Source organism: Kytococcus schroeteri (assembly GCF_002847825.1).
In the GTDB taxonomy this organism is placed as follows: Bacteria; Actinomycetota; Actinomycetes; order Actinomycetales; family Dermatophilaceae; genus Kytococcus; species Kytococcus schroeteri.
Genome location: NZ_PKIZ01000007.1, coordinates 57,672 through 112,565, shown reverse-complemented (window position 1 = coordinate 112,565; position 54,894 = coordinate 57,672). Strand labels below are relative to the sequence as shown.

The window sequence follows — 54,894 nt, the reverse complement described above, 5'->3', positions numbered from 1 at the left end:
AACACTGACCGCGGCCACAGCGCCCTGAGAGGACTCCCACCCACCAGCCGACTGTCACCAACCTGATGACCGAGAACACCTAGGCGCTGCCCTGCCGGTGCGGGCGGGCGGCCGGGCTCGCGCCTCAGCGGCGCAGCGGCACCTCCCGCAGGGCCTCCACCACGTCCACCTCCTTGAGTGCGGCCACCACCCCCACGTCGTCGCGGACCCGCTGCACCACCTCGGCCGCCAGGGCCTCCCGCCCGGCGTCGTCGAGCTCCACACCGTCCTTGAGCACCACCAGGGCACGCGGCACCTGGCCCTTGAGCTGGTCGGCCACGCCCATGACCGCGCACTCGGCCACCGAGGGGTGCCCCGCGATCGCCTGCTCCAGCGAGCCGCTCGAGAGACGGTGCCCGGCCACGTTCAGCACGTCGTCGGTGCGGCCCAGGACGTGCACGTAGCCGTCGCCGTCCACCATCCCGCCGTCACCGGTGAGGTGGTGCCCGGGTGGGCCGAGAGGTAGCTGGAGACGTAGCGCTCGTCGTCGCCCCACAGCGTGGGCAGCGTGCCCGGCGGCATCGGCATCCGCAGGCAGATGGCTCCCAGCCGGGCGCACGCCAGCATCGCCACGACCGCCTGCGGCACCATCGGCATGTAGATGACGACGGTGTCGCCCTTGCCGACGCCCAGGTCCCGCAACCCACTGGCGCAGCGGACCACCTCGTCGAGCAGCTCGCGTAGGTGTACGTCCGCTGCGTGCCGGTGACCGGGGAGTCGTACACGAGCGCCGCCTGCTCTCCGCGGCCGTGGATGACGTGACGGTCCAGCACGTTGAAGCACACCTTGAGCTCTCCGTCGGGGAACCACCGGTAGAGCGGTGCGTCGGCGTCGTCCAGGGCCCGGGTGGGGCGCTTCACCCAGTCGATGGCGCCGGCCGCCTCGAGCCAGAATCCCTCGGGGTCCTCCAGGCTGCGTCGGTGGACGTCGGCATAGGACCCGGATCCGGGGGTCGGGAGGTGCAGACTCATGGTCGTCCGCCTCTCCGCCGGCCGCGCCGGTCGTGCCGGCCATCGCCGAGTCACGGACGCCCCGCGGCTCCGCGTCGATTGTGGGCACGGCCACCCCGCAGCGTCGAGGGGGACGCCCGATCGTCAACCGGCCCGTGACCTCCCGCAGCCGGCCCCCGTGCGCCGGCACGACCTGCGGCGGCGCCACTCCCCCACTAGCCTCGAGGCATGCGCATCGGCAACACCGACGTCCGCCCCCTCGGCGGCGGCCCCGGCTGCCTGGCCATGATCCTGTTCTCCGTCATCGCCTCGGTCGCGCTGACGGTCCTGCTCAACCTGGCCGTCAACCTCTTCTGAGGCGAGCGGACCACGCACGTCGGGGGCCCGGGGACGTGACGTGCCCGGGCCCCCGACGTGCGCTCCTCAGGCGTCGACCCCGCGGCGCGTCCTGGCGTAGGTCACGACGTAGGCGGTGGTGGCCACGGTGACCAGGACGGCCGCGACGGGCATCGACGGGATGGACAGGGCGGCCACTGTCAGGTACACCGGCGAGCCGCCACCGTCCGCGATGGTCGACAACGCGACCAGGGCGAACAGCCCGATGACGAGCTCCGGCACAGGAATCCTCTGCCTGGCCATCCGGTCCCCGCTGCTCAGCCCTTGGCGGTGACGACCGGGCCGGTCCCCTCGCCGTCAACGGGCTCGCCCATCTCCTCGGCGATCCGCATCGCCTCTTCGATGAGGGTCTCCACGATCTGGCTCTCCGGGACAGTCTTGATGACCTCACCCTTGACGAAGATCTGGCCCTTGCCGTTGCCGCTGGCCACGCCGAGGTCGGCCTCGCGGGCCTCACCGGGGCCGTTGACGACGCAGCCCATGACGGCCACGCGCAGCGGGACGGTCATGCCCTCCAGGCCGGCGGTCACCTCATCGGCCAGCTTGTAGACGTCCACCTGGGCGCGGCCGCACGACGGGCAGGAGACGATCTCCAGCTTGCGGGGGCGCAGGTTGAGCGCCTGCAGGATCTGCGTGCCGACCTTGACCTCCTCCACCGGCGGGGCCGAGAGGCTCACGCGGATGGTGTCGCCGATGCCCTTGGCCAGCAGCGCGCCGAACGCCGTGGCGGACTTGATGGTGCCCTGGAAGGCCGGCCCGGCCTCGGTGACGCCCAGGTGCAGCGGCCAGTCGCCCTGCTCGGCGAGCATCTCGTAGGCGCGGATCATGACCACCGGGTCGTTGTGCTTGACCGAGATCTTGAAGTCGTGGAAGTCGTGCTCCTCGAACAGAGAGGCCTCCCACACGGCCGACTCCACGAGAGCCTCCGGGGTGGGGGCGCCGTACTTCTCGTAGAGTCGCTTGTCCAGCGAGCCCGCGTTCACGCCGATGCGCAGGGACACCCCGGCGTCCTTGGCGGCCCTCGCGATGGCGCCCACCTGGTCGTCGAACTTCTTGATGTTGCCCGGGTTCACGCGCACCGCCGCGCACCCGGCGTCGATGGCGGCGAAGACGTACTTGGGCTGGAAGTGGATGTCGGCGATGACCGGGATCTGGCTCTTGGCCGCGATGGCCGGCAGTGCGTCGGCATCGTCCTGGGTGGGGCAGGCCACGCGCACGATGTCGCAGCCGGCGGCCGTCAGCTCGGCGATCTGCTGCAGCGTGCCGTTGACGTCCGCCGTCTTGGTGGTGGTCATGGTCTGCACGCTCACCGGGGCGTCGCCGCCGACGAACAGGTCACCGACCTTGATCTTGCGGCTCCTGCGGCGCGGGGCGACGGTCTGCGGGGCGGGCGCGGGCATTCCCAGATCGGTCATGCCCCCAGTATCGCAAGCGGCTCAGCCGAGGCTCACCGGCGCCACGATGTCGGCGTAGATCAGCAGCAGGGACATGCCCAGCAGCACCACGGCCATGCCGGTGGCCAGCGGCATCATGCGGGCCACGTCGACGTACCCGGGGTCCGGCAGTCCGCGCAGGCGGGCCCACGCGCGTCGGGTCCCCTCCCACAGCGCGCCGGCCACGTGCCCACCGTCCAGGGGCAGCAGCGGCACGAGGTTGAACACGAACAGGGCCAGATTGAGACCGGCCAGCAGGCTGCCCCAGAAGGCCACGCGCTCACCCCAGTCGAGGCCGAGCTCCTGGCTCGAGGTCACCTCCCCGGCCACGCGACCCACGCCGACCACCGACATCGGACCGTTGGGGTCGCGCTCCTCCAGACCCAGCACGGTCTGGCCCACGTCCCACAGGCGCGCCGGGATGGTGAACACCACCGAGGCGGTGCGCCACAGCCCGTCGCCGACCGCCGGGGGCACCGCCGAGAGCGGCTGGCGCACCATCTCGTGCGCCGGGGAGGCGCCCAGGTAGCCGACCTCCTCGGTGACCGGCTGGCCGTCGCGCTCGACGACCTCGCCGTCGACCACCTTCGGCCGCTCGCGCAGCACCGGGTGGGCGGTGAGCTCGACCCGCTCTCCGTCGCGCTCCACCACCAGCGGCAGGGGATGGTCGCCCCCGCTGCGGATGGCGTCGGTGACCTGCTGCCAGGAGTCCACCGGCGCACCGGCCACCTCCACGATGTGGTCACCCGGCCGGAGCCCGGCCGCGGCGGCGGGACTCGGGTCGTCCCCCGGACCGCACTGCGTGGCCTGCGGGTCGTCGGTCACGCACTCCACCACGGCCTTGACGGTCGTGGTCGGCTGGGCCGTGCCGTGCAGGGTCAGCAGCCCCGTGAGCAGCACCACGGCGATGAGCAGGTTCACCAGCGGCCCGCCGAGCATGATCATGACCTTGCGCCAGACCGGCAGCTTGTAGAAGACGCGGTCGGCGTCCTCGGGGCGCACCTCCTCCAGGGCCGCGGCGCGCGCGTCCTCGGAGACCTGGTCGAGCAGGCCGGTGGAGCTGCGGCGGACCGTGCCGGCCGGGTCCTCACGGCGCGGCGGCAGCATGCCGATCATGCGGATGTACCCGCCCAACGGGATTGCCTTGACGCCGTACTCGGTCTCCCCCCGGCGGGTGGACCACAGGGTGGGGCCGAAGCCGACCATGTACTGCGTGACCCGCACCCGCGAGGCCTTGGCCGGCAGCAGGTGGCCCACCTCGTGCAGGGCGATGGAGGCGCAGATGCCCAGGAAGACCACCAGCACGCCCAGCAGGTAGAGCATCACGCCGCGTGCCCCTCGATGGCGCGGTGGGCGGCCTCGCGGGCGCGGTCCTCGGCGGCCAGCACGTCGTCCAGGGTGAGCGACTCCTCTCCCCCGGCACCCAGCTGCTCCACCACCTGCGCGACGGTGTCCACGATGCCGGTGAACGGCAGCCGGCCGTCGTGGAAGGCCTCCACGCACTCCTCGTTGGCCGCGTTGTAGACCGCCGGGGCCGTGCCGCCGAGGCGACCCACGTGCACGGCGAGGTCCACCGCCGGGAAGGCCTCGGCATCGAGCGGGGCGAAGTCCCACTGCATGGGGGTGGTCCAGTCCGTGGGCTCGTCCACGTCGGTGAGCCGCTCCGGCCAGCTCAGCCCCAGCGCGATGGGCACGAGCATCCGCGGAGGCCCGATCTGGGCGATGGTGGAGCCGTCGTGGAACTCCACCATCGAGTGGATCTGCTGCTGCGGGTGCACCACCACCTGGATGCGCTCGTAGGGCACCCCGAAGAGCAGGTGGGCCTCGATGACCTCCAGGCCCTTGTTGACCAGCGTGGCCGAGTTGGTGGTGATGACGTGACCCATGGCGAAGTTCGGGTGGGCCAGGGCCTCGGCGGGCGTCACGCCCTCGAGCTCGGCGCGGGTGCGGCCGCGGAAGGGGCCGCCGGAGGCCGTCACGACCAGCCGGCGCACCTCCTGGGCGCGCCCGGAGGCCAGGCACTGGGCGATGGCGGCGTGCTCGGAGTCCACGGGCACGATCTGGTCGGGGCGTCGGCGTGCGGCCTCCACGAGCGGCCCGCCCACGATGAGCGACTCCTTGTTGGCCAGCGCCAGGGTGCTGCCGGCCTCGAGCGCCGCGAGGGTGGGACGCAGGCCGATGGACCCGGTGATGCCGTTGAGCACCACGTCCACGGGCTCGGCGGCCAGCTCGGTGGCGGCGTCCGGCCCCGTGAGCACGCGGGGGCGCAGCGCCTCGCCGCCCGGCGTGGCGGCCAGGGCGGCGCGCAGCTCGGCCTCGGTGCCCCGGGCGAGGGCCACCACCTCGGGACGGGCCGTCACCACCTGGCGGGCCAGGAGGGCCAGGTCGCTGCCGCCGGCCGCCAGCCCGTGGACGGTGAAGCGTCCGGGGTTCTGGTCGACGACCTGCAGGGCCTGGGTGCCGATGGAGCCGGTGGACCCCAGGAGCGTGACGCGGCGCGGAGACATGGGCGCCAGCGTACGGCCCACCCCCGGGGTCCCAGCGGGTGCTCAGCCCCGGCGCGCCAGCCGCTCCAGGTCGGCGCGGTCGCCGTGCACGCGGTTCACGTCGTACCCGTGGGCGTCCACGGGGTAGGCCTGCCAGATGGTGTGGGTGGCGCCGTGCATCGACCACGACTTGGGCGCGATGCCGGGGGCGCTGGAGTAGCGGGCCAGCCAGAGCTTCACGTCCGAGAAGTCGGCCGTGCCCACGCAGGTGTTCCACCAGTGGGCGTTGGTGTAGACGACCGGCTTGACCCCGGTGAGCTCCTCGTAGCGGGTGATGAAGTCCCGGGCCCAGGCGGCCATCTCGGCCTGGGACTTGCCGTAGCAGACCGGGCCGTAGGGGTTGTACTCCATGTCCAGCGCGCCAGGCAGGGTGCGGCCGTCCGGGCTCCAGCCGCCGCGGTGGGCCACGAAGTACTCGGCCTGCTGGCGTCCGGAGGAGACCTCCGGGTTGGCGAAGTGGTAGCTGCCCCGGAGCATCCCCTGCTCGGTGGCGCCCTTCCACTGGTCGCTGAAGGAGTCGGTGGCCAGGTAGGTGCCCTCGGTGGCCTTGATCCACACGAACTGGGCCGAGTGGTCGGTGAACCACTGCCAGTCCTCGATGGTGGTGTGGCCACTCGTGTCCACGCCGTAGGGGCCGTGGGTGAGCTCGGCCACCGGGTCGATGGGGGCGCGACCGAAGGCGGTGACGGAACCGGGCTCCTCGACGGGGAGGGTGGAGCCCATCGTGGCGCCCTCCCCCGAGGTGGGGAGGTCGTCCGGGGCGGCGTCGCCGGTGCCGCTGGCGACGGCCGGTGCGGAGAGGGCGGCGAGCAGGAGGGTGGCAGCAGCGAGCGTGCGGGTACGAGACATGAGTGCGCGTCCTGGTGAGGGGTCGGGGCGTGCGGGCCCGGGCACCCGGGCACCGTCGGGCAGGCTAGGGAGGCCCGCCCCACCCGTCCAGAGGCGCCCGGGTTCCTTGACCGAAAACTGACCGACCACCGTGTACCGGTCACCGCCGCAGGGCGTTTGGGCCCCCCGCGCCGCACCACTCTCAGTCGGCCAGACCGAGGTACTGCGTGTCGAGATACTCCTCCACGCCCTCGTGACCGCCCTCGCGCCCCAGGCCGGAGTGCTTCACGCCGCCGAAGGGTGCCGCGGGCTGGGAGACCACGCCCATGTTGAGCCCGACCATGCCGGTCTGCAGGCCCGCCGAGAAGCGCATGAGCCGCGAGACGTCACGGGAGTAGACGAAGCCGACGAGGCCGAACTCGGTGTCGTTGGCCGCCGCCAGCGCCTCCTCCTCGGTGTCCACCACGTGCACCGGCGCCACCGGGCCGAAGACCTCCTCGGCCAGGAGGCGCGCCCCGGCCGGCACGTCGGCCAGCACGGTGGGCGCGTACCAGCTGCCGCCCTCGGGCAGGTCGGCGCGCAGCGCCGCGCTGGCCTCGGGGCCGCCGGTGGCCACGGTGGCACCGCGGTCCAGCGCGTCGGTGACGAGCTCGGTCACCTTGGCCAGGGCGTCGGCATCGACCAGGGGGCCCAGGTCCGTGCCCTCGTCGCCCCGCGCCCGACCCGCCGGGCCGCGGCCGCCTCGGCCAGGCGGCGGGTGAACTCCTCGGCCACGCCGCGCTGCACCACGAAGCGGTTGGCCGCCGTGCAGGCCTGCCCGATGTTGCGGAACTTGGCCGCCATCGCACCCTCCACCGCGGCGTCCAGGTCGGCGTCGTCGAGCACCACGAACGGCGCGTTGCCGCCGAGCTCCATGGACGTGCGCAGCAGGCCCGGGGCCGCCTGCTCCTGCAGGGAGGTGCCCACCGGGGTGGACCCGGTGAAAGTCAGCTTGCGCAGCCGCGGGTCGGTGATGATGCGGGAGGACACCGCCTTCGCGTCGGCGGTGGTCACGAGGTTGACCACGCCCGCCGGCACACCCGCCTCGGCGAGCACGTCCACGAGCAGCATCGCGGTGAGCGGCGTGGCCTCGGCGGGCTTGAGCACCACCGTGCAGCCTGCCGCGAGCGCCGGGCCCACCTTGCGGGTGCCCATGGCCAGCGGGAAGTTCCACGGGGTGATGGCGTACACCGGCCCCACCGGCTTGCGGCGGGTGAGGATGGTGGACCCGCCGGCGGGGGCAGGCACCATGCGGCCCTCCAGGCGCACCGCCTCCTCGGAGAACCAGCGCAGGAACTCGGCGCCGTAGGCCACCTCGCCGCGGGACTCCTCGAGGGACTTGCCCATCTCCAGCGTCATGAGGGCGGCGACGTCCTCGGTGCGCTCGGTGAGCAGGTCGAAGGCGCGGCGGAGCACGTCCGAGCGCTCCCGGGCCGGGGTCGCTGCCCAGTCGGCCGCGGCCCCCACCGCGGCGTCCAGGGCGGCCACGCCGTCCTCGACGGTGGCGTCGGCCACCTCGCGCAGGACGGTGCCGTCGCTGGGGTCGGTGACGGCGAAGGTCCCGCCGCCGGTGGCCTCGCGCCACGCCCCGCCGACGTACAGGCCGGTCCAGGAGGCGGGTGCGAGGTCGTGGAGGCGCTGCTGCAGGTCTGCGTGGGAGGTCATGCCCCTCAGCCTGCCACTGCCTCCTGGGCCGCGCGCGCGATGGCGAGCTCCTCGTTGGTGGGGGTCACCAGCACCGCCACCGACGACTCCGGCGCGGAGACGACGGTGGAGCCGGCCGTACCCCGCGGCACCGAGGCGTTGGCCTGCTCGTCGAGCACCACCCCCAGTGCGGCCAGCCGCTCGCAGAGCTCGGCGCGCAGCTCCACGTTGTTCTCCCCGACGCCGGCGGTGAAGACCAGCGCGTCCAGGCCGCCCATCACGGCGTGGAAGGCCCCCACGTAGCGCACCAGGCGGTGCAGGGAGACGTCGAGGGCCAGCCGGGCCCGCTCGTCGCCGGCGGTGGCCGCGGCGCGCACCTCGCGCATGTCGCCCGTGCCGGTCATGCCCTTGAGGCCGCTGCGACGGTTGAGCAGCTCGTCCACCTCGACGGCGCTCATGCCCTGACGTTGCAGGTGGAGGATGACGCCGGGGTCGAGATCGCCGGTCCGGGTGCCCATGACCAGGCCCTCCAAGGGCGTCATGCCCATGGTCGTGTCCACGGGCCGGCCGTAGCGCACCGCCGAGGCCGACGCCCCGTTGCCCAGGTGGAGCACCACCGTGCGCAGGTCCTCGCGGGAGCGGCCCAGGTCGCGCGCGGCGCGGTCGGAGACGTAGTCGTGGCTCGTGCCGTGGAAGCCGTACCGGGCGATGCGGTGGCGCTCGGCCACCTCGGCGTCCAGGGCGTAGGTGCGTGCCTCGGCCGGCAGGTCGGCGAAGAAGGCGGTGTCGAAGACACCCACGTGCGGCACCTGCGGCAGGTGTTGGCGGGCGGCCTCGATGCCCAGCACGTTGGCGGGGTTGTGCAGCGGCGCCAGCGGGGAGAGCTCGCGCACCACCTCCACCACGGCGTCGTCGAGGAGCACCGGTGCGGTGAAGCGGCGGCCGCCGTGGACGACGCGGTGGCCCACCACCTCGACCTCCTCCAGCAGGCCGCCCTCCCCCAGCCGGTCGAGCACCCAGCCGAGGGCCTCGGTGTGGTCGGTGAAGGGCTGCTGCACCCCGGACTCCTCGCCGCGCAGCACGAGCGTGGCCTCACCGGACGGCTCGCCGATGCGCTCCACCAGGCCCTTGGCGTGCACCTGGCCGGACCCGGGGTCGAGGACCTGGAACTTCACCGACGAGGAGCCGGCGTTGATGACGAGTGCGCTCACGAGGGGCTCCCTGCGGTGGACGGGGTGGTCTGGGTGGTGGCCGCCTGCACGGCGGTCATGAGGATGGTGTTGACGATGTCGTCCTCCAGCGCCCCGCGCGAGAGGTCGTTCACCGGGCTGGCCAGGCCCTGCAGCAGCGGGCCCACGGCGAGCGCCCCGGCCATGCGCTGCACGGCCTTGTAGGTGTTGTTGCCGGTGTTGAGGTCTGGGAAGACCAGCACCGTGGCCCGGCCGGCCACGTCGGAGTCCGGCATCTTGGAGGCGGCCACGGAGGGCTCCACCGCGGCGTCGTACTGGATGGGCCCGGCCACCGGCAGGTCGGGGGCCAGCTCGCGCACCCGCTCGGTGGCCGCGCGCACCTTCTCCACCTCCTTGCCGGAGCCGGACTCACCGGTGGAGTAGCTGAGCATGGCCACCCGCGGCTCGATGCCGAAGGCGCGGGCCGTGGCGGCGCTGGCCACCGCGATGCCGGCGAGCTCGTCGCTCGTGGGCTCGGGGATGACCGCGCAGTCGGCGAAGACGAGCACGCGGTCGGCCAGACACATGAGGAAGCAGCTGGAGACCTCCGTGCTGCCCGGGGCGGTGCCGATGACCTGGAAGGCCGGGCGGATCGTGTCGGCCGTCGTGTGGGCGGCACCGCTGACCATGCCGTCGCACTGCCCGTCGCGCACCAGCAGGGTGCCGAAGGTGTTGGGGTCGGTGACCACCGTCCGCGCGGTGGCCAGGGTCATGCCCTTGTGCTTCCGCAGCTCGGTGTAGAGCTCGGCGAGACGTTCGGCATCGGGGTCCGAGGCCGGGTCGCGCAGGGTGGCGCGGGAGAGGTCCACGCCCAGCTCGCGGGCACGGGCCGTCATCGCGTCCACGTCGCCGAGCACGGTCAGGTCCACCAGGTCGCGGGTGAGCACCCGGCCGGCGGCGCGCAGGATGCGGTCGTCCCCGCCCTCGGGGAGCACGAGGTGGCGGCGGCTGGCGGCGGCGCGTTCCACGAGCTGGTGCTGGAAGATCAGCGGCGTCACGGCCGAGGTGGGCCGCACGTCGAGCTGCTCCAGCACCCCCCGGGCGTCCAGGCGCCCGCCCACCAGGGCCAGCGCGGCGGCGGTCTTGCGGCCACTCCCCTGCCCCAGCAGGCCGCGTGCCCCCGCGGCGGCCCGGGCGGTCTCGTAGGTGTTGCCCGCGGTCTCGATGACGGGCAGCCGCAGGTTGAGGCCCTGCACCAGCGCCCGCACCTGCTCGCTCACCTCGAAGCCGCCGTTGAGCACCACGGCGCTGAGGGTCGGGAAGCCCTCGGAGGTGTGCGCCGCGATGAGGGTCAGCAGGATCTCCACACGGTCGCTGGCGGCGATGCACAGCTGGCCGTCGGCGAGACGCTCCAGGATGTGCTCGGGGTTCATGCCGCCCACGAGCACGTCCTCGACCTCCCGGTCCAGGGCGGCCTCGTCGCCCCACAGCAGGGTGCCCTCCACGGCGGCCATCACGTCGCGCACGGTGGGCGCCGAGAGCAGCGGCAGGTCCGGCACGGCGCCCAGCAGGGGCACCTCGCCCCCGGACGACCGCGCGATCCCCGCGGCGCCGGCGGCCACGGCATCGGCCTCGGACTCCCCGCCGGTGACCCGGTTGACCACCACGCCGAGCACGTCCGCGTGCTGGGCCTCGGCCTCGTGGACGCACACCTCCACCACGGTGCGCACCTGCTCGGGCGTGCGGTCCTGCCCGTGCACCACGAGCACCATCGGGGCCGCGAGGTTGGCCGCCACGCGGGCGTTGAAGGAGAACTCGGTGGGGCCCGTGACGTCGGTGAAGTCCGACCCGAGCACGACGACCAGGTCGCACTCGTCGGCCAGCCGGTGGTAGGCCGTGAGCACCTGGGCCAGGGCCGCCTCCTCGTCGGCGTGCACCTTCTCGTAGGTGACGCCCACCGCGTCGGCCGGCGGCACGGAGGACCCCGCCCGGGTGAGCAGGGCCTGGAGGATGGGGTCGGCGTCGCGGTCCTCGGCGCGGGCGACGGGGCGGAAGACCCCGACCCGCTCGACCAGTCCGACGGCGGCGTCGACGAGGGCCAGGGCGACGGCGGACTTGCCGGTGCTGCCCTCCGGGGAGGCGACCATGACGGTGCGGGCGTTCATGGGCCCAACTCTGCCAGCACGCAGGGCCTGCTCCGGCCCGGGGGTGCGGGCTACGGTCGGGGCATGAGCACCGCCGGCCACCTGCCCGCCGTCCCCCTCGCCGGCCACCGGGAGCACCCGGTGACCCCGGCCCGCGAGGTGGCCACCACCGCCTCGCTGGAGCGCCTGCTGGACCGCGTGGAGGCCGGGCGGGACAGCCTCGACCGGGTGGCCCTGCAGGGTCTCGACCTGCGCCCGGTGGCCGACCGGCTGCTCGCCCTGCCCCCGGCGGCCCTCGCGGGCGTGGTGCTCTTCGGCGGGCAGGTTCCCACCCCGGTGCGCGACCACCTGCTGGCCGCCGGGGCCATCGTCTTCCCACCCGCCCCCGAGGCGCCGGTGCACCCCTACCGCGGGTGCACCTACACCGCCGAGGAGCTCTACGCCGGCCTCGACGCCCACGGGTACGCGGCCACCCCGGACGGGCGCGCCCACGCGTGGTTCCGCACCGAGCGCCTCGAGGGGGACCCCTACGTCTCGGTGCTGCGCGCCATCCACGACGACACGGTGGTGGACGCCCTCGTGGACGACCTGGCCGGCCACAGCGTGGTGGGGGTCATGGGCGGGCACGCCCTGCAGCGCGGCACCCCCGGGTACGCCGAGGCCGCGGCCCTGGGCCACGAGCTCGCGCGGGCCGGGCACCTGGTGCTCACCGGCGGCGGCCCCGGCGCGATGGAGGCGGCCAACCTCGGCGCGCTGGCCCCGGACCACGCCGCGCTCCAGGAGGCCCTGGCCCTCGTGGCCGTGGTGCCCGGGTTCGACGACGTGGCCGCCTGGGCGCGCGCCGGGTTCGCCGCCCGCGACACCCTGCTGCGCGCCGCCGGCGAGACGCCCGGTGCCGAGGCCTGCGCGGCCGCACCCGCCCGCCTGCGCAGCGTGGGCGTGCCCACCTGGTTCTACGGCCACGAGCCGCCCAACGTGCTGGCGCAGCGCATCGCCAAGCTGTTCTCCAACGCCGTCCGCGAGGACGTGCTGCTGGCCCGGTCCGACGCGGGCCTCGTGGTGCTCCCCGGCGCCGCCGGCACCGTGCAGGAGGTCTTCCAGGTGGCCACGCGCCTCTACTACGCCACGCCGGGCTGCGAGCTCGGGGCACTCGTGCTCGTGGGGCGGGAGCACTGGACGCGGAGCCTGCCGGTGTGGCCGCTGCTGGAGGCCCTCGGCACCGACCGCGCCCTGGGCGGCGTGCTGCACCTGGTGGACGACGTGCGCGAGGCCGCGCACCGCATCGGGCCCGCCTGAGTCAGGCCAGGGTGCCCTCCGGAGCGGCGGCCAGCTGCCCGCACGCGCCGTCGATGTCCGAGCCGCGGGTGTCGCGCACCGTGGTGGGGATGCCGGCGGCGCGCAGCCGCTCCACGAACTGCTGCTCCACGCCGGGGCGCGAGGCGGTCCACTTGGAGCCCGGCGTCGGGTTGAGCGGGATGGGGTTGACGTGCACCCAGCCGCGGCCGCGGGCGTTGAGCTTCTCCCCCAGCAGGTCGGCGCGCCAGGCGTGGTCGTTGATGTCGCGGATGAGGGCGTACTCGATGCTCACGCGCCGGCCCGTGGCCTGGTAGTAGCGGTACGCGGCGTCCAGCGCCTGGTCCACGTTCCACCGGGTGTTGATGGGAACCAGCTCGTCGCGGAGCTCGTCGTCCGGGGCGTGCAGGCTGAGCGCCAGCGTGGCGGGCACGCCCTCGGCGGCGAACTTGTCGATGGCGGGCACCAGGCCCACTGTGCTCATCGTCAGGCCGCGGGCGCTCATCCCCAGCCCGTGCGGGGCAGGCTCCACCATGCGCCGCACGGCGTCGACCGCGCGACGGTAGTTGGCCAGGGCCTCGCCCATGCCCATGAACACCACGTTGTGCACCCGCAGCGGGCCGCCGGCCGCCATCGGGGTGTCCAGCGGGTCCTCGGTCCCGTCCAGCGCGGGGTCGGCGTCGTTCTCACCCAGCTCCACCTGGCCCTCGGCGAGCTCCGGCGGCGGGGTGAGCCCGGGCGCCTCGGGGTCGTTGAGCATGCGGTTGGCCGCCACCAGCTGGCCCACGATCTCGGCGGTGGACAGGTTGCGGGTCAGGCCCTGCTGCCCGGTGGCGCAGAAGGGGCAGTTCATGCCGCACCCGGCCTGGCTGGAGAGGCACAGCGTCACGCGGCGCGGGTAGCGCATGAGCACCGACTCCACCAGCGCCCCGTCGTGGAGGCGCCAGAGGGTCTTGACCGTGGCGCCGTCGTCGGCACGCTGCACGCTCACCGGGGTGAGCAGACGCGGCATGAGGGCGCGCACGGTCTCCTCGCGGCCGGCCTTGGGCAGGTCCGTCATCGCGGCCGGCTCGTCGGTCCACCGCTCGAAGAAGTGCTTGGAGAGCTGGCTGGCGCGGAAGGCTGGCCAGCCGGCCTCGGTGACCGCCGCCCTGCGGCCGTCCATGTCGAGGTCCGCCAGGTGCTGCGGCGGCTTGCCACGGCGCGGGGCGGTGAAGGTGAGCTGGCCCGGGGCGGGCGGCTGGGTGGTGGGCTGCGGCAGGTCGGTCATCGCCCCCATCATCGCACTGCCACCACACCCCGGGCAGGGCGCGAGGCGGGACCACCGGGTCCGGGCGGTCAGGGCGTGGGCACCGCCACCGCGAGGATGGCCCAGGCCACCGGCGCGGCCACCAGCAGGGAGTCGAGGCGGTCCATGATGCCGCCGTGGCCCGGCAGCAGGTTGCTCATGTCCTTGACGCCCAGGTCACGCTTGAGGGAGGACTCGGCGAAGTCCCCCACCGTGGCCGCCAGCGCCACCGTCACGCCGAGCAGCGGGCCCACCCACAGCGGCCCGGGCAGCACCCACGCCATCACCGCCAGTCCCCCCAGGGCGGCCGCGCACACCGACCCGGCGAAGCCCTCCCAGGACTTCTTGGGGCTCAGGTGCGGCGCCATCGGGTGGCGGCCGAAGCGCACCCCCGCGGCGTACCCGCCGACGTCCGAGCAGGCCACGAGCAGCACCAGGGCCACCACGCGCTGCACGCCGTCCGCCGGGGAGACCAGCAGCACCGCGCACGCCGCGAGCGCCCCCACGTAGCCCGTCACCAGCGCGGCGCCGGTCACGTCCGCGATGGCGCGGGGGACCCCCGCCGAGGCCGGGTGGTAGGGGTCCTCCCGGTCGTCGCGCTGCGGGCGGTAGGCCCTCCACACCACCTGGAGCGCCACCATCGCCACGGCGGACACCGCGAGCCCCGACCCACCGGCGAACCAGGTGGACCAGGCGATCACCATCGGGCCCACCACGGTGGGGACCCACGGCACCCGGATGCCGCCCGGGCGGTGGCGCAGCGCCTGCATCAGCTCCCAGGCCGCCACCGCACCGGCGGCGCCGGCGAGCAGCACGAAACCCTCGCGCCGGATCACCAGGGAGACGATGATCAGCGTCGCGAGGGCGAGTGCGACCGTGATGGCCGCCGGCAGGTTGCGGCCGGCGCTCGGTGTGGCGGACACGGGATCGGTGTGGGCCGGGTCAGACCTCGAGGAGCTCGGCCTCCTTGGCCTTCAGGATCTCCTCCACCTGGTCGGTGTGCTTCTTCGTGAGGGCCTCGAGCTCCTTCTCGCCACGGGCGCCCTCGTCCTCGCCGATCTCGCCGTCCTTGACCAGCTTGTCGATCTGCTCCTTGGCCGCACGGCGCACGTTGCGCAGGGACACGCGGGCCTCCTCGCCCTTGCCCTTGGCCAGCTTGATGTACTCCTTGCGGCGCTCCTCGGTGAGGGCCGGCAGCACGCAGCGGATCTGGTTGCCGTCGTTGGACGGGTTCACGCCCAGCTCGGACTCGCGCAGGGCCTTCTCGATGGCGGACATCGCCGACTTGTCGAAGGGCTGCACCATGATCGTGCGGGCCTCGGGCACCTGGAAGGACGCCAGCTGCTGCAGCGGGGTCGGGGCGCCGTAGTAGTCGACCATGATCTTGGAAAACATGCCGGCGTGGGCACGGCCGGTGCGGATGTCCGCCATGTCCTCGTGGGCGACCTCGATGGCCTTCTCCATCTTCTGCTGGGCCTCGGTCAGCGCGTCCTTGACGGTCATGCGGAACTCCTGTGTCTCGTGGTGGTTCGGGGTGGCCGTGCGGGGCCGGTGGTGCCGGTCCGGCTCAGTCGGCCGTGACGATGGTGCCGATTCTCTCACCACGCAGGGCCTGCGCGATGGCGCCCTCGCCCTGCATGCCGAAGACCATCATCGGCAGCTTGTTCTCCATGCACAGCGAGAAGGCGGCGGCGTCGGCGATGCGGAGCTGCTTGGCCAGGGCCTCGGCGAAGGTGAGGTGCTCGTAGCGCTCGGCGGTGGGGTCGGTGTGGGGGTCGGCGCTGTAGACGCCGTCGACGCCCGACTTGCTCATGAGCACCTCGTCGCACTTGATCTCCAGCGCGCGCTGGGCGGCCACGGTGTCGGTGGTGAAGAAGGGCATGCCCGCCCCGGCGCCGAAGATCACCACGCGCCCCTTCTCGAGGTGGCGGATGGCGCGGCGCGGAATGTACGGCTCGGCGACCTGGGTCATCTCGATGGCGGTCTGCACGCGCGTGTCCACGCCCTCGGCCTCGAGGAAGTTCTGCAGCGCCAGGCAGTTCATGACCGTGCCGAGCATGCCCATGTAGTCGGCCCGGGTGCGCTCCATGCCCTTGGTCTGCAGCTCGGCGCCGCGGAAGAAGTTGCCGCCGCCCACCACGATGGCCACCTGCACGCCCTCGCGGACGGCATCGGCGATCTGGGCGGAGATGCCCTTCACCACGTCGGGGTCCACGCCGACCGACCCGCCACCGAACACCTCTCCGGACATCTTCAGCAGCACCCGGCGTGCTGCGGTGCTCTGCTCTGCGGTCGTGCTCATCGGCTGGCCTCCTGGGTCACGGTGCGGCGGGCCTTCGGGCCCGGACGATCCTTGCACACCCTCCCGGCGGGGACGCCGAAGGGCCCACCCCGTGCGGGGTGGGCCCTTCGTGCGGTGCAGGGATCAGGCCTGCAGGTCGGAACCGACCTTGAAGCGCACGAAGCCGGTGACCTCGGCGCCGGCCTCCTCGGCCACCTTGGCCACGGACTTCTTGGGGTCCTTGGCGAAGGGCTGGTCGAGCAGCACGTTGTCCTTGAAGAAGGCGTTCACGCGGCCCTCGATGATCTTCGGCAGGGCCTGCTCCGGCTTGCCCTCCTCCTTGGCCGTCTCCTCGGCGATGCGACGCTCGTTCTCCACCACGGTGGGGTCGATCTCGTCGCGGGTGAGGGCGGTGGGGGCGAAGGCGGCGGCGTGCATGGCCACGTCGCGGCCGATCTGCTCGTCGGTGCCGGTGGTGGCCACGAGCACACCGATCTGCGCCGGCAGGTCCGGCGAGGTCTTGTGCAGGTAGGCCACGACCTGGCCCCCCTCGGGGGCGGTCAGGCGAGCGAGGTTGCGCACCTCGATCTTCTCGCCGATCTCGGCGTTGGAGGAGTCCAGCAGCGCCTGGACGGTCTGGCCGTCCAGCTCGGAGGACAGCAGCGCCTCGGCGGAGTCGATCTGCTGCTCGGCGGCGTGGCCCAGCACCTTGTCCGCCAGGGCGATGAACTTCTCGCCCTTGGCCACGAAGTCGGTCTCGCAGTTGATCTCGAGCAGGGTGCCCGCACCGTTGCCGGTGTGCGCGGCGACCAGGCCGTTGGAGGCCGAGCGGCCCTCACGCTTGGTCACACCCTTGAGGCCCTTGATGCGCAGGGCCTCCTTCGCGGCCTCGATGTCGCCGTTCGACTCGTCGAGGGCCTTCTTGACGTCCAGCATCCCGGCGCCGGTCTGCTCACGCAGGGCCTTGATGTCAGCAGCGGTGTAGTTCGCCATGAACCTTCGTTGCTCCTTCGGTGTGGTGGATCTGCGGTCGGTTCGGGTGGCTCAGGCCTGGGCGGAGTCGGTGGACTCGCCCTCGGCGGCGGCGGCGGCCTCGGCGGGCGCCTCGGTGGCGGCCGGGGTCTCGGCACCCTCACCGGCGAGCAGCTCGCGCTCCCACTCGGCCATGGGCTCGTCGGCGGCGGCGTTGCCCCCACCGTTGCGGGCCATGAGGCCCTCGGCGGCGGCGTCGGCCACGATGCGGGTCAGCAGCGAGACGGAGCGGATGGCGTCGTCGTTGCCCGGCACGGCGTAGTCGACCTCGTCGGGGTCGCAGTTGGTGTCCAGGATGGCGATGACCGGGATGCGGAGCTTGCGGGCCTCGGTGACGGCCAGGTGCTCCTTCTTGGTGTCCACGACCCAGACCGCGGAGGGGGTGCGGGTCATGTCGCGGATGCCGCCCAGGGTGCGGTCGAGCTTGTCGAGCTCGCGCTTGAGGACCAGCAGCTCCTTCTTGGTGCGGCCGGAGTTGGCCACGTCGTCGAAGTCGATGGCCTCGAGCTCCTTCAGGCGCTCCAGGCGCTTGGCCACGGTCTGGAAGTTGGTGAGCATGCCGCCCAGCCAGCGGTGGTTCACGTAGGGCATGCCCACGCGGGTGGCCTGCTCGGCGATGGTCTCCTGGGCCTGCTTCTTGGTACCGACGAACAGGATGGTGCCGCCGTGGGCCACGGTCTGCTTGACGAACTCGTGGGCCTCGTTGAGGTAGGTCAGCGACTGCTGCAGGTCGATGATGTAGATGCCGTTGCGCTCGGTCATGATGAAGCGCTTCATCTTGGGGTTCCAGCGACGGGTCTGGTGTCCGAAGTGGACGCCGCTCTCGAGGAGCTGGCGCATGGTGACGACGGCCATGCCGAGGTCTCGCTTTCTGATGGGGTGCAGTTGTCTCCTGGCCCGGGTGGCGCACCCCACCCCGCGTCCGGGTGGACGGTCGGGGACCACGGGCGCGCGGGTCGAGACCCGGGCGCGAATTCGCGCTCACCGGCGGCGGGCCCGGATTCCTCGGAAGGTCTCGGGCACACCGACAGATCACACGTGTCCCCGAGTCTATCCCACGGCGAGACGTGCCCCTGCGCGACGCCCTCGCCTGTGGGCCCACGTAGGGCCCCCTCCCGGCGTCCACAGGGGGCCGCGCGACCCGCCACGGGTGCAGCTCCTCCCCCGGCAGCCTCGCGGCATGGACACCTCGCGCCCCTCCCGTTCCGCCACAACGACCCGGCCGTGGCGCCGCCTGCTGCGTCGCGCCCTCGTCCCGGCCACCGCCTGGGCGGTGCTCCTCGCCGGCCTCGATGCGCCGACCGCGGCGGCCGAGGCCCATCCGGACGCGGCGCCGCCCGGACCGGAGGAGGTGGAGTCGATGCCCAACACCACCGACGTCACGCTGCCTCCTCCGCTGTGGCTGCCCTGGGAGAAGGATGTGCATCTCGACCTGGTCTCCCGCGCGGCGCCCCAGGCGTGGGCCCTGGCCGCAGCGTGGGGTCAGGTACCCGGCGGGGTGCCGGCCACCAGGGACACCGCACCGCTGGCGACGGCCTCGGGCCTGGACCCCATGGACTACAAGTGGCCCATCGCACCGGTGAAGGTCGTGCGCCCGTTCAAGCCGCCGAAGCACCGCTACGGACGGGGCCACCGCGGGGTCGACCTGCGGGCCGTCCCGGGGACGCCCGTCTACGCCGCCGGGCCCGGGTTCGTCGCCTTCAGCGGTCCGGTGGCCTCGGTGGGGACGCTCTCCATCCAGCACACCCTGCGGCTGCGCACCACCTACCAGCCCCTCACCGCCCGCGTCCCGATGGGCACACCCGTGGTCGCCGGCACGCCCATCGGGTTGCTGTCCCCGGGTGGGCACTGCCTGCCGGCCTGCCTGCACTGGGGCGCCAGGACCGGGCTGCGGACCTACATCGACCCGACGCTCCTGCCGGACTTCGCGCCGGAGCTCAAGCCCCTGGACCAGCGTCGGCGCCGGCGCTGATCCGGCCCCGGCCCACGGAATGGGCAGGGGGCCGGTTCAGGCCCGGGGGTGGGCGCGCCCGAAGGCCTCGCGGAGGCGTTCCACCGAGACGTGGGTGTACACCTGCGTGGTGGCCAGGCTGGCGTGCCCCAGGAGCTCCTGCACCGACCGCAGGTCGGCCCCCGCGTCCACCATGTGCGTGGCCGCCGAGTGGCGCAGGCCGTGCGGGCCCATCCGGGGGGCGCCGTCCACGCCCTCGACGGCCCGGTGCACCACGCGTCGCACCTCGCGGGGGTCGATGCGACCGCCCCGCGCCCCCAGGAAGAGCGCGCCCGCGCTGCGGTCACCCACCAGGACGGGCCGTCCCCGGTCGGCCCAGGCCGCGAGCGCCTCGGCGGCCGGGCGGCCGAAGGGCACGACCCGTTCCTTGTCCCCCTTGCCCAGCACGCGCACGGTGCGCTCGGCGTGGTCGACGGCCCCGCGGTCGAGGCCCACGAGCTCCCCCACCCGGATGCCGGTGGCGTAGAGCAGCTCGAGCAGGGCGCGGTCGCGCAGCGCCAGCGCCGTGGTCACCGGGTCGTCCGGTGCCCCGTCCTGCCGCGGGGCCGCGCCGTCCGGCCCGGCCCCGCCGGGCCTGTCGACCGGCCCGGCAGCCACTGCACCCGAGACCACCGCCTCGGCCTGGTCCGCCCGGAGCACGCCGGGGAGCCGCCGCTCCCCCCGCGGCGAGACCAGGCGGGCCGAGGGGTCGGTGTCCAAGGTACCGCGCGCCACCATCCAGCCGAAGAAGGCCCGCTGCGCCGCAGCACCCCGGGCGAGGGTGGTGCGCGCGAGGCCCCGGGCAGAGCGCGCCGCGGCGTGGGACCGCAGGTGGGCCAGGGTCACCCGGTCCCACCGGTCCACGCCCTGCTCCTGGAGGTGCTCGACCAGTCCCCGCAGGTCGGTCAGGTAGGCCCGGACGGTGTGGGCCGAGCGGCCACGCTCGTGCTCGAGGTGGTCGCCGAACTCCTCCACCGCCCGCGCCAGGTCCGTCCGCATGCGGGACAGTCCACCACGGCGTCCCGGAACCTGGGTGCGTGGTGGGCCGGCCCGGCCCGGGCGGGGCCGGGCCGGCGGACGAGTGCACAGTACCGGGCTCCGTGCGTCAGCGGGTGCGGACCCACCCCCGGTCCGTGCGCTGCACCTGACCGGCGAGCGCCAGCAGCCCCAGGGCCAACTCGGCCTCGGCGAGGGACCGGCCCCCCGCGCGGGCCACCGCATCGGTGGTGGAGCCCCGCGGGCTGACGACGTCCCAGCACCACCGGTGCTCGGGCTCCACCGCGTCCCGGTCCGCCGCCGGCCCCACCGGTACCGGCGCGAGGGCGGCACCCAGGGGTGACAGGGCCTCCAGGGCCTCCTGCGGCGTGGTGACCAGGGTCGCCAGGCCATCGCGGACCACCTGGTGGGTCCCCACCGAGAACTCCGAGGTGACCGGGCCGGGCACCGCGGCCACCGGGCGGGAGCAGGAGTCCGCCCAGCGCGCGGTGGACAGCGAACCCGACCGCGCACCGGCCTCCACCACCAGCGTGCCGCCGGAGAAGGCCGCGATGAGGCGGTTGCGGGTGAGGAAGCGCCCCCGGTGGGGTGCACAGCCCGGGGCGGCCTCGCTGACCAGCGCCCCCTGCCCGGCGACCGCCTGGAGCAGGTCCGCGTGTGCCGCCGGGTAGGGGCGGTCCACTCCCCCGGCGAGGAAGGCCACCGTCGTGCCGGGCGCCGAGAGGGCGCCCCGGTGGGCTGCGGCGTCGACGCCGAAGGCTCCCCCGGAGACGACCGTCACCCCCGAGGCCGCGAACTCCTGGCTCCAGGTGCCGGCCACCGACTGGCCGTAGTGGGTGGCGGCGCGAGCACCGACCACGGCCACCGAGCACTCCAGCGCCTCGGCCAGGTGGGACCGGCCCCGCACCCACAGGCACACCGGTGGGTGCTCGAGGCGGTCGGCGCCGTCGGGCCACTCCTCGTCACCCGGCACGAGCACCCGGACGCCCAGGCGCGCGGCGCGGGCCTCCTCCTCGGCCGGGTCCCACTGTGCGAGCCGGGGCGCGAAGCGACCCTTCGCCACCGAGGGGTCGGCCACGAGGTGCTCCAAGGCGCGTTCGGGACCGAGCCGCTCCAGCAGGGCGGTGGCCTCCTTGTCGCCGGGTTCGGACAGGCGGCTCCACGCGGCACGTGCCGCGCGCTCGGGCGACCAGCGCGGGGTCGGGGCGGACGGTGCGCTCATGCCGCCTCCACCCCGCGCAGCACCACGGCCTGCGCCACGTGCTCGGAGGTCACCGCACCCCCGTCGGACAGGTCGGCCAGGGTGCGGGCGACCCGCAGCACCCGGTCCACGGCCCGCGTGCTGAGCACGCCGGCGGCGTGGGCCGTCCGGAGGCGGTCCAGGGCGGCGGGCGGAACGGCGTGGGGGCCGCGGCGCAGGACGCTGCCCGGGGCGTGCACGTTGAGCGACCACGGGTGCCCCGCCCAGCGTTCCCGCTGCCGCTGCCGAGCCCGCGCCACGCGCTCGGCCACCACCGCCGAGGACTCCGGGAGCTCGCGCGTCATCGGCCAGACGGTGGTGGGGTCCATCTCGACCTGCAGGTCGATGCGGTCGCGGACGGGGCCGGACAGGCGCTTGGCGTACTGCCGGCGCGTGGTGGGCGTGCACTCGCAGACCGCGCCCGCGGTGGCCCGCCGGCCCGCGAGGCCGCAGGGACACGGGTTGGCCGCCAGCACGAGCTGGAAGCGCGCCGGCAGCTCCACCGCCCCCTCCGAACGCAGCACCACCACGCGCCCCTCCTCGAGCGGCTGGCGCAGCCCCTCCAGCACGTCGCGCCGCAGCTCGGGGGCCTCGTCGAGGAAGAGCACCCCGTGGGTGGCCCGGGAGACCGCCCCGGGGCGGGCCCGCCCCGACCCACCCCCGAGCACCGCGCTCGCGGTGGACGCGTGGTGCGGGGCCACGAAGGGCCTCACCCGGGTCAGGCCCACAGGGGTGGCCTCGGTGACCGACGCGATGGCCGCGACCTCCAGTGCCTCGTCCTTCTCCAGCGGCGGCAGGATGCCGGGCAGCCGCCGCGCCAGCATGGTCTTTCCCGTGCCGGGCGCCCCGTGCAGGAGCAGGTGGTGCCCGCCGGCGGCGGCCACCTCCAGGGCCCGTCGGGCGGCCTCCTGGCCCACGACTTCGGAGAGGCAGGCGACCTCCTCGGCGGCCGGGGGTTCCGGCAGCGCGGTGGTGCACCCCATCGGGCGGCCGTGGGTGACGTAGTCCTCCACCAGTGCCGCCAGGTGGGTCACGGGCAGCACCTCGACGCCGGGCACGGTGCAGGTGGTGGTCCACGACGCCGCGGGCACCACGACCCGCTCGACCCCGGCCGCCCGGGCGGCGAGCACCGCCGGGAGCACGCCCGGGACGGGGCGGACCTCCCCGTCGAGCCCGAGCTCCCCGACGTGTGCGACCTGCTCCACCGCCCCGGCCGGCACGACACCCGCCGCCGCGAGGATCGCCAGGGCGATGCCCAGGTCGTAGCCCGTGCCCCGCTTGCGCAGGTCGGCCGGGGACAGGTTGACCACCACCTTGCGGCTGGGCAGTTGGATGCCGGCGTTGGCCGTCGCGGCCCGGATGCGGTCCGGCGCCTGCGCGCACGCGGCGTCCGGCAGGCCCCCGATGGTGAAGGTGGGCAGCCCCGCGCCCATGTCGGCCTCCACCTGGACCATCCGGCCGGTCACCCCCACCAGGCCCACCGCCCAGGTGCGCCCGAGGGTCATGACACGGCCCCCGGCACGTGGTGGACGGTCACCGGGCCCCCGGGCGGCGCGAGCACCCCCAGCACGTCGATGCGGACCTCGTCCCACCGGCCCGGGTGCGCCTGCAGCCAGGCCGCGGTGAGGCGCCGCAGGCGGCGCCGTTGCGCCAGGGAGACCATCTCCACCGGCTCGCCGAAGGCCGCCGTGGAGCGGGTCTTCACCTCGCAGACCACGAGGCGGGGCCCCTCGGCCACCACGAGGTCGATCTCGCCGTGGGCCCCGTGGCGCCAGTTGCGGTCGAGCAACTCCGCGCCGCGCTCCTCCCACCAGCGGGCGGCGATGTCCTCCCCCTGCCGCCCCAGGGCTGTGCGTCGTGCAGTCATGCCCCGCAGCGTGGCCCCGTGCACCGGCGCGCGGTGGGCGAGGGCGCCGGGCCTGTGGCTGCGCCCCCGGGCCGGTCCCCAGCATCGAGGCGCCTGTGGGCGGCCCTCACTCGGGCAGCGTCAGCTCCTGCGGCGCGAGCTCCTCCACGTTGACGTCCTTGTAGGTCATGACCCGCACCCGGGAGACGAAGCGCGCCGGACGGTAGACGTCCCAGACCCAGGCGTCGGTGAGGTGCACGTCGAACCAGGTGTCGCCCGGCTCACCGGCCACCTGCACGTCCACCTCGTTGGCCAGGTAGAACCGGCGGTCGGTCTCCACCACGTAGGAGAAGAGCCCCACGACGTCCCGGTACTCCTTGTACAGGGCCAGCTCGGCATCGGCCTCGAAGCGGTCGAGATCCTCCTCGCTCACTCACACCTCCCGGTCGTCGGCCCACGGAAGGTCCTCCGTGGTGCTCGTCCCATCCTGCACCCCGAGCCGCCAGGAACGGCGGTGGTGGGTGCTCGGTCCGCGCCGCTCCAGCGCCTCGCGGTGGTCGGCCGCGGCGTAGCCCTTGTTGCGGGCCCACCCGTAGGGCCACATGCCCGGCTGCCGGGCCAGGCCGGCCATGAGGCCGTCGCGCTCCACCTTGGCCAGCACGCTGGCGGCGGCCACCGAGGAGCAGGTGCGGTCGGCCTTGGTCCGGGTCACCACCGGGGGCGTGGCCGACATCGCGCCGCCGACGCCCAGGCCGGCCAGGAGCCCGTCGGAGAGTGGGTCGGTGAGCCAGTCGTGCTTGCCGTCGAGCAGCACCACGTCCACCTCCACACCACAGGCCTCGAGGGCCCGCCGCCCGGCGGTGCGCAGCGCGCCCATGATCCCCCGGGCGTCCACCTCGGCCGCCGAGGCGTGCCCCACGCCCCGCGCCACACCCCATCGGAGCAGCTGCGGCACGAGTGCCTCCCGGCGGGCGGCGCTGAGGTCCTTGGAATCGCGCACCCCCACCGGCGCGGTGCCCACGGCGGCGTCCACGACGACCACGCCCACGCTCACCGGCCCGGCCAGTGCCCCCCGCCCCACCTCGTCCATGCCGGCCACGCGCACGGCGCCACCGCGCAGCAGCTCGCGCTCGACGCGCAGGCTGGGCGTGGTGACGCCGGTGCGGGGACGCCCTGGGGCGCCCGGGGTCACTTCGGGTCGGGCACGTCGGCGAAGACGTCCTTGCCCGGCAGGGTGCCCACGTGGTCGAACGGCCAGATGACGACGAAGGCGCCACCGGTCACGCGGTCCATCGGCACGGTGCCGTGGTAACGCGAGTCGCCGGAGTTGGAGCGGTGGTCACCCATGACCCACAGGTGGTCCTCGGGGACCTTCTCGTCGAACTCCACCAGGCTCGGCGGGTTGCCGGGGAACACGTACGGCTCGTCGATGCTCTTGCCGTTGACTTGCACGCGGCCCTCGGCGTCGCAGCACTGCACCCGGTCGCCCGGCAGCCCGATGACGCGCTTGATGAGGTACTCGTCGCCGTCGCCGGGCAGCACCCCGACGAACTGGCCGGCCTTGTGCAGCAGCGACTTGTCCTTGGGCGTGCTGCCGAGCCACTGGCCCGGGTCCTGGAAGACGACGACCTCGCCGCGCTCCACTGCGAAGGGGGTGGGGCTCAGCTTGTTCACCAGCAGGCGGTCGCCCTCCTGGAGCGTGTTCTCCATGGAGCCCGAGGGGATGAAGAAGGCCTGCACGAGGAAGGTCTTGATGAGGAAGGCGAAGAACAGGGCCAGCGCGGCCACCACCACGGTCTCCCGCAGCGCGCTGAGGAAGCCCCCGCGCTCCTTGACCGCTTCCCCCGGGGTCGCCGGGTCGGCCTCGAGGGAGGTGGACCCGGTGGCCGGCTGGTCGTCGGCGGCGTGGTTCGGCTCGTGCTGCTCGGGCGGCATCGACTGCTCCTCGGTGTTCACGGGGCCCACCGTACGCGGGCCACCAGTTCGTCAGACCGCACCACACCGCCCCCCGGCGCGGCCAGGTGGGTGCGTGAGTCCGCGGAGTGCACCGCATTGTCCCCCACCACCCACCACTCGTCCTCACCGAGCACCACGTCGAAGCGCTGGTCGAGCCCCTCCCCGCCCGGGCCGTGGGCGGGCACCGGGGTGCCGTTGCGCACCATCGCGCCGTCGGTGCAGCACGAGACGCGGTCGCCGGGGGCGCCGACCACGCGCTTGACCACGTGCAGCCGCTCCACCCCGGGCGCACGGTCGCCCCAGGCGGCCGTGGCGTCGACGACGACCACGTCGCCCACCGCGACCGCGTCCGACGCCGCCCCCCCGAGCCCGCCCACGACGGTGCCGACCACGAGGTCGCCCGCCGCGAGGCCCGGCTCCATCGAGGGCCCGTTCACCCGGTAGGTGCGCACCGAGGTGGCCAGCACGAGGGCGGCGACGAGGGCCAGGGCCAGCAGGGCCCACCCGGCCCGTCGCCACGGCGAGCCCCCGGGCCGGTTCCCCTCGGGGCCCCGGACACGCCGGAGCCGCCCTCGTCGCAGGGACGAGGACGGCTCGGGCAGGGCGCTCACGGCGACCGGAGGGACGGGTGCCCGCCGGATCAGGCCTTGACGTCCTCGCGCTTCTCGCGGATGCGGGCAGCCTTGCCGCGCAGGTCGCGCAGGTAGTACAGCTTGGCGCGACGCACGTCACCGCGGGTCAGCACCTCCACCTTCTCCACCACCGGGGAGTGCACCGGGAAGGTGCGCTCCACACCGATGCCGAAGGACACCTTGCGCACGGTGTAGGTCTCGCCCACGCCGCGGCCGTGACGACGGATCACGATGCCCTTGAAGACCTGGGTACGGGTGCGGTTGCCCTCGATGACCTTGACGTGCACGTTGATCGTGTCACCGGCGCGGAACTCCGGGATGTCGTCGCGGAGGCTGGCGGCGTCGACGAAGTCGAGCTTCTGCATGATGCGTGTCGCTTTCCGTGGCGTGCGCGCAGGTCACGGCCACTGGGTCACCACGGTCTCCCGTGGTCGCTACGTGGATTCGCCGAGCGTGGTGCCCGGAGCTTCTCCCCCCTGCGGCAGGGGCCTGTCGGGCCGGTCGGCAGCGGCTCAGTCTGCCACAGGTGCGGCAGTCCCGGCCAGTCCGTGCTCCCGCCGGTAGGCCTGCGCCTGGTCGTGGTCCATCGCGTCCTCCGGCTCCCAGCAGGTGACGCCCCGCCAGTTGCGCGGCAGCCGGTCGCTGGTGAGGGCCGGGTTACGACCCTCCGCCTCCTGCGCCCGGTAGTCCTGCAGGAGCCACCGCGCCTTGGGCAGCAGCACCAGCAGGGAGCCGATCGTCAGCAGGGCCAGCAGCGGGAAGAGGAAGTCCGCCAGCGACCACAGGAGCGTCGGCTCCACCAGGCAGCCCAGGAAGGTCAGGGCCACGAAGGCCAGCTTGAAGGCCGTCAGCAGGCCCTTGTTCCGCGTCAGGTACTGGACGTTGGACTCGCCGTAGTAGTAGTCCGCGAGCACCGAGGTGAAGGCCAGGGTGAACAGGATCACCGCCAGGGCGATCGCGCCCCACGTGCCCACCGCATCGACGATGGAGGCCGAGGCGAGCTCCGCGCCGGCCTCCTCACCACCGACGCGGGGGTTGGCGCTCAGCACGATGAACGCGGTGATGGTGCACACCACGAGCGTGTCCAGGTACACCCCGAGGGTCTGGGCGAAGCCCTGCTTCACCGGGTGCGACACCGAGGCCGAGGCGGCGGCGTGGCCGGTCAGACCCATCCCCGCCTCGTTGGAGAACATGGCGCGCTTCACGCCCTCCATCACCATGCCCATGAACGAGCCGGCGGTGATGGCCTGGACACCGAAGGCCTGCCCGAAGATCTGCCCGAAGACGCCCGGCACCTGGTCGAAGTTGACCACCACGATGGCCAGGCCCAGCAGCAGGTAGGCGCCGGCCATGAACGGCACCAGCCCCTCGGCGACGTGACCGATGCGGCGCACCCCGCCGAGCACCACCGCGGCGGTGAGCACCGCCACCACGCCGGCCACCGCCCAGTTCACCCACGCGGCGTCGGTGGGCACGGCCTCGTCGACGGCCACCCGGATGGTGTTGGCCTGCAGCATGTTGAACGAGATGCCGGCGCAGATCAGCACCATGACGGCGAACAGCACACCCATGATGCGGGAGCCGAGGGCCTTCTCGTAGACCACAGCACCACCACCGCGGTAGGCGTTGCCCTCCCGCACCTTGTACAGCTGGGCGATGCTGGACTCGACGAACGCCGTCGCGCCGCCGACCAGGGCGATCACCCACATCCAGAAGACGGCGCCGGCGCCACCCATGGCCACCGCCGCGGAGACCCCGGCGATGTTGGCGGTGCCGATGCGTCCGGCGGCCGAGATGGAGAACGCCGCCAGGGTGGAGACGCTGCGGTCCTCGCCGTTCTCGTCCTTCAACGGCGGGTCCAGCAGCGTGCGGAACATGGCCGGCAGCATCCGGACCTGCACCACACCGGTGACCACGGTGAACACGAGCCCGGCCAGCAGCACCATGGGGGTCATCGGCCCCCAGATCCACGCACCGGCCTCGCTCAACCATGACTCGACGGTCTCCATGCCGCTCCTCCCACTCCGGTCCCCGTCGGGGACCACGTCGTTCAGGTGGGGCCCAGCATGTCAGGTCGTCGGGCGGCGGTCCTGCTGACCCGCTGCTCGTGGCGCCAGGCGGCGATGCGGGCGTGGTTGCCCGAGAGCAGCACGTCCGGCACGTCGTGGCCGCGCCAGGAGGCCGGCTTGGTGAACACGGGGTACTCCAGCAGCCCGTCCTCGTGGGACTCCTCCACGAGCGACTCGGCGTTGCCGATGACGCCCGGCACGAGGCGTGCGATGGCCTCGGTCATGGCCAGCACGGCCACCTCGCCGCCGTTGAGCACGTAGTCGCCCAGGGAGAGGACGCGCAGGTCCACGCGCCGGGAGTACTCCAGCACCACGCGCTCGTCGATGCCCTCGTAGCGACCGCAGGCGAACACCAGCCAGTCGGCGCCGGCGAGCTCGCGGGCCACGGGCTGGGTGAAGCGGTCACCGCCGGGGCCGGGCACCACGAGCACCGGGGTGCGCGTGGGGTCGCTGGCCAGCACGTGGTCGAGTGCCTCCCCCCACGGCTCGGGCTTCATGACCATGCCGGCGCCGCCGCCGTAGGGAGTGGCGTCCACGGTGCGGTGGCGGTCGTGGGTGAAGGCGCGCAGGTCGTGGGTGTGCACCTCGAGCAGGCCGTCGCGCTGCGCCTTGCCGATGAGGCTGAGGTCCAGCGGAGCGAGGTACTCGGGGAAGATCGAGACGACGTCGATGCGCAGCGCGGCGCGCGAAGCCTCGGACGCGACCTCCTGCGGGGCGGCCGCGGTGAGCGGGGTGCGGGTGGCCGGCATCAGTCGAGCGGCTCCAGCAGACCGGCGGGCGCGGTGACCACCACGACGCCCTCCTCGAGGTCGACCTCGGGCACCAGCTCGGCCACGAACGGCACGAGCACCTCGTGCCCGGCGGTGGTGGTGAGCTCCAGCAGGTCCTGGGCCGGGCGCAGGTGGAGGCCCTTCACCGTGCCGAGCGGGGCGCCCTCGGCGTCGACGGCACGCAGGCCGCGCAGGTCCTCGGGGTAGAAGCCCTCGTCGTCGGGGTCGGCCTCCGCGGCGGCCACGAGCACCACGCCGCGCAGCCCCTCGGCACCGGTGCGGTCGGTGACCTCCTCGAAGCCGAGCAGGGTGACGCCCTGGTGCACCCGGCGCGAGGCCACGGTGAGGGGGCCCTCCTCGGCCGGCACGGTGGCGATGCGCTCCCCCACGGCGAACCGGACCTCCGGCTCGTCGGTGTGCAGCTGCACGGTCACCTCACCGCGCAGGGCGTGGGGCTTGCCGATGCGGGCCAGACGCACCATGCCCTCGGGGATGGTGCCGCGCTCGCGGTTGCTGTGCTGTGCCATGTCGTCCTCGGTGGGTCCGGCGCGGTGGGCTGGGTCGTGGTCGGGTGGTCCGGGGCCGGCACCCGGCGGTGCTCACGCCACAGGGTCCGGGCGCGCGCGTGGCCCGGTACCGCGAAGGTACCGGGCCACGCGTCACACGTCGGTGTGGTGCCGGGTCAGGGCCGGTCGGTGTCGACGATGTCGACCCGCACCTGGCGCCGCTCGCCGGCCAGTGCCTGGACCACGGTGCGCAGGGCACGCGCGGTCCGGCCGGAGCGACCGATCACCCGCCCCAGGTCGTCGGGGTGGACCCGGACCTGGAGGGTCTCGCCGCGTCGTCCCTCGACGGTCGTCACGTGGACGTCCTCGTCGTGGTCGACGATGCCGCGGACCAAGTGGTCGAGCGCCTCGGTGAGCACGATCAGGCCTCGTCGGCCTTGGTGTCCTCGGCGGGGGCCTCAGCGGCCTCCTCGGCCTTCGGCTCCTCGGCGGCGGGGGCCTCGGCGGCCTCCTCGGCCTTCTTCTTCTTGGGGGTGGGCGCGGTCGCCGGGGCGTTCTCCGCGTCCTTGAGCGCCTGCTCGAAGAGCTCCTGCTTGGAGGGCTTGGCCTCGCGGGTCTTCAGGGTGGCGGCGTCGCCCTCACCCTTGAACTTGGCCCAGTCGCCGGTGACCTTCAGCAGCGCCTCGACCTGCTCGGTCGGCTGCGCGCCGACGCCGAGCCAGTACTGCGCGCGCTCGGAGTCGATCTCGATGCGCGAGGGCTCCTCGGTCGGGTGGTACAGACCGATCTCCTCGATCGCGCGGCCATCGCGCTTCTGGCGCGAGTCCATGACGACGACGCGGTAGAACGGTGCACGGATCTTGCCCATGCGCTTCAGTCGGATCTTGACTGCCACGTGAGTGGAACTCCTGTTTCGAATCGGGTGGGGTCCGGGGGCCATCCGGTGGGGTCACGGTGACGCCCGACGCCCGGGACTTGCTCCGTGCCGGTGAGAGGGTCCGGCACACAGCGAGTACCGGCCAATGATGCCAGACGCCTCCGCGCCCGCCCAACCCGGGCCTCACCGGCGCGGCGCCCACTCCTCCACCGTGAGGCCGTGGGCCACGTGGTCGCGCCAGGCCTCGGCCCCGTCCGGGCCCGGGACGTACAGCATCCGTTCCACCAGGCCCTCGCGCCGGAAGCCCACCTTCTGCAGCACCCGCAGGCTGGCCGCGTTGTCCGGCTGCACGTTGGCCTCCACCCGGTGCAGGCCGAAACCGCCAGTGGGGCCGCCACCGGGTCCCGGGTCCGGGGCCACCGGGGTGAACGCGAGGTCCACCACCAGCCGCAGCGCCCGGGTGAACAGCCCCGTCCCCGCCCAGGGGTCGAGGGCGTCGTAGCCCAGGGCGGCGCTCTGGAAGCGGCCCCGCACCGTGTTCATGACGTTGACCCGGGCCACGATGCCGTGGAGCGGTCGACCGTCCGGCGCGCAGCCCGGCCGGTCGGTCCCGGGCCACCTCCCCTGCCCGGCCAGGTCCTCGGCGGCCTGCTGCGGGTCGCGCAGGCGCACCAGCACCATCCGCTGGGACTCCCCCTGGGCCGCCAGGCGCGCCCGGAAGTCGCCGGGCACCACCGGGTTGAACCGGCCGACGCGTGCGGCCGAGGCGTCCCCGGCCACCGTGTACTCCGCCTCGTCCTGCGGCACGAGCGTGGCGGCCACGAGCTCGCCATCGGTGGCCACCAGGCGGTGGGTGGGCGTGTGCGACGGCAGCACGGGAGGCTCAGCCACCGTGGCGCACGCCCCGCAGCACCACGTGGGCCGGCGCGGCCAGGGCGCGCACGTCGCGCCGCGGGTCGTCGGTGTACACCACCACGTCGGCGCTCGCTCCCTCGGTGAGGCCCTCGTGGCCCAGCCACTCGCGGGCCTCCCAGGTGGCGGCACCGATGGCCTCGGTGGGGGTCATGCCCACCTGCAGCATCGCCTCCACCTCGCGGGCGATGAGGCCGTGCGGCAGCTGGCCCCCGGCATCGGTGCCGGCGTAGATGCGCACCCCGGCCTCCCGGGCCAGGCCGACGGTCTCGAAGCGGCGCGCGTAGAGGTCGCGCATGTGCGCGGCGTACGCGGGGAACTTGGCCTGCCCGGCCTCGGCGAAGGCGGGGAAGTTCTCGATGTTCACCAGCGTGGGCACGATGGCGATGTCCTGCTCGGCGAAGATCCGCACCGTCTCCTCGGTGAGCCCGGTGGCGTGCTCGATGCAGTCCGTGCCCGCGGCGGCGAAGTCCAGCAGCGACTGCTCGGCGAAGCAGTGCGCCGTCACTCGCGCGCCCTCCTCGTGGGCGGCGGCGATCGCCTCGGTGAGCACCTCCACCGGCCACAGGGGGCGCAGGTCGCCTACCTCGCGGTCGATCCAGTCGCCCACGAGCTTCACCCAGCCGTCACCGGCCCGCGCCTCGGCCCGCACGTACTCCACGAGCTGGTCGGGCTCGATCTCGTGGGCGAAGTTGCGGATGTAGCGCTTGGGCCGGGCGATGTGGCGGCCGGCACGCACCAGGCGGGGCAGGTCCTCGCGGTCGTGGATCCAGGAGGTGTCCACCGGCGACCCGGCATCGCGCAGCAGCAGGGCCCCGGCCTCGCGGTCGGTGACGGCGTGCTCCTCGGCACGCTCGGGCGTCACTCCCCCCTCGGCCTCCAGGCCCACGTGGCAGTGGGCGTCCACGAGGCCAGGCAGCACGTAGCCCTCGAGGCGCTCGACCTCCAGCGAGGCCGGGGGCCGCTCGAAGGTGAGGTGGCCGTCGACCACCCACGCCTCGGGGTGCACCTCCTCGGGGCCGCAGATGACCTGGCCGGTGAGGTGGAGGACGGGCTGCGCGGGGGCACTCATGGGCTCACCGTACGCCGTGACGCCCCGCGGTGCGGGGGGGGCGTCACGAGGTGGGGGGGGCCGACGCGGTGGGGCGGGCGGTCAGCCCTTGCCGTGGCCCCCGCCGCCGAGGAACTTCTCGAAGCCCTTGGGCAGCTGCAGGTCACCCAGGCCCTGGTCGCCCTGACCCGTGCCCGTCGCCTCCTTGCCGGAGTCCTTGCCGGACCCGTGCCCCTCGGCCAGGGCCCCCAGACCGCCGCCGTGGCCACCGGCCACGGCGCCGAGCCCGCCGAAGGCCGACTTCTTCTGCGGCGCGGCCTCCTCGGCCCCGCCGCCGCCGAACATCTCGTCGAGACGGCGCTGCTGGGCCTCCTCGGCCTTGCGAGCGGCCGCGGCCTCCTGCTGGGCGCGCTTGGCGGGGTTGCCGGACTTGGCCTTGGAGCGCTGGTTCTTGCCCTTCGCACCCTTCTTGCCCTTGCCGCCGGCACCACCCGGCATCGAGCCCATGCCGGGCATGCCCCCCATCCCCGGCATGCCGGGCATCCCGCCGCCCTTCTTGAACTGCTTCATCATCTTCTGGGCGGCGGTGAAGCGCTCGATGAGCTGGTTCACCTCGGAGACGGTCACGCCCGAACCCTTGGCGATGCGGGCGCGGCGCGAGCCGTTGATCTGCTTGGGGTGCGAGCGCTCGAAGGGCGTCATGGACTGCACCATGGCCTCCACCCGGTCGAACTCGCGCTCGTCGAGGGCCTCGATCTGGGCCCGCATCTGGCCCATGCCCGGCATCATGCCCAGCAACTGCTTGAGATTGCCCATCTTCTTGATGGCGGCCATCTGCTGCAGGAAGTCGTCGAAGGTGAAGTCCTCGTCGGACATGAACTTCCGCGACATCTCCGCGGCCTGCGAGCGGTCGAAGGCGCGCTCGGCCTGCTCGATGAGGGTGAGCACGTCACCCATGTCGAGGATGCGGGAGGCCATGCGGTCGGGGTGGAAGACCTCGAAGTCCTTGGTCTGCTCACCGGTGGAGGCGAACATGACCGGCTTGCCGGTGACCGAGGCCACCGAGAGGGCGGCACCACCGCGCGCGTCACCATCGAGCTTGGAGAGCACCACACCGGTGAAGTCGACGCCCTTGTCGAAGGCCATGGCGGTGTCGATGGCGGCCTGTCCGATCATCGCGTCGATGACGAACAGCACCTCCTCGGGGTTCACCGCGGCGCGGATGTCCGCGGCCTGCTGCATGAGCTCCTCGTCCACCGCCAGACGGCCGGCGGTGTCGATGATGACCACGTCGTGCTGGCGGGCCTGACCCTGGGCCACACCGCGGCGGGCCACCTCCACCGGGTCACCGAAGGAGCGCGTGCCCTCACCGCTCTCCAGCGCGGCGTCGTGGCCGTAGACGTTGCCCTTCTCCGGGGCGTACACCGGCACACCGGCGCGCTCACCGACGATCTCCAGCTGGTTCACCGCGTTGGGGCGCTGCAGGTCACAGGCCACCAGCAGCGGGGTGTGCCCCTGGTCCTTGAGCCACTTGCCGAGCTTGCCGGCCAGGGTGGTCTTACCGGAACCCTGCAGACCGGCGAGCATGATCACCGTCGGCGGGCGCTTGGCGAAGCGGATGGTGCGCGTCTCGCCACCGAGGATGTCGACGAGCTCCTCGTTGACGATCTTCACGACCTGCTGGGCCGGGTTGAGCGCCTCGGAGACCTCCGCACCGGTGGCCCGCTCCCGGATCACCTTGGTGAACTGCTTCACCACCGGCAGGGCGACGTCGGCGTCCAGGAGCGCGAGGCGGATGTCGCGGACCGTCGCGTTGACGTCGGACTCGGTGAGCTTGCCCTTGCGCTTCAGGTTGCCGAAGGTGTGGGTCAGGCGGTCGGAGAGGCTGTTGAACACCCGGTGGATTCTACGTGCTGCAAGAATCCGCCCATGCCGACTCCCCACATCTCCGCCGGACCCGACGACTTCGCCCCCGCCGTGCTCATGCCCGGCGACCCCCGCCGCGCCGAGCGCATCGCCCACGCCCTCATGCCCGACGCCCGCCTGGTCACCGACGTGCGCGGCATGCTCGGCTTCACCGGCACCGTCGAGGTGGACGGCGTGGCCCACCCGCTCTCGGTGATGGGCTCGGGCATGGGCCAGCCGAGCGCGACCATCTACGCCACCGAGCTGTTCCGCGAGTACGGGGTGCAGCGCATCATCCGCGTGGGCACCTGCGGCGGCATCGCCGAGGGCGTGCAGGTGGGCGACGTCATCATCGGCACCGGGGCGCACACCGACTCGTCCATGAACCAGGCGCGCGTGCCGGGCATCAACTTCTCCGCCGTGGCCGACCTGGAGCTGGCCGCGGCCGCCTGGGGCGCGCGGGAGAAGGTGACCGAGGGCACCGTGCACGCCGGCCCCGTCGTGAGCCGCGACCACTTCTACTGGGCGGTGCCGGGGATGGTGGACGGCCTGCGCGCCCACGGGACCCTCGGTGTGGAGATGGAGGCCGCGGCGCTCTACGGCGTGGCCAACGAGTTCGGGCGGCAGGCGCTGGCGGTGCTCACGGTGAGCGACCACCTCGTGGACGGCTCGGCGGACATGAGCGCACAGGAGCGCGAGACCCGCTTCGGCGGGGCGCTCGCCCTGGCGCTGGCCGCCGCCACCTGCTGAGGGGGCCGGGTGAGACCGGCACCGGTGCCGGTCTCAGCACTCCCCCACCACGAGCACCGCACCGGTGCCGAGTTCGACTGTCGAACTCGGCACCGGTGCGGTTCTCGGTGACCTGACAGGCCGAACTCAGCACCGGTGCTGATTTCGTGCGGTGCGCGGTGCCCGCGACTCAGTCCAGCAGGGCGTCCACGAAGTCCTCGGCCACGAAGGGCGCGAGGTCGTCCGGCCCCTCGCCCAGGCCCACGAGCTTGACCGGCACCCCGAGGGCCCGCTGCACGGCCACGACGATGCCGCCGCGCGCGGTGCCGTCCATCTTGGTGAGCACGATGCCGGTGACGTCCACCGCCTGGGCGAACACCTCGGCCTGCTTCATGCCATTCTGGCCGGTGGTGGCGTCCAGCACCAGCAGCACCTCGTCGATGCGGCTGCGCTTCTCCACCACGCGCTTGACCTTGGCCAGCTCGTCCATGAGCCCGGCCTTGTTGTGCAGGCGCCCGGCGGTGTCCAGCAGCACCACGTCCGCCTCGGAGTCCACGCCCTGGGCAACGGCGTCGAAGGCCACCGATGCCGGGTCGGCCCCCTCCTTCTCGCTGCGCACGGTGCGCACCCCGACGCGTTCACCCCAGGTCTGCAGCTGGTCGGCGGCCGCAGCGCGGAAGGTGTCCGCGGCGCCGAGCACGACGTCCTTCTCCTCGGCCACGAGCACGCGGGCCAGCTTGCCCACGGTGGTCGTCTTGCCGGTGCCGTTCACGCCCACCACGAGCACCACCGACGGGCGGTCGCCCTGACGCGTGGCGGCGATGCCGCGGTCCATGGTCGGGTCCACCAGGCGCACCAACTCCTCGCGCAGCCAGCCGCGCACCACGTCGGGGTCGGTGGTGTTCTCCACCCGCACCCGGGTGCGCAGGTTGTCCACGAGCTCGGTGGTGGCCTCCACGCCGAGGTCCACCGCGAGCAGGGTGTCCTCGACCTCCTCCCAGGCCTCCTCGTCGAGGTCGCCGGAGGAGAGCAGCTTGAGCAGCGCCTGCCCCACGGCGTTGTTGGAGCGCGAGAGGCGCGAGCGCAGGCGGTGCAGGCGCCCCTGGGCCTCGTCGGGCACCTCCACACCCGGCTCGCGCGCGTAGTCCGCGGGGGTGCCGGTGGTGCCGTCGACCTCCGGCTCGAGGACCTCCGCATCCGTGCCGCCCACGCGCTCCGGCGGGATGGTGGAGCGCTCCCGCAGGTGGGTGGCCCCCTCGCCCGCGGCCGGCGCGTCGGTGCCCGGGCCGGCCGTGGTCACCGGGTCGGTGCGCCGGTTGGTGTCGATGACGGCACCCTTGGCGCGCTCGCCGTAGGTCGACTTCTTGGCCGGCGTGTGCTCGATCGGCGGGCGGGTGGTGGTGCGCGGCTCCTGCTCCGGCGGGGCCTGCGTGGCGCCGCCCGCCTTGGCGCGCAGCCACGCCCAGGTGCCGCCACCCAGGAGGCCGACGGTCAGGCCGCCGGCGATGAGCTGTTCGTAGAGTTCGTCGAGGAAGAAAGGCACGGCCGCAGTCTGGCACGCACCGCTCAGGCGCGCGGCAGGTCCACGTCCTTGAGCCGTTGGCTCACCACCTGGCTGATGCCGTCGCCCTTCATCGAGACGCCGTAGAGGGCGTCGGCGACCTCCATGGTGCGCTTCTGGTGGGTGATGACGATGAGCTGGCTGGAGTCGCGCAGCTCCTCGAAGAGCTGGATGAGGCGGCCCAGGTTGGTGTCGTCCAGGGCGGCCTCCACCTCGTCCATGATGTAGAAGGGCGAGGGGCGGGCCTTGAAGATGCTCACCAGCAGTGCCACGGCCGTCAGTGAGCGCTCGCCGCCGGAGAGCAGCGAGAGCCGCTTGACCTTCTTGCCCGGCGGCCGGGCGTGCACCTCGATGCCGGTGGTGAGCATGTCCTCGGGGTCGGTGAGCTCCAGGCGCCCCTCGCCGCCGGGGAACAGGCGGGAGAACACGCCCTCGAACTCGCGGGCCACGTCCGCGTAGGCCTCCTCGAAGGCGGTGCGGACACGCTCGTCCACCTCGGCCACGAGGTCGAGCAGCGCCTCCTTGGAGCTCACGAGGTCGTCGAGCTGGCCGGCGAGGAACTGGTGGCGCTCCTCCATGGCCGCGTACTCCTCCAGTGCCAAGGGGTTCACGGCGCCGAGGGCCTTGAGGTCGCGCTCGGCGCGGCGCAGGCGCTTGGCCTGCTCGTCGCGCACGAAGGGCACGGTGGCGGGGTCGCCGTCCTCGTCCACGGACTGCTCGCCGTCGTCGTCGAGCACCGGCACGGGCACCTCCGGGCCGTACTCGGACACCAGCGGCCCCGGCTCCATGCCCAGCTCGTCGGCGGCGCGCTGCACCAGGGACTCCACACGCAGGCGCATCTCCGCACGGGCCACCTCGTCGCGGTGCACGGCGTCGGTGAGCTCGCGGACGCGGTCGGTGAGCTCGGCGATGCGGGTGCGGCGCGCGGCGAGCTCGGAACGCTGCTCGGCGCGTGCGGCCTCGGCGCCCTGCCGGCCGGCCTCGGCCTCCTCACGGGTGGCCTCCAGGCGCTGCACCAGGGCGGTGGCCCGCTCGGCGATGCCGCGGGCGTGCTCCGCGGCGCGGCGGCGCTGGGCGGCCCGGCGAGCGGCGTCCTGACGGGCGAGCACCTCGTTGCGGGCCTGGGCGGCCAGCGCGTCGCCGCGGCCGGCGATGGCCTTGAGGCGCTCGGCGGCGGTGCGGGCGGCCAGGCGGGCCTCGGTCTCGGCGGTGCGGGCCTGGGCGGCGGCCGTGGCCAGTCGCTCCCGCTCGGCAGTGTCGTCCGCGGCGTCGGGCGCCTCGGCGGCCTCGGTGCGGGCGGCCTCCAGGCGCTCCTCGAGGGCGGCCAGGTCCTGCTCGTCGGCCGCGGCCTCGGCCCGCCGGGCCTCCAGGCGCTGGGTCGCCTTCTCGATGGTGGAGGCGGCCTGCCGCTCGGCCTGCGCGGCCTGGGCGAGCTCCTCGGCCACCGCGGCCATGCGGGCGTCGGACTCGTGGAGGGCGGCCAGGGCCTCGTCGGCCGCCGGCTGGGCCTGCGCGACACGCTCCTGGGCGGCGTCGCGGGCCTGCTCGGCGGCGGCCACCTCCTCGCGGGCGGTCTCCAGCTCGGCCAGGGCGCGCTCGTGGTCGGCGGCCACCTCCACGGCCGACGGTCCGGCCGAGGAGCCGCCGGTGACGCGGTGGCGGGTCCACAGCTCGCCGGTGGCGGTGGCCACGGCCTGCACGGCCGGCTCGGCCTGCAGCACCTGCTGGGCGGCGGCCTCGTCTGCGGCCAGGGCGGTGCCGGACAGCGCCTCGACCACCGCGTCGGCCAGGGAGGTGGAGACCTCCACCACCGCGAGCGCCCACACGGCCTCGCCGGGCAGGGCGGTCGCGGGAGCGCGCTCGGCCAGGGCGGTGGTGGCCGCATCCGCGCGGTCCCCGAGCAGCAGGGTGGCCTGCCCGGCATCGTGCTGGGCCAGGTGGGCCAGCGCGGTGGTGGCCGCCGCGCGCCCGTCCACGACGAGGGAACCCGCCACCGGACCCAGGGCGACGGCCAGCGCGGCCTCGTGGCCCGGCGCCACGGAGAGGTGGTCGGTGAACTCCCCCAGCACGCCGGCGGGGCCGTCGTCGGCCACGAGGGTGGCCGAGCCGTCCCGGCGCTGCAGGGCCACCGCCAGGCCCTCCACGCGGGCGGTGAGCCGCTGCACCCCCTGCTGGGCGGCGTTGAGGCGGTTGCGCGCGTCCTCCAGCGCGGCCCGGGCGGTGTCCACCTGCTCCTGGGCGGCCTCGTACGCGGCATCGAGGCCGGCCTCCCCGGACTCGGCCTCCTCCATGCCGCCCTCGAGTTCGGCCCGCCGCGCAGACGCGGCCTGCGCGGCCTCGCGCCCGGCGGCGATGTCGGCCTCCAGCCGCTCGATCTCGGCCTGCGCGGAGGCCACCCGCGAGCGCCGCACCTCGACCTGCCCGCCGAGCGTGGCGAGCCCCTCGCGACGGTCGGCGGCGGCCTTGGCCAGACGCTCCAGACGCTGCACCTCGGCACCGTGGGCGGCCTCGGCCTCCTCCTTGGCCGCGGTGGCCTCGGTGAGCGCGGCCTCGGTGGACTCGATGCGCTCGCGCTCGTCGGCCTCCTGCTGGCGCAGCTCGGCGGCCTGCCGCTCCAGCTGCTCGGGGTCGCGTCCGCTGCGGCTGCGCTGTTCGGACTCCGTCGCGTCGCGCTCGGCCAGCCCGGCCCGCTCGGTGGCCAGGCGGCCGGCGGCCCGGGTGCGCTCCGCGAGGGTTCCCAGCTCGAACCAGACGCTGCGGAAGGCGTCGTGCCGCTCGTCGGCGGTGACCACGGCGCGCTCCAGCTCCTCCAGCCCCTGCGAAGCGGCAGCCAGGGCGGCCTCGGCCTCCTGCCGGCGGGCCAGGGCGGCCTTCTCGTCGGCGAGGTCGGTCTCCAGCGCGGCCTGCTGCTGCACGAGGTCGTCGGCCAGCAGGCGCGCACGGGCGTCGCGGACGGTGATGTGGATGACCGCGGCCCGGCGGGCGGTGGCGGCCTGACGCCCCAGCGGGCCCAGCTGGCGGCGGACCTCGGCGGTGAGGTCGCGGACGCGGGCGAGGTCGCCCTCCATCGCGTCCAGCTTGCGCAGCGCCTTCTCCTTGCGGCGGCGGTGCTTGAGCACGCCGGCCGCCTCCTCCACGAAGCCGCGCCGGTCCTCCGGGGTGGCGCGCAGCACCGCATCGAGCTGGCCCTGCCCCACGATGACGTGCATCTCGCGGCCGATGCCGGAGTCACTGAGCAACTCCTGCACGTCGAGCAGGCGGCAGGGCGCGCCGTTGATGGCGTACTCCGACCCGCCGGAGCGGAACATGGTGCGGCTGATCGTCACCTCGGAGTAGTCGATGGGCAGCGCACCGTCGCTGTTGTCGATGGTCATGGCCACCTCGGCGCGGCCCAGCGGCGCGCGGCCGGAGGTGCCGGCGAAGATGACGTCCTCCATCTTGCCGCCGCGCAGCGACTTGGCGCCCTGCTCGCCCATCACCCAGGCCAGGGCGTCCACGACGTTGGACTTGCCCGACCCGTTGGGCCCCACGATGGCGGTGATGCCCGGCTCGAGCTCCATGCGGGTGGACGAGGCGAACGACTTGAACCCCTTGAGGGTCAGGGACGTCACGTACACGGGTGGGGGCTTCCTGTCAGCGGGCGGTCACGGCGGCGGCCGTCGCGTCATCCTACGGAAGGGCGCCCCGCGTCCTGGGGCCGCGGGCGCGCGTCACTTCTCGACGAAGCCCGTCACGCCCTCCCGCGCGTCACCCTCCTGGCGCACCACGGCGTCCACGCGGCCGGGGCGGCCGTGCGACGAGGGGTCCTCGCGCAGCAGGGCCTCCAGGGCGGCGATGTCCGCGCCGCGCCCCTGGGCCACCACCTCCACCCGTCCGTCGGACATGTTGCGGGCGTGCCCCACCAGCCCCAGCTCGAGGGCGCGGCTGCGGGTCCACCAGCGGAAGCCGACGCCCTGCACGTGGCCCTTCACGAAGAGGGTGGCGCGGCGGTGGCCGGCAGAGGGGGTGGGCGTCTCCTCGGGTGGGGTCATGGGTGCTCCTGCGGGTCGGTGGTGCGGGCCCCCAGTGTGCCTCCCAACCGGGCCAGCAGGGCGCTGAGCCCGTCGGCGGCCCGGCCGTCGGTGCGTCCCGAGGTGTGCACCACGAGGTCCCGGGGCGTGGCCACCGGCAGCCCGGCGGCTCGCAGGGCCTGCACGAGGGCGACGTCCTCGCCCCGGGCGCGGTGCGGGAAACCGCCGATCGCGAGGTAGGCGTCCGCACGAACGGCCAGGTTGGCCCCATAGGCGTGCCAGTGGCCTCGCGCGTGCAGGCCGGTGGCCACCTCGGCGTCGTAGGCACGGCGGGCCTCCGGGGGTGCCTGCCAGCCGACCAGGTCCACCAGCCCTGCCACGGCGACGGCGTCCTCGGCGCGTGCTGCGGCGAGGGCCCGGGTGAGCCAGTCGACCGGGACGCGGGAGTCGGCGTCGGTGGTGAACAGCCAGGTGTGCGCGGGGTCGCCTGGGTCCAGGCCGTGCCGCAGCGCGCGGTCACGCACCTGCCCCACCGTCTCCGAGACGCCGTCGAGCAGCACCTCGCCGGTCACGTGCTCCGGCAGGGGGCCGGCCAACACCCCGTGTGCGAGGGCGGCCGTGGCGTCCCGGCACCGGTGGGCAGCGACCACGAGGTGCACCTGGTCCGCCCTGCCCGCATCCACCCTGACCGCCTCCCCCGCAGCCGCGACGAGGGCACCCAGCGCGGCGGGGAGCAGCTCGGCCTCGTCGCGCGCCGGCACCCCGATGACGACGCGGGTCACGCAGGCTGCCCCAGCCCGACGGCGGCCCGGTCGGCGGGGTGCTGGGCGAGGTAGACCTCCAGGTCGGCCACGCTGCGCGCCAGGTCCTCGTCCTGTGCCAGACCCACCGCCCCGCCGAGCACGCGCACGTGGCCCAGCACCCGCGTGCCGGCCGAGGCCACCACGGCGCGGACCTCCTGCGAGAGGCCTGCCAGCGCCTCGCGGGTGCCGGCACCGAGGGCGTCCCACTCCCCCATCGACCCCGGCGGCATCAACTCCTCGAGCCGGCGACCCGCCTCCTGCAGCACGGCCCCCGCGGCCACCAGCTCGGTGCGCACCAGACCGTGGCGCCGGGCACGCTCGGGGCTCGGCGGGGCCCCGGCCCCGAACCGCCCGGCCTCGCGCGCCACCCGCACCGTCGCTCCCCACCACACCGCGGCCACGCCCACCCCACCGGGCAGGAAGGCCGGACGCGCCAGGTACCAGCCGGGTGCCCCCACCTCGGCGGAGGCGGCACAGGTGGTGCGGACCGGCACCGTCCAGGAGCGCGAGGTGGCCATGGCGGTCACGGGCCACGAGGCGGGGTCGCCCTCCCAGCCCGCCACGGGCAGGTCGAGCAGGCGGTGGGTGCCCTCGGCGTCCACCGCCGTGACCAACGCCCGGTCCAGCACGCCGACCCCGGAGGCGAAGCGCAGCTCACCGGACACCTCCCAGCCACCTGGCACCGGGCGGGCGACCGGTCCGCTGCCCCGGGAGCGGGAGGCCCACACGCCGTACAGCGCGCCGGGCTCGGGCGTGCGGCCGGCCTGGGCCAGCACACGCACGGCGTCGGCGTGCCCCTCGGCCAGACGCGACCACCCGATGTCGGTGGCGCCCCGCCGCGCGAGCGCGTCGAGCAGCTGCGGCCAGGTGAGCCCCGCCCAGTCCACGTCGGCCGTGAGGCGGTGCACGGCATCGCGGAGGGTGGCCGGGTCGGTCGACCAGCGCGGCAGGTCACCGACCTCCAGCGGGGTCGGCAGGTCGATGAGGTGGGTCACGGGGGTCATGTCTCCTCCGGGGCGTCGTGGGCGGTCGGGCTCGAGGCGGTGCGCGTCCAGGAGTCGAGCACGAAGTCCTCCTCGCGGTGCCCCACGCGGTGCCTCCACCCGGCGGTCCGCAGGCCGGTGTCCAGCTCGGCCTGGGCCGCAGTGCCCGACAGGTGCGCGTCGCCGGGGTGGTGGCGCCAGGTGACGGCCAGCACCTCGGCCCGCGGTACGCCGTGGACCGCGGCCTCCAGCACGGCGGGCAGCGCCCCGCGGGTGGCGTCGTCGAGGTAGTAGAGCACCTCGGAGAGCACCACCAGGTCGCAGCCCACGGCGGCCACGGGGCGGTCGGGCAGCACGCACCGGGTGGCCCGCGCCCGGTACCCCGCGCGGGCCAGGGCAGCAGTGCTGAGCTCCACGGCGCGGGCGGCGGCGTCGCTGGCCACCACCTCGTCACAGCGGTCCAGCAGGTCGGCGGCCAGATGGCCGGTGCCGCTCGCGGCGTCCCAGGCCCGGGCGTAGCGCTCCCGGGTGAGGGCGGCCAGGGCGACGGTGCGCTTGCGCCGCTCGTACCAGCGGGTGCCCACCCCGAAGGGGTCGTCCTGCCCGGCGTACCAGGCGTCCACGTCCGGCCCCCGGTTCACGCGACCTCCCCCGGGGCGCCCACGGCCAGGCGCTGCACGCCGTGGTGGGCCAGCGCCCCCGGCGGCACGACCGCACCCCATCCGGGCACCTGCTCGGTGGTCTGCGAGGGGTAGCAGTACAGCGCCGCCTCGCGGGCGGCCTCGGTGTGCGCGGGGGTCCCGACGACCGCGAGCCGCCACCCGGTGGCGGCGAGCTGCTCCGGGCGGCACCAGACCGTGGCCCAGACAGGGAACTCGAGCACCTCGATGCCGCGACGGCCCGCCTCCCGCGCCACGACCTCGCCCAGGGCGGCGTGGTCGGGATGCGGGTCCAGGCGCCAGGGCACGAGCACGGCGGACGGAGCCGACTCCTCGAGCACCGCGGCGACCCACGCCGCCAGCTCGTCAGGGCGTGCGTCGAGCGCCCCGTCGGGGAGCCCACCCCATCGACCCGGGCGGGCGCCGAGTGCGGCCACGGCGGCGAGCCACTCGGCCCGGCGCACGGCCCCCACGTCGTCCACCCCGGGCACCGGACGGCCCAGGTAGCACCCCTCCCCCGCGGTGGCGCAGTGCGCGGTGGCCCCGACGGTGCCCGCCAGGTGGGCCACGAGCCGCCCGGCACCGATGACCTCGTCGTCCGGGTGCGCCGAGAGGACCGCCACCGGGCCGGCCACCGCGGGCAGGGGCAGGACGGATCCCTCGGCGGGCGCGGGCAGCGACTCCGGCGCGAGGCACCCGGGACGACGGGGTGGGGTGGGGTCGGGGATCAGCACGCCCCCACTGTCACAGCCCCGGCCGGTGCCCGCACCCCGGACGACGCGCGCTCAGGGCAGAACCGAGATCTTCTGCCAGATGCGCGCCGCCAGGTCGCTGGCCAGCGACTCCACGTCCGAGACCGTGTCCAGCACCACGTCGTCGCCCGAGGCCTCGGCGCACAGGGCGGCCACCTTGCCCACCATCGAGAGCATCTCGGCGCAGTAGTCCAGGTAGTGCGCCATCTCCTCGCGGGTCATGGGGTCGCGCACCGAGGCGCCGGTGGGCACGTAGTCGGCGCGCAGGTGCTCGGGGTCCTTGGTCACCTGGTGCATGTCGATGACGTGCGCCGTGGACCGCAGCCGGTGCAGCAGCCCGAGCATGCGGGAGCGCTCGTGGCGTGCGGGCGCCATCATGAGGAACCAGATGGCCAGGGCCGAGAACACGAGGTCGTTGACGCCGGTCTCCAGCAGGGCCAGCAGGTCGGCCGGCTCTCCCAGGCCGTCGGCGCGCAGGTCGAGCACCACCTGCCCCACCACCACGGCGGTGGCCACGGCCAGAGCGGCGGCCAGCAGGCCGGTCACCCAGCGCATCACCCGCAGCCGCAGGCGGCTGGAGTCCGAGGTGTCCTCCACCTCGTCGGCCAGGGAGCGCAGGTGGTCGGCCACGCCGGCCAGGGAGCGCTCGGGGAAGCGGGCGCGGATGCGGCGGGCCAGCCGGTCGATGGAGGCCTGCACCGCATCGGCCTCGAGGTGGTCGGGCACCCACTCGCCACTCACCGGACGTCCCCCTTAGGCGCGTGGCGCGGGCGGGTCTGGCAGGCGGGGCACCAGTGGGAGCTGCGGCCGTCGAAGGGCGAGCGCAGCACCGTGGCGCCGCACCGCGGGCAGGGACGGCCCTGCTGGCCGTAGACCGCCAGGCGGCGGTCGAAGTAGCCGCTGGCGCCGTTGACGTTGACGTAGAGGGCGTCGAACGAGGTGCCGCCCTGCTCGAGGGCCTCGGCCATGACGTCCTGCAGGTGGCCGATGAGGCGGCGCGCGGCCGGGCGGGTCAGCGCGGTGCCGGGGCGCTCCCCGTGCACGCCGGTGCGCCACAGCGCTTCGTCGGCGTAGATGTTGCCCACGCCGCTGACGAGACCTTGGTCGAGCACGGCGCGCTTCACCGGGCCACGGCGCGTCACCAGCCGGGCGGCCACGACCTCGGCGTCGAAGACGGCCTCGAAGGGGTCGGGCGCGATGTGGGTGGTGCTCGCCGGCACCCCGCCGGGGTGGTCGCCGCCGAAGGGGTCGGTCACCAGCGGCTCGACGGACCACCCGCCGAAGGTGCGCTGGTCGGCGAAGCGCAGCGAGGGGCCCTCGTCCTCGAAGTCGAGGCGGGCGTGCTCGTGGCGCACCGCCGGGTCGTCCGGGGGCAGCACGAGCATCTGGCCGCTCATGCCCAGGTGGGTCACCAGCGCCGAGGCGTCGTCGAGGGCGAGCCAGAGGAACTTGCCGCGCCGCTCGGCCGAGGTGGGCGTGCGCCCGGTGAGGCGCTCGGCCAGGGCCGCGGCCCCACCTGCGTGGCGCCGGGCCACGCGTTCGCCGCGCACCTCGGCCACTGCGATGCGGCGGCCCACCACGTGGTCGGCCAGACCGGCGCGGACGACCTCGACCTCGGGGAGCTCAGGCACCTCAGGCGACCTCGGAGGACGCGGCCGGGGCGCCACCGTCCTCACCCGCATCGCCCTGGGGGTTCAAGTGCTCCCAAGCCGCCTCGGCGGCCATCATCTCCGCGGCCTTCTTGGTGCGCCCGGTGCCGGTGCCCACCGGCTCCCCGCCGAGCAGGGCCGTGGCCTCGAAGACCTTGGCGTGGTCCGGGCCGGAGTCGGTGATGCGGTACTCCGGCAGCCCCAGACCGCGCGCGGAGCCGAGCTCCTGGAGGCTGGTCTTCCAGTCCAGCGCGGCGCCCATCGTCTGCGAGCGCTCCATGAGTTCGTCGAGCAGGTGGTGCACCACGGTGGTCGCTGCCTCGAGCCCCACCGAGAGGTACACCGCCCCGATGACGGCCTCCACCGCGTCGGCGAGGATCGAGTTCTTCTGCCGCCCGCCGGAGCCCTCCTCGCCCCGGCCGAGGCGGAAGTAGCTGCCCAGCTCCAGGCGGCCGGCCTCGCCGCCGAGGGCCCGGGCGCTCACCACGGCGCTGCGCAGCTTGGCCAGCTCGCCCTCGGGCAGGTCCGGGTTGGAGCGGTACAGGTGGTTGGTCACCACCAGGCCCAGCACGGAGTCCCCGAGGAACTCCAGGCGCTCGTTGTGCGGGGCGTCGTCGTTCTCGTAGCTGTACGAGCGGTGCGTCACCGCCCGCAGCAGCAGGTCCTCGTCCACGCGGGCACCGACCACCTCCTCGAGGCGGTCGGCCAGCTCGGAGACGGGTCGTGCGGCCGGGCTCACTGGTCGTCGGAGCGGGTCAGGTCGGCCAGGGCGGCCCAGCGGGGGTCGAGCTCCTCGTGGGCATGGTCCGGGTCGCCGGCCAGCCGCTCGCCGCAGCGGTCGCACAGGCCGGGGCAGTCCTCGGAGCAGACCGGCTGGAACGGGAAGGTGGGCACCACGGCGTCGCGCACGGCGGGCTCGAGGTCCATGAGGTCGCCCTCCATCTCGCGGACGTCCTCCTGGGTCTCGGGGTCCACCTCCTCGCCGTCCTCGCGCCCCCCGGGCCACACGTAGAGCACCTGGAAGTCGGTGTCCACGGGCTCGTCGAGGTCGGTGAGGCAGCGCACGCAGTTGCCGCGCGCGGTGGCGGTCACGGTGCCGGAGGCCAGGACCCCGTCCACGAGGGACTCCAGACGCAGGTCGAGCCCCAGCGGCGAGCCGGGCTCCACCGCCATCACGTCGGTGCCGATGCCCTCGGGGGCCGGGACCTCGAACTCCCCGGACTCGGTGGTGCCGGCGCGGCGTCCGAAGCTGCGCAGGTCGAGGGCGAGGGGGTGCCGACGGTCGAGCTCGATCATGCGGCCCATCGTCCCACAGGGCACCGACGACCTCGCCGGTCAGGCGCTGTGCCCCGGCCCTCCCCCACGGCGCCGTCGCGCTCAGGCGCGGGCCGCGAGCGCCGCCAGCACCGGGGCCGGCACGAGGTCGGAGACGTCGCCCCCGCCGGCCGAGATCTGCCGCACCAGGGTGGAACTCACGTGCGCCACCTCGCCGGAGGCGGGCAGCAGCAGCGTCTCGATGCCCGACAGGTGCCGGTTCATGGCCGCCATCGGCTGCTCGTAGGCGTAGTCGGTCTCGCTGCGGATGCCCTTGACCACCACGTCGGCGCCGACCGCGCGGACCACGTCCACGAGCAGGCCGGTGTGGGCGGAGACCTCCACCCCGGGCAGGTCTCCCACGGACTCCTCGATGACGCGCACCCGCTCGGCCACGGGCAGCATGCCGGTCTTCTCCGGGTTGTGCACCACCGCCACCACCGTGCGGTCGTAGAGGGCGGCGGCGCGGCGCACCACGTCGAGGTGGCCGTTGGTGAGCGGGTCGTAGGAGCCGGGCAGCAGGGCGGTGGTCACGCCTCCATCGTGTCATCCGGCTCGGCGAACCACAGGGTGGTCTCCCCGTGGTCGCGGCGGCGGAAGCGCCGAAGACCGGCCGGCCAGGTGGGCTCGGGGCTGCGCGAGGAGCGCTCCACCACCACCACGGCGGCCGGGGCCAGCCAGTCCTCGGCGAGCGCCCGCAGCACGCCGGCCAGCTCCTCCTCGCCGAGGGGATAGGGCGGGTCGAGCAGCGCGAGCACCACGCGGCCGCCGTCGGGCAGGTCGGTGCCCTCACCCACGAGGGGCGCGCGCCCGGCCTCGAGGAAGGCCTGCACGCCACGCCGGTGCACGCTCACGGCCCCGCCCACGCCCAGGGCCCGGACGTTCTGCTGCGCCACCCGTGCCGCGGGCGCCGCCTGGTCCACGCAGTCCACCCGTCGCGCGCCCCGGCTGGCGGCCTCGAGCCCCAGCGCGCCGGACCCGGCGAAGAGGTCGAGCACCCACGCGTCGCGCAGCACCCCCTCGTGCTCCAGGGCGGCGAAGAGCGCCTCGCGCACCCGGTCGCTCGTCGGGCGGGTGTCGGCGCCCCGCGGTGCCTCGATGCGGCGGCCCCCGTGGGCCCCGGCGATGATCCTCATCAGCTGCGCTCCAACCAGGCGGCACTCTCGTCACGGGCGGCCACCGCGCGGGCCAGCGGCTCCCACGCGGTGAGCTCGGGGTCCTGCTCCACGTACGCCCGGGCGGCCTCGCGCGCCTGGCCGATGAGCTCGGCGTCGTGCAGCACGCGCACGTACTCCAGTCCCGAACGGCCGCTCTGCGCAGCACCGAGCACGTCGCCCTCGCGGCGCATCTCCAGGTCGGCCCGGGCCAGCTCGAACCCGTCGGTCGTGGACGCCACGCGCTCCAGCCGCTCGTGGGTGGGGCCGGTGGCCACGTGCGTCATGAGCAGGCACAGGCCGGGGTGCCCGCCACGCCCGATGCGGCCGCGCAGCTGGTGCAGCTGGGCGATGCCGAACCGGTCGGCGTCCACCACGAGCATCACCGTGGCGTTGGGCACGTCCACGCCCACCTCCACCACGGTGGTGGCCACGAGCACGTCCACCTCGCCGGCGGCGAAGGACGACATCACGGTGTCCTTCTGGTCGGTGGGCATGCGGCCGTGCACCATCTCCACCCGGACCCCCCGCCCGCCGAGTTTCTCCCGGGCGGTCACGAGCAGGTCCTCGACGCCCACCGCGGGCGGGCGCGGCTCGGCCACGGGCGCGTCGGGGTCGACCAGCGCGGGCTGCCCGGGCACCTCGCGCACGTCGCCCCGTGCCGGGTCGTCGTCCGTCGCGGGGGACTCCTCCTCGGCGGTGTCGATGCGGGAGGCCACCACGAACGCCTGGCGCCCGGCCGCCACCTCCTCGGCGATGCGGTCCCACGCCCGCTCGGTCCACACGACGTTGTCGGCCGGCACCACGTGCGTGGCCACCGGCTGCCGGCCTGCGGGCAGCTCGTCGAGCACCGAGACGTCCATGTCGCCGAACACCGTCATGGCCACGGTCCGCGGGATCGGCGTGGCGGTCATGACCAGCAGGTGCGGGGGCGGGTCGGCCTTGGCCCGCAGCGCGTCACGCTGCTCCACGCCGAAGCGGTGCTGCTCGTCGATGACCACCAGGGCCAGGTCGGCGAAGGTCACCGAGTCCTCCAGCAGCGCGTGGGTGCCCACGAGCACGTCCACCTCGCCGGCCAGAGTGTCCAGCAGCACCTTCTGCCGCTGCGAGGCCGTCATGGAGCCGGTGAGGAGCCGCACCTCCACGCCCCCGGCGAGCCGGCCCGCGGTGGCGAGGTCGCCCAGCGCCCGCACGAGGCCGCGGTGGTGCTGGGTAGCCAGGATCTCGGTGGGGGCGAGCATCGCGGCCTGCCCGCCGGAGTCCACGGCCTGCAGCATGGCCCGCAGCGCCACCATCGTCTTGCCCGAGCCGACGTCTCCCTGCAGCAGCCGGTGCATCGGGTGGGTGTGCCCCATCTCCTCGGCGATCTCGCGCCCCACCCGCTCCTGCGCGGCGGTGAGCGCGAACGGCAGGGCGGCGTCGAAGCGGGCGGCCACGCCGCCCTCGCGCCGCGGACGCGGCGTGGCCGGGTCGGCCTCGTGCCGGGCCCGCAGCCGGGCCAGCACCACCTGCAGCTCGAACGCCTCGGAGAAGCGCAGCCGCGCCCGGGCCCGCTGCACGTCGGACCAGTCGGCCGGGCGGTGCAGCAGCGTCCACGCCTCGGTCGCGGTGAGCCCCTGCGCAGCGGCCACCGAGGGGGGCAGCACGTCGGGTGCCTCGTCCAGGGCGTGCAGGGCCATGGCGGCGGCCTGGCCGACCTGCACGGAGGTGAGCTGCTTGACCTCCTTGTACAGCCCGATGAGGCCCTCGGCCGGCTCGGCGAACGCGCCGGCCTCCTCGCCGGCGGACTCCAGCACCACGTAGTCGGGGTGCGTCATCTGCAGCGCGCCGCGGTACTCCCCCACGGTGCCGATGAACATCACCCTCGCCCCGGGCACGAGGCGGGTGGTGTGCCCGAAGGCGGTGAAGAAGACCACCGTCAACCGGCCCCCGGCGTCGTCGCGCGTCTGCACCACGAGCCGCTTGCGCCGCGGCTGGTTGCGCATCGGCACCTGCTGCGCGGAGACCACGGTGCCCACCACCACCGAGCTCTCCCCGACGGTGAGGTCTGCCATCGCCGCCGGCCGCTCGGGGTCCAGGTAGCGGGTGGGCACGAACTGCACCAGGTCGCCCACGGTCCGCAGGCCGCGCTCCTTCTCCAGCCGCTTGGCCTCCCGCTCCCCGATGACGGACGGCAGCCGGGCGTCCCAGGTCACCACGCCGGCCCCCTCACTCGAGCCCCACGAGCACCGGGAACGCCCGGGGCCCGCCCTCGACGACCTGCACCTCCAGGCCACGGCGTCGCAGCCGCAGGCTCGACTCGACGGCCCGCCCCACGGCAGGGTCCAATTCCTCCCCGAGCACCACGGTGGCGAGCTCCACGCCGCGGGTGGGGAGTTCGGCCAGCACGTCCGGCAGCACGTCGGCCACGTCCTCGCCGCGGGCCACCTCGCGCGAACCCACGGTGCCGACGACCCCGCCCCCGGGGAGGGCCCGGACCGCCCCGTCGTGGGTGGCCCCCGCCGCGGCGGTGAGGGCCCGCGCGGCCTTCTCCGCGTCGGCGGCGGGGTCCCACACCGCCACGGCGGCCACGGTGCCCTGCAGCGTCCGGCTCTCGACCACCTGCATCCACACGCCTTGCTGGGCCACGAGACGAGCCGCTTCCTGGGCGGGCAGCACCAGCTGGCCGTCCCCGGGCAGGAAGACCACCCGGGTGGCCCCGCAGGCGAGCACGGCCTCCACGAGCTCCCCGATGCCGGCCCGCCGGCCGGGCGAGGAGCGCACCACCTTTGCACCCGCGGTCCGCAGGACCTCGACCAGCCCCACCCCGGAAGCGGCGACCAGCAGCGCCACCTCGCTCCGGCTCGCGTGGGCGCCGTCCAGGCTCTCGGTGCGCACGTCGGCCACCTCGCCCACCTTGCGGCACAGTGCCGTCACCCTCGAGGCCGTGGGCGCGTCGGCCACGTGCACGTGCACCCGCCAGTGCCGGCCGGCGCCGGCCACCACCACGGAGTCCCCCAGGTCCGCCAGCCGGCGGCGCAGCCGCTTGACCACACGGTCGGCCTTGCGGGCGGCCGCCTCGGGCAGGGTCGTGCTGAGCACCACCTCCAGCGTGGAGCGCGACGCCGTGGTGTCCCGCTCCTCGTCGGTGTCCACCGAGCCCTCGGCTCCGTCGTCACCCCGGGACTCGCCGGGCCCTGCGGCCTCTGTGCCGGCGTCCTCGCCCACGCGCGCCTGTTCCCCGGTCGATCCCTCGCCGGGGACCTCGGGGAGCGGCAGCCCACCGTCCGCGGGGGTGCCGAGCCACAGCAGCCCGGGCGCCTGCGGGTCCTCACCGGTGCACGTGACCACCAGGTGCCGCAACGCCACCACGAGCCCGGCGGCACCGGCGTCCACCACGTGCGCCGTGCGCAGGGCCGGCAGCTGGTCGGGCGTGCGTGCCAGGGCCACCTGCGCGGCGTCGAAGGTCCGGCGCACCACCTCGTCCAGCTCTCCCCCGGCGGCGGCCGCCTCCCGTGCGGCGTCCGCCGCGGCCCGCGAGACGCTCAGGATGGTGCCCTGCTCGGGGGTGGCCACGGCCTGCCAGGCCGAAGCGTCCGCCCGGGCCAGGGCCCGCGCCAGCCCGGACCCGTCGAGCCCACCGGCGTCGTCGCCCGCGGCACCGCGCACCACCTCCTGGGCCGCTCCGGCGATGAGCTGGGCGAGGATGACGCCGCTGTTGCCCCGTGCCGCCCAGAGGATGGACCGCGCCAGCCCGTCGATGCTGGCGTGCACGTCCTGGGCGTCCCAGGCCGGCGCGGTGCGCAGGCCGGTGTCCACGGTGAGGAACATGTTGGTCCCGGTGTCGCCGTCGGCCACCGGGAAGACGTTGACCGCGTCGAGGGCCGGCGCCGCCCGACGCAGTCCACCCCGCACGTTGAGCAGCCAGCGACGGGCGTCGGTGGCCGTGAGGCGACGACGCGGACCGGGTGCCATGGTGGGTCTCCTGGGCGAGCGAGGCGGGAGGCCTGCACGGGCGCTCCCGATGGACCCGCACATGGTCGCACCCGCCACCGACAACCGCCCCGGTTGGCCCCGACTGCGGTGGTCCGCTATGATTCTCCGGTTGCCCGTGACCTCCCGCATGCAGGATCCACCAGGATCCGGGCCCTGCGGAACCCCCGGTCGGGGCCCATTCGACCATCGATCACTCAGGAGAGAACCGTGGCTGCCACCTGCGACGTCTGCGGCAAGGGACCGAGCTTCGGTCACAACATCTCGCACTCCAACCGCCGCACCAAGCGCCGTTGGAGCCCGAACATCCAGCGCGTGCGCGCCCGCGTCGGCGAGAACCTCGCCACCGTGAAGCGCATCAACGCCTGCACCTCGTGCCTCAAGGCCGGCAAGGTCGTTCGCTGACCCACCGGTGAGCGCGGCCCCGCCGCACCTCGCACGACGCACACAGGGCGCCCCTCGGGGCGCCCTGTCGCGTACCCGGGCCGTCGCCCCCGCCCCCGGCGGACTGGTCCTCAGGCCCGGAAGTGGTCCCAGCCACCCTCCACCGGGCGCCCGTCGAGCGTGACCGCGGGACCGTCGGGCCCCTCCGCCTCCTCGCACCACGCGATGCGGTGCCACCCCTGGGGTAGCACCCCCCCGGCCGGGAAGGTGCCCAGCAGGCAGTGCTCCTCCCCGCCGGTCAGCACGGCCTCCCACGCCCCCCCCTCCCCGACCGCCGGGGCCAGCCGGTCCACCAGCGGCTGCAGCCCGGCCCGGTCCAGCACGAGCCGCACCCCGCTGGCCGTCGCGATGCGGGCCCCGTCACGGGCCAGCCCGTCGGAGACGTCCATGAGCGAGGTCGCGCCGGCACCGGCGGCCACCTCCCCCGCCTCCGGGTCCGCCCACGGCGCCCGGTGGTGAGCCAGGCACTCCGCCGCCGCGCTGCCCGGCCCCTCGAGCACCCCCCGCTGCAACAGGGCCAGGCCGGCCCCGGACCGCCCCAACGGCCCCGACACGGCCACCTGGTCCCCCGCCCGCGCCCCCGAGCGCAGCACCGGTCGGCCGGCCACCCGCCCGAGCGCGGTGACGCTCACCATCCGCGTGCCCGGCGCGGCCGAGGAGAGGTCCCCGCCCACCACGGCCACCCCTGCGCGCCGCGCGGCCTCGCCCACACCGCGCGCCAGGTCCTCCACCCACCGCACGGGCGTCGCGGCGTCGGCCACCAGGGTGAGCACCATCCAGGTGCAGCGGCCCCCCATCGCGGTCACGTCCGCCAGGTTCTGCGCCACCGCCTTGGCCCCCACGTCCCGGGCGGTCGACCACTCGTCGAGCCAGTCGGCCCCCCGCACCATGGTGTCGGTGGTCACCACCGTACCCGGTCCGGCCACCAGCACCGCCGCGTCGTCCCCGGGGCCGACCTCCACACCCGGGCCGGTGGTGGGCAGGTGCCGCCAGATCCGCGGCAGCAGCTCGTTCTCGGAGACGTCGGCAAGGGTCTGGACCACGCGGCGACGCTACCCTGTGCCGATGCTCCCCCACCCCTGCACCGTCCGCGCCCGGACCGCCCGCCGGCCCCTGCGGGCGGCGACCGCCACGGTGCTGGCGGGGGCCGCCCTGGCCGGGTGCTCCCGGGGCGAGGTGGCGGTCTCCCCCGCTCCCATGGCCGCGGAGCCCGCCTGTGCCCAGGCAGCCGGGCGGTACCCGCAGGCGGTGGCCGGCGCCGTGCGCCAACCGGTCGCCGAGGAGGCCCGCGACAGCGCCGCGGCCTGGGGCAACCCCGCCATCGTGGCGCGCTGCGGGGTGGAGCCCCCCGCTCCCAGCACCGACCGCTGCCTCACGATCGAGGGCGTGGACTGGGTCGTGGAGGACCTCGACGACGGCATCGCCCTGGTCACCTACGGCCGCACCCCCGCCCTGGAGGTGCTGGTGCCGCGCCGCTACCCGCAGTCCTCGGACCTCGTGGTCGACTTCGCCGACGCGGCCGGGGCCCTGAAGACCACCGGCCGCAGCTGCGGCTGATCAGCGCAGGCCGAGCGGGCGCTCCAGGGCCAGCGTCAGCAGCTCGTCGATGAGTTCCGGGTAGGGGATGCCGGAGGCGGCCCACAGCGCCGGGTACATCGAGTACGGCGTGAAGCCCGGCATCGTGTTGATCTCGTTGATGAGGATGCGCTCGTCGGGTGTGACGAAGAAGTCCACGCGGGAGAGGCCCTCGCACCCGGCCGCCTCGAAGGCCACCACGGCCTGCCGCCGGATCTCCTCGATGACGTGCTCCGGGGCGTCCGCGGGCGCCGACAGGGTGGTCGAGGACTCGTCGAGGTACTTGGCCTCGAAGTCGTAGAAGCCGTGGTCGCCGGAGACGACGATCTCGCCCACCGTGCTGGCCCGCGGGGCGTCGGCACCGTGGCCGTCGAGCACCGCGCACTCGAGCTCGCGGGCGTCGATGCCCTCCTCCACGACCACCTTGAGGTCGTGCTCCCGCGCGGCCTCCACGGCGGCCTCCAGCTCCGCGAGGTCGTCCACCCGGGTGATGCCCATGGAGGACCCGGCGCGGGCCGGCTTGACGAAGACCGGCAGCTGCAGGCCGGCCACCTCGTCCAAGGCCCCCTGCCGGTCGGCACGCCAGCGGCGGTCGGTGATGACCACGTACGGCCCCACCTCGAGCCCGGCGGACTCGAACACCACCTTCATGTGGTGCTTGTCCATCATGAGCGCCGAGGCCGCGACGCCACAGCCCACGTAGTGCAGGTCGGCCATCTCGAGCAGGCCCTGCAGGGTGCCGTCCTCGCCGAACGGGCCGTGCAGCAGCGGGAACACCACGTCCACCTCGCCGAGCACCTCCGGCGGCAGGCCCTGGCGCACCACCTGGAAGTCGGTGTGGGTGGAGCCCAGCGGCACGATGACGTTCTCCTCACCGCCGGTGATCTCCGGGATGTGCCCGGCGCCGATGGTGAGCTCCTCGGGGGTGGCCGTGGAGACGACCCACTGCCCCTGCCGCGTGATGCCGATGGGCACGACGTCCCACCGGTCGGTGTCGATGGCGGCCAGGACGCTGGCGGCCGTGGCGCAGGAGACGGGGTGCTCGCTGGAGCGGCCTCCGAAGACGAGCGCGACGCGGCGGCGCCCGGGCTGGGTCTGGTTCGAAGCAGTCATCGCGCAGGATCGTACTCAACCCGCGCGGACCGCATCAGTACCTCTCGGCCTTGCGGACCCGCGCCATGAGGCGGTGCGCGGTCTCCTCCACGGAGACCCCCTCGTGCACCACTCCCACCACGGCCTGCACGATCGGCATCGGGATGCCGTGCTGCTCGGCCAGGGCCTGGATGGAGCGGCAGGACTTCACTCCCTCGGCCACCTGGCTCTGCGAGGCGAGCACCTCCTCCAGGGACTCGCCCTGCCCCAGACGGGTGCCCACCTGGTGGTTGCGCGAGAGGGAGCTGGAGCAGGTGGCCACGAGGTCCCCCGCCCCCGCCAGGCCGAGGAAGGTCGTGGGGTCG

Annotated in this window: 54 protein-coding genes and 2 pseudogenes (1 of these 56 cut by a window edge); 6 read left to right on the top strand and 50 right to left on the bottom strand. The window is 74.5% G+C overall.

Translation table 11 applies throughout. The annotated features are described in order from the left end of the window. Positions 1–148 precede the first annotated feature (148 nt). Positions 149–1,010 (bottom strand): annotated as a pseudogene (locus CYJ76_RS05120) (AMP-binding protein); the annotation flags it as partial. Between the two features lie 207 nt (positions 1,011–1,217). Here CYJ76_RS05120 and CYJ76_RS13075 point away from each other — a divergent pair. Further along, positions 1,218–1,346, top strand: a complete 129-nt coding sequence (locus CYJ76_RS13075) for a hypothetical protein (protein ID WP_256374409.1) — start codon at positions 1,218–1,220, stop codon at positions 1,344–1,346. Between the two features lie 66 nt (positions 1,347–1,412). On the opposite strand, the gene CYJ76_RS05115 is transcribed toward CYJ76_RS13075, so the two are convergent. From CYJ76_RS05115 to pta, 8 genes and pseudogenes are all read right to left on the bottom strand, one after another. After that, entirely contained in the window at positions 1,413–1,607 is a 195-nt protein-coding gene (locus CYJ76_RS05115; RefSeq protein WP_070703433.1) for a hypothetical protein, read from the bottom strand. Positions 1,608–1,642: 35 nt separating this feature from the next. Next, entirely contained in the window at positions 1,643–2,800 is a 1,158-nt protein-coding gene (ispG, locus tag CYJ76_RS05110; protein ID WP_070703434.1) for a flavodoxin-dependent (E)-4-hydroxy-3-methylbut-2-enyl-diphosphate synthase, read from the bottom strand. A gap of 21 nt (positions 2,801–2,821) precedes the next feature. Beyond that, a complete protein-coding gene (locus tag CYJ76_RS05105; RefSeq protein WP_101849447.1) occupies positions 2,822–4,141 on the bottom strand; it encodes a M50 family metallopeptidase in 1,320 nt (439 codons plus the stop codon). Then, the gene (gene dxr, locus CYJ76_RS05100) at positions 4,141–5,325 is read right to left on the bottom strand and encodes a 1-deoxy-D-xylulose-5-phosphate reductoisomerase (RefSeq protein WP_101849435.1); all 1,185 of its coding nucleotides are present in this window, start codon (positions 5,323–5,325) and stop codon (positions 4,141–4,143) included. Before dxr ends, CYJ76_RS05105 begins: the two co-directional genes overlap by 1 nt. A gap of 42 nt (positions 5,326–5,367) precedes the next feature. Beyond that, the gene (locus tag CYJ76_RS05095; RefSeq protein WP_070705888.1) at positions 5,368–6,213 is read right to left on the bottom strand and encodes a GH25 family lysozyme; all 846 of its coding nucleotides are present in this window, start codon (positions 6,211–6,213) and stop codon (positions 5,368–5,370) included. Between the two features lie 181 nt (positions 6,214–6,394). After that, positions 6,395–7,896: pseudogene (locus tag CYJ76_RS05090) on the bottom strand (NAD-dependent succinate-semialdehyde dehydrogenase). A 5-nt stretch (positions 7,897–7,901) separates the two neighbouring features. Next, positions 7,902–9,086: an acetate/propionate family kinase gene (locus tag CYJ76_RS05085; RefSeq protein ID WP_101849434.1), complete on the bottom strand. Its 1,185-nt coding sequence runs from the start codon at positions 9,084–9,086 to the stop codon at positions 7,902–7,904. After that, positions 9,083–11,209, bottom strand: coding sequence for a phosphate acetyltransferase (gene pta / locus CYJ76_RS05080; RefSeq protein ID WP_238138154.1), 2,127 nt, complete (start codon positions 11,207–11,209; stop codon positions 9,083–9,085). The genes CYJ76_RS05085 and pta overlap by 4 nt, the downstream gene beginning before the upstream one ends. 63 nt (positions 11,210–11,272) lie before the next feature. Here pta and CYJ76_RS05075 point away from each other — a divergent pair, with 63 nt between their 5' ends. Beyond that, positions 11,273–12,484, top strand: coding sequence for an LOG family protein (locus tag CYJ76_RS05075; protein WP_101849433.1), 1,212 nt, complete (start codon positions 11,273–11,275; stop codon positions 12,482–12,484). 1 nt (position 12,485) lies between these two features. Here CYJ76_RS05075 and rlmN read toward each other — a convergent pair whose 3' ends face one another. From rlmN to rpsB, 6 genes are all read right to left on the bottom strand, one after another. Continuing rightward, complete coding sequence (gene rlmN / locus CYJ76_RS05070) at positions 12,486–13,751, bottom strand: 23S rRNA (adenine(2503)-C(2))-methyltransferase RlmN (RefSeq protein WP_070704672.1); 1,266 nt, start codon at positions 13,749–13,751, stop codon at positions 12,486–12,488. A 68-nt stretch (positions 13,752–13,819) separates the two neighbouring features. Beyond that, positions 13,820–14,692, bottom strand: a complete 873-nt coding sequence (locus CYJ76_RS05065; protein WP_070704669.1) for a phosphatidate cytidylyltransferase — start codon at positions 14,690–14,692, stop codon at positions 13,820–13,822. Positions 14,693–14,711: 19 nt separating this feature from the next. Then, positions 14,712–15,272: a ribosome recycling factor gene (frr, locus tag CYJ76_RS05060; protein ID WP_070704666.1), complete on the bottom strand. Its 561-nt coding sequence runs from the start codon at positions 15,270–15,272 to the stop codon at positions 14,712–14,714. A 64-nt stretch (positions 15,273–15,336) separates the two neighbouring features. Further along, positions 15,337–16,071 (bottom strand): UMP kinase, encoded by a 735-nt coding sequence (gene pyrH, locus CYJ76_RS05055; RefSeq protein WP_070704663.1) that lies wholly within the window; start codon positions 16,069–16,071, stop codon positions 15,337–15,339. A 123-nt stretch (positions 16,072–16,194) separates the two neighbouring features. After that, positions 16,195–17,043: a translation elongation factor Ts gene (tsf, locus tag CYJ76_RS05050; protein WP_070704660.1), complete on the bottom strand. Its 849-nt coding sequence runs from the start codon at positions 17,041–17,043 to the stop codon at positions 16,195–16,197. 51 nt (positions 17,044–17,094) lie between these two features. Next, positions 17,095–17,937 carry a 30S ribosomal protein S2 gene (gene rpsB, locus CYJ76_RS05045; protein ID WP_070704657.1) on the bottom strand — a complete coding sequence of 281 codons (843 nt, stop codon included), beginning with the start codon at positions 17,935–17,937 and terminating at the stop codon, positions 17,095–17,097. Positions 17,938–18,262: 325 nt separating this feature from the next. Here rpsB and CYJ76_RS12825 point away from each other — a divergent pair, with 325 nt between their 5' ends. Next, positions 18,263–19,054: a M23 family metallopeptidase gene (locus CYJ76_RS12825; protein WP_070704654.1), complete on the top strand. Its 792-nt coding sequence runs from the start codon at positions 18,263–18,265 to the stop codon at positions 19,052–19,054. Positions 19,055–19,090: 36 nt separating this feature from the next. Here CYJ76_RS12825 and CYJ76_RS05035 read toward each other — a convergent pair whose 3' ends face one another. The 17 genes from CYJ76_RS05035 to ffh all read right to left on the bottom strand — a co-directional run bounded on the left by CYJ76_RS05035 (position 19,091) and on the right by ffh (position 33,823). Further along, positions 19,091–20,071, bottom strand: a complete 981-nt coding sequence (locus tag CYJ76_RS05035; RefSeq protein WP_101849432.1) for a tyrosine recombinase XerC — start codon at positions 20,069–20,071, stop codon at positions 19,091–19,093. 106 nt (positions 20,072–20,177) lie between these two features. Next, on the bottom strand, positions 20,178–21,290 hold the full coding sequence (gene dprA, locus CYJ76_RS05030; RefSeq protein WP_101849431.1) for a DNA-processing protein DprA: 1,113 nt from the start codon (positions 21,288–21,290) through the stop codon (positions 20,178–20,180). Next, entirely contained in the window at positions 21,287–22,813 is a 1,527-nt protein-coding gene (locus tag CYJ76_RS05025; RefSeq protein ID WP_070705653.1) for a YifB family Mg chelatase-like AAA ATPase, read from the bottom strand. Before CYJ76_RS05025 ends, dprA begins: the two co-directional genes overlap by 4 nt. Further along, a complete protein-coding gene (locus tag CYJ76_RS05020) occupies positions 22,810–23,175 on the bottom strand; it encodes a YraN family protein (protein ID WP_070705652.1) in 366 nt (121 codons plus the stop codon). The genes CYJ76_RS05025 and CYJ76_RS05020 overlap by 4 nt, the downstream gene beginning before the upstream one ends. A 106-nt stretch (positions 23,176–23,281) precedes the next feature. Then, positions 23,282–23,587: a DUF2469 domain-containing protein gene (locus CYJ76_RS05015; protein ID WP_070705651.1), complete on the bottom strand. Its 306-nt coding sequence runs from the start codon at positions 23,585–23,587 to the stop codon at positions 23,282–23,284. Beyond that, positions 23,588–24,346: a ribonuclease HII gene (locus CYJ76_RS05010; protein ID WP_238138153.1), complete on the bottom strand. Its 759-nt coding sequence runs from the start codon at positions 24,344–24,346 to the stop codon at positions 23,588–23,590. It lies immediately after the preceding gene. Beyond that, positions 24,343–25,110: a signal peptidase I gene (gene lepB / locus CYJ76_RS05005; protein ID WP_238138152.1), complete on the bottom strand. Its 768-nt coding sequence runs from the start codon at positions 25,108–25,110 to the stop codon at positions 24,343–24,345. Before lepB (CYJ76_RS05005) ends, CYJ76_RS05010 begins: the two co-directional genes overlap by 4 nt. Then, positions 25,107–25,721, bottom strand: coding sequence for a signal peptidase I (gene lepB / locus CYJ76_RS05000; protein WP_180802219.1), 615 nt, complete (start codon positions 25,719–25,721; stop codon positions 25,107–25,109). The genes lepB (CYJ76_RS05005) and lepB (CYJ76_RS05000) overlap by 4 nt, the downstream gene beginning before the upstream one ends. 29 nt (positions 25,722–25,750) lie before the next feature. Beyond that, entirely contained in the window at positions 25,751–26,107 is a 357-nt protein-coding gene (gene rplS / locus CYJ76_RS04995; protein WP_070704691.1) for a 50S ribosomal protein L19, read from the bottom strand. Between the two features lie 147 nt (positions 26,108–26,254). Next, positions 26,255–27,751, bottom strand: a complete 1,497-nt coding sequence (locus tag CYJ76_RS04990) for an alanine/glycine:cation symporter family protein (RefSeq protein ID WP_101849428.1) — start codon at positions 27,749–27,751, stop codon at positions 26,255–26,257. Positions 27,752–27,792: 41 nt separating this feature from the next. Beyond that, complete coding sequence (gene trmD, locus CYJ76_RS04985; RefSeq protein WP_101849427.1) at positions 27,793–28,560, bottom strand: tRNA (guanosine(37)-N1)-methyltransferase TrmD; 768 nt, start codon at positions 28,558–28,560, stop codon at positions 27,793–27,795. Further along, on the bottom strand, positions 28,560–29,108 hold the full coding sequence (rimM, locus tag CYJ76_RS04980; protein WP_070704697.1) for a ribosome maturation factor RimM: 549 nt from the start codon (positions 29,106–29,108) through the stop codon (positions 28,560–28,562). Before rimM ends, trmD begins: the two co-directional genes overlap by 1 nt. 155 nt (positions 29,109–29,263) lie before the next feature. Next, positions 29,264–29,506 carry an RNA-binding protein gene (locus CYJ76_RS04975; protein ID WP_070704700.1) on the bottom strand — a complete coding sequence of 81 codons (243 nt, stop codon included), beginning with the start codon at positions 29,504–29,506 and terminating at the stop codon, positions 29,264–29,266. A gap of 2 nt (positions 29,507–29,508) precedes the next feature. Continuing rightward, a complete protein-coding gene (gene rpsP, locus CYJ76_RS04970; protein WP_101849426.1) occupies positions 29,509–29,982 on the bottom strand; it encodes a 30S ribosomal protein S16 in 474 nt (157 codons plus the stop codon). 165 nt (positions 29,983–30,147) lie between these two features. Then, complete coding sequence (locus tag CYJ76_RS04965) at positions 30,148–30,840, bottom strand: GNAT family N-acetyltransferase (protein WP_101849425.1); 693 nt, start codon at positions 30,838–30,840, stop codon at positions 30,148–30,150. 7 nt (positions 30,841–30,847) lie between these two features. Continuing rightward, positions 30,848–31,948 (bottom strand): amidohydrolase family protein, encoded by a 1,101-nt coding sequence (locus tag CYJ76_RS04960; protein WP_101849424.1) that lies wholly within the window; start codon positions 31,946–31,948, stop codon positions 30,848–30,850. An 81-nt stretch (positions 31,949–32,029) separates the two neighbouring features. Further along, on the bottom strand, positions 32,030–33,823 hold the full coding sequence (ffh, locus tag CYJ76_RS04955) for a signal recognition particle protein (protein ID WP_101849423.1): 1,794 nt from the start codon (positions 33,821–33,823) through the stop codon (positions 32,030–32,032). A 33-nt stretch (positions 33,824–33,856) separates the two neighbouring features. On the opposite strand from ffh, the gene deoD reads away from it, so the two are divergent. Next, complete coding sequence (gene deoD, locus CYJ76_RS04950; RefSeq protein ID WP_101849422.1) at positions 33,857–34,582, top strand: purine-nucleoside phosphorylase; 726 nt, start codon at positions 33,857–33,859, stop codon at positions 34,580–34,582. A gap of 169 nt (positions 34,583–34,751) precedes the next feature. Here the strand turns inward: deoD and ftsY are convergent, their stop codons facing one another. The 15 genes from ftsY to CYJ76_RS04875 form a co-directional block, all read right to left on the bottom strand. Then, entirely contained in the window at positions 34,752–36,104 is a 1,353-nt protein-coding gene (gene ftsY, locus CYJ76_RS04945) for a signal recognition particle-docking protein FtsY (protein WP_101849421.1), read from the bottom strand. A gap of 23 nt (positions 36,105–36,127) precedes the next feature. Beyond that, positions 36,128–39,739, bottom strand: coding sequence for a chromosome segregation protein SMC (gene smc, locus CYJ76_RS04940; RefSeq protein WP_180802218.1), 3,612 nt, complete (start codon positions 39,737–39,739; stop codon positions 36,128–36,130). A 93-nt stretch (positions 39,740–39,832) separates the two neighbouring features. Then, a complete protein-coding gene (locus tag CYJ76_RS04935; protein WP_070705656.1) occupies positions 39,833–40,153 on the bottom strand; it encodes an acylphosphatase in 321 nt (106 codons plus the stop codon). After that, positions 40,150–40,914, bottom strand: coding sequence for a glycosyltransferase family 2 protein (locus CYJ76_RS04930; RefSeq protein WP_070705657.1), 765 nt, complete (start codon positions 40,912–40,914; stop codon positions 40,150–40,152). The genes CYJ76_RS04935 and CYJ76_RS04930 overlap by 4 nt, the downstream gene beginning before the upstream one ends. Continuing rightward, a complete protein-coding gene (locus CYJ76_RS04925) occupies positions 40,911–41,939 on the bottom strand; it encodes a hypothetical protein (RefSeq protein ID WP_101849420.1) in 1,029 nt (342 codons plus the stop codon). Before CYJ76_RS04925 ends, CYJ76_RS04930 begins: the two co-directional genes overlap by 4 nt. Continuing rightward, positions 41,936–42,559, bottom strand: a complete 624-nt coding sequence (locus CYJ76_RS04920) for a class I SAM-dependent methyltransferase (RefSeq protein WP_101849419.1) — start codon at positions 42,557–42,559, stop codon at positions 41,936–41,938. The genes CYJ76_RS04925 and CYJ76_RS04920 overlap by 4 nt, the downstream gene beginning before the upstream one ends. After that, entirely contained in the window at positions 42,556–43,311 is a 756-nt protein-coding gene (locus tag CYJ76_RS04915; RefSeq protein ID WP_101849418.1) for a PIG-L deacetylase family protein, read from the bottom strand. The genes CYJ76_RS04920 and CYJ76_RS04915 overlap by 4 nt, the downstream gene beginning before the upstream one ends. 51 nt (positions 43,312–43,362) lie before the next feature. Beyond that, a complete protein-coding gene (locus tag CYJ76_RS04910) occupies positions 43,363–44,070 on the bottom strand; it encodes a hypothetical protein (protein WP_202820454.1) in 708 nt (235 codons plus the stop codon). Further along, entirely contained in the window at positions 44,067–44,960 is an 894-nt protein-coding gene (mutM, locus tag CYJ76_RS04905; RefSeq protein ID WP_070703699.1) for a bifunctional DNA-formamidopyrimidine glycosylase/DNA-(apurinic or apyrimidinic site) lyase, read from the bottom strand. Before mutM ends, CYJ76_RS04910 begins: the two co-directional genes overlap by 4 nt. A 1-nt stretch (position 44,961) precedes the next feature. Further along, a complete protein-coding gene (rnc, locus tag CYJ76_RS04900; protein ID WP_070703701.1) occupies positions 44,962–45,717 on the bottom strand; it encodes a ribonuclease III in 756 nt (251 codons plus the stop codon). Further along, positions 45,714–46,274, bottom strand: a complete 561-nt coding sequence (locus tag CYJ76_RS04895; protein WP_180802217.1) for a YceD family protein — start codon at positions 46,272–46,274, stop codon at positions 45,714–45,716. The genes rnc and CYJ76_RS04895 overlap by 4 nt, the downstream gene beginning before the upstream one ends. Before the next feature lie 81 nt (positions 46,275–46,355). After that, a complete protein-coding gene (gene coaD, locus CYJ76_RS04890; protein WP_070703705.1) occupies positions 46,356–46,826 on the bottom strand; it encodes a pantetheine-phosphate adenylyltransferase in 471 nt (156 codons plus the stop codon). Next, entirely contained in the window at positions 46,823–47,428 is a 606-nt protein-coding gene (gene rsmD / locus CYJ76_RS04885; RefSeq protein WP_083323427.1) for a 16S rRNA (guanine(966)-N(2))-methyltransferase RsmD, read from the bottom strand. The genes coaD and rsmD overlap by 4 nt, the downstream gene beginning before the upstream one ends. Beyond that, positions 47,428–49,644: an ATP-dependent DNA helicase RecG gene (locus CYJ76_RS04880; RefSeq protein ID WP_180802216.1), complete on the bottom strand. Its 2,217-nt coding sequence runs from the start codon at positions 49,642–49,644 to the stop codon at positions 47,428–47,430. The genes rsmD and CYJ76_RS04880 overlap by 1 nt, the downstream gene beginning before the upstream one ends. 10 nt (positions 49,645–49,654) lie before the next feature. Further along, positions 49,655–51,400, bottom strand: a complete 1,746-nt coding sequence (locus CYJ76_RS04875; protein WP_180802215.1) for a DAK2 domain-containing protein — start codon at positions 51,398–51,400, stop codon at positions 49,655–49,657. Between the two features lie 228 nt (positions 51,401–51,628). Here CYJ76_RS04875 and rpmB point away from each other — a divergent pair, with 228 nt between their 5' ends. Further along, the gene (gene rpmB, locus CYJ76_RS04870) at positions 51,629–51,823 is read left to right on the top strand and encodes a 50S ribosomal protein L28 (protein WP_070705701.1); all 195 of its coding nucleotides are present in this window, start codon (positions 51,629–51,631) and stop codon (positions 51,821–51,823) included. A 110-nt stretch (positions 51,824–51,933) separates the two neighbouring features. Here the strand turns inward: rpmB and thiL are convergent, their stop codons facing one another. After that, positions 51,934–52,905, bottom strand: a complete 972-nt coding sequence (gene thiL, locus CYJ76_RS04865; protein ID WP_101849415.1) for a thiamine-phosphate kinase — start codon at positions 52,903–52,905, stop codon at positions 51,934–51,936. A gap of 22 nt (positions 52,906–52,927) precedes the next feature. On the opposite strand from thiL, the gene CYJ76_RS04860 reads away from it, so the two are divergent. Next, entirely contained in the window at positions 52,928–53,419 is a 492-nt protein-coding gene (locus CYJ76_RS04860; RefSeq protein WP_101849414.1) for a DUF3515 family protein, read from the top strand. On the opposite strand, the gene CYJ76_RS04855 is transcribed toward CYJ76_RS04860, so the two are convergent. Both CYJ76_RS04855 and CYJ76_RS04850 read right to left on the bottom strand, forming a co-directional pair. Beyond that, entirely contained in the window at positions 53,420–54,550 is a 1,131-nt protein-coding gene (locus tag CYJ76_RS04855) for a D-alanine--D-alanine ligase family protein (protein WP_070703544.1), read from the bottom strand. A 34-nt stretch (positions 54,551–54,584) separates the two neighbouring features. Next, on the bottom strand, positions 54,585–54,894 hold the end of the coding sequence (locus tag CYJ76_RS04850) for an NAD(P)H-dependent glycerol-3-phosphate dehydrogenase (protein WP_101849413.1). It continues 692 nt past the right edge of the window; only the last 310 of its 1,002 coding nucleotides appear in the window; the start codon falls outside the window, past its right edge — the gene reads right to left on this strand; it ends in the stop codon at positions 54,585–54,587.

What these genes read in the sequence shown, in the direction of transcription:
- CYJ76_RS05035 (WP_101849432.1), bottom strand. Translation starts at nt 20,071, where the DNA reads ATGCGGACGGACCTGGCGCGGGCGGTGGAGGAGTTCGGCGACCACCTC.
- CYJ76_RS05105 (WP_101849447.1), bottom strand. Translation starts at nt 4,141, where the DNA reads ATGCTCTACCTGCTGGGCGTGCTGGTGGTCTTCCTGGGCATCTGCGCC.
- CYJ76_RS04855 (WP_070703544.1), bottom strand. Translation starts at nt 54,550, where the DNA reads ATGACTGCTTCGAACCAGACCCAGCCCGGGCGCCGCCGCGTCGCGCTC.
- CYJ76_RS04990 (WP_101849428.1), bottom strand. Translation starts at nt 27,751, where the DNA reads ATGGAGACCGTCGAGTCATGGTTGAGCGAGGCCGGTGCGTGGATCTGG.
- deoD (WP_101849422.1), top strand. Translation starts at nt 33,857, where the DNA reads ATGCCGACTCCCCACATCTCCGCCGGACCCGACGACTTCGCCCCCGCC.
- CYJ76_RS04860 (WP_101849414.1), top strand. Translation starts at nt 52,928, where the DNA reads ATGCTCCCCCACCCCTGCACCGTCCGCGCCCGGACCGCCCGCCGGCCC.
- CYJ76_RS04895 (WP_180802217.1), bottom strand. Translation starts at nt 46,274, where the DNA reads ATGATCGAGCTCGACCGTCGGCACCCCCTCGCCCTCGACCTGCGCAGC.
- dprA (WP_101849431.1), bottom strand. Translation starts at nt 21,290, where the DNA reads ATGAGCGCACCGTCCGCCCCGACCCCGCGCTGGTCGCCCGAGCGCGCG.
- CYJ76_RS04925 (WP_101849420.1), bottom strand. Translation starts at nt 41,939, where the DNA reads ATGACCCCCGTGACCCACCTCATCGACCTGCCGACCCCGCTGGAGGTC.
- CYJ76_RS04960 (WP_101849424.1), bottom strand. Translation starts at nt 31,948, where the DNA reads ATGAGTGCCCCCGCGCAGCCCGTCCTCCACCTCACCGGCCAGGTCATC.
- CYJ76_RS05075 (WP_101849433.1), top strand. Translation starts at nt 11,273, where the DNA reads ATGAGCACCGCCGGCCACCTGCCCGCCGTCCCCCTCGCCGGCCACCGG.
- CYJ76_RS05095 (WP_070705888.1), bottom strand. Translation starts at nt 6,213, where the DNA reads ATGTCTCGTACCCGCACGCTCGCTGCTGCCACCCTCCTGCTCGCCGCC.
- CYJ76_RS05025 (WP_070705653.1), bottom strand. Translation starts at nt 22,813, where the DNA reads ATGACCCTCGGGCGCACCTGGGCGGTGGGCCTGGTGGGGGTGACCGGC.
- CYJ76_RS13075 (WP_256374409.1), top strand. Translation starts at nt 1,218, where the DNA reads ATGCGCATCGGCAACACCGACGTCCGCCCCCTCGGCGGCGGCCCCGGC.
- pyrH (WP_070704663.1), bottom strand. Translation starts at nt 16,071, where the DNA reads ATGAGCACGACCGCAGAGCAGAGCACCGCAGCACGCCGGGTGCTGCTG.
- rplS (WP_070704691.1), bottom strand. Translation starts at nt 26,107, where the DNA reads ATGCAGAAGCTCGACTTCGTCGACGCCGCCAGCCTCCGCGACGACATC.
- dxr (WP_101849435.1), bottom strand. Translation starts at nt 5,325, where the DNA reads ATGTCTCCGCGCCGCGTCACGCTCCTGGGGTCCACCGGCTCCATCGGC.
- trmD (WP_101849427.1), bottom strand. Translation starts at nt 28,560, where the DNA reads ATGCCGGCCACCCGCACCCCGCTCACCGCGGCCGCCCCGCAGGAGGTC.
- rsmD (WP_083323427.1), bottom strand. Translation starts at nt 47,428, where the DNA reads ATGAGGATCATCGCCGGGGCCCACGGGGGCCGCCGCATCGAGGCACCG.
- CYJ76_RS12825 (WP_070704654.1), top strand. Translation starts at nt 18,263, where the DNA reads ATGGACACCTCGCGCCCCTCCCGTTCCGCCACAACGACCCGGCCGTGG.
- rlmN (WP_070704672.1), bottom strand. Translation starts at nt 13,751, where the DNA reads ATGACCGACCTGCCGCAGCCCACCACCCAGCCGCCCGCCCCGGGCCAG.
- pta (WP_238138154.1), bottom strand. Translation starts at nt 11,209, where the DNA reads ATGAACGCCCGCACCGTCATGGTCGCCTCCCCGGAGGGCAGCACCGGC.
- frr (WP_070704666.1), bottom strand. Translation starts at nt 15,272, where the DNA reads ATGACCGTCAAGGACGCGCTGACCGAGGCCCAGCAGAAGATGGAGAAG.
- CYJ76_RS05020 (WP_070705652.1), bottom strand. Translation starts at nt 23,175, where the DNA reads ATGACTGCACGACGCACAGCCCTGGGGCGGCAGGGGGAGGACATCGCC.
- rpsB (WP_070704657.1), bottom strand. Translation starts at nt 17,937, where the DNA reads ATGGCCGTCGTCACCATGCGCCAGCTCCTCGAGAGCGGCGTCCACTTC.
- ispG (WP_070703434.1), bottom strand. Translation starts at nt 2,800, where the DNA reads ATGACCGATCTGGGAATGCCCGCGCCCGCCCCGCAGACCGTCGCCCCG.
- CYJ76_RS04935 (WP_070705656.1), bottom strand. Translation starts at nt 40,153, where the DNA reads ATGACCCCACCCGAGGAGACGCCCACCCCCTCTGCCGGCCACCGCCGC.
- tsf (WP_070704660.1), bottom strand. Translation starts at nt 17,043, where the DNA reads ATGGCGAACTACACCGCTGCTGACATCAAGGCCCTGCGTGAGCAGACC.
- CYJ76_RS04875 (WP_180802215.1), bottom strand. Translation starts at nt 51,400, where the DNA reads ATGGCACCCGGTCCGCGTCGTCGCCTCACGGCCACCGACGCCCGTCGC.
- rimM (WP_070704697.1), bottom strand. Translation starts at nt 29,108, where the DNA reads ATGGCACAGCACAGCAACCGCGAGCGCGGCACCATCCCCGAGGGCATG.